The organism is Comamonas thiooxydans (assembly GCF_000964545.1).
In the GTDB taxonomy this organism is placed as follows: Bacteria; Pseudomonadota; Gammaproteobacteria; order Burkholderiales; family Burkholderiaceae_C; genus Comamonas; species Comamonas thiooxydans.
The window spans coordinates 1-55,642 of sequence record NZ_BBVD01000002.1; the positions used below are offsets into that span (position 1 = coordinate 1).

The 55,642-nt window shown below is 61.9% G+C and carries 54 protein-coding genes (1 of these 54 cut by a window edge); 27 read left to right on the forward strand and 27 right to left on the reverse strand.

Going from position 1 to position 55,642, the window contains the following annotated elements:
- Positions 1–159 precede the first annotated feature (159 nt).
- Entirely contained in the window at positions 160–1,392 is a 1,233-nt protein-coding gene (locus Cth01_RS01485) for a multidrug effflux MFS transporter (protein ID WP_034356577.1), read from the forward strand.
- A 178-nt stretch (positions 1,393–1,570) separates the two neighbouring features.
- Here the strand turns inward: Cth01_RS01485 and Cth01_RS01490 are convergent, their stop codons facing one another.
- Entirely contained in the window at positions 1,571–3,592 is a 2,022-nt protein-coding gene (locus tag Cth01_RS01490) for a DEAD/DEAH box helicase (protein ID WP_045838389.1), read from the reverse strand.
- Positions 3,593–3,875: 283 nt separating this feature from the next.
- Entirely contained in the window at positions 3,876–4,484 is a 609-nt protein-coding gene (gene orn / locus Cth01_RS01495; RefSeq protein ID WP_034408527.1) for an oligoribonuclease, read from the reverse strand.
- Positions 4,485–4,514: 30 nt separating this feature from the next.
- Between orn and Cth01_RS01500 the strand changes: the two genes are divergently transcribed.
- The 4 genes from Cth01_RS01500 (at position 4,515) to Cth01_RS01515 (ending at position 8,187) form a co-directional block, all read left to right on the forward strand.
- Positions 4,515–5,816, forward strand: a complete 1,302-nt coding sequence (locus tag Cth01_RS01500) for a M48 family metallopeptidase (protein ID WP_034356569.1) — start codon at positions 4,515–4,517, stop codon at positions 5,814–5,816.
- 19 nt (positions 5,817–5,835) lie between these two features.
- Positions 5,836–6,174, forward strand: a complete 339-nt coding sequence (locus Cth01_RS01505; protein WP_034356567.1) for a 4a-hydroxytetrahydrobiopterin dehydratase — start codon at positions 5,836–5,838, stop codon at positions 6,172–6,174.
- 5 nt (positions 6,175–6,179) lie between these two features.
- The gene (rsgA, locus tag Cth01_RS01510) at positions 6,180–7,166 is read left to right on the forward strand and encodes a ribosome small subunit-dependent GTPase A (protein ID WP_045838390.1); all 987 of its coding nucleotides are present in this window, start codon (positions 6,180–6,182) and stop codon (positions 7,164–7,166) included.
- A 130-nt stretch (positions 7,167–7,296) separates the two neighbouring features.
- A complete protein-coding gene (locus Cth01_RS01515; RefSeq protein ID WP_034378609.1) occupies positions 7,297–8,187 on the forward strand; it encodes a lytic transglycosylase domain-containing protein in 891 nt (296 codons plus the stop codon).
- Between the two features lie 146 nt (positions 8,188–8,333).
- Here Cth01_RS01515 and Cth01_RS01520 read toward each other — a convergent pair whose 3' ends face one another.
- From Cth01_RS01520 to rpsP, 6 genes are all read right to left on the reverse strand, one after another.
- Positions 8,334–9,317 carry a CobD/CbiB family protein gene (locus Cth01_RS01520; RefSeq protein WP_045838391.1) on the reverse strand — a complete coding sequence of 328 codons (984 nt, stop codon included), beginning with the start codon at positions 9,315–9,317 and terminating at the stop codon, positions 8,334–8,336.
- 47 nt (positions 9,318–9,364) lie between these two features.
- A complete protein-coding gene (locus tag Cth01_RS01525; protein ID WP_034356559.1) occupies positions 9,365–10,063 on the reverse strand; it encodes a CoA pyrophosphatase in 699 nt (232 codons plus the stop codon).
- A gap of 110 nt (positions 10,064–10,173) precedes the next feature.
- Complete coding sequence (gene rplS, locus Cth01_RS01530; RefSeq protein WP_003067838.1) at positions 10,174–10,560, reverse strand: 50S ribosomal protein L19; 387 nt, start codon at positions 10,558–10,560, stop codon at positions 10,174–10,176.
- A 139-nt stretch (positions 10,561–10,699) separates the two neighbouring features.
- Positions 10,700–11,479: a tRNA (guanosine(37)-N1)-methyltransferase TrmD gene (gene trmD / locus Cth01_RS01535; RefSeq protein WP_034389325.1), complete on the reverse strand. Its 780-nt coding sequence runs from the start codon at positions 11,477–11,479 to the stop codon at positions 10,700–10,702.
- A 42-nt stretch (positions 11,480–11,521) separates the two neighbouring features.
- Complete coding sequence (gene rimM, locus Cth01_RS01540) at positions 11,522–12,091, reverse strand: ribosome maturation factor RimM (RefSeq protein WP_003067842.1); 570 nt, start codon at positions 12,089–12,091, stop codon at positions 11,522–11,524.
- Positions 12,092–12,192: 101 nt separating this feature from the next.
- Positions 12,193–12,447 carry a 30S ribosomal protein S16 gene (rpsP, locus tag Cth01_RS01545; protein WP_003058210.1) on the reverse strand — a complete coding sequence of 85 codons (255 nt, stop codon included), beginning with the start codon at positions 12,445–12,447 and terminating at the stop codon, positions 12,193–12,195.
- A gap of 282 nt (positions 12,448–12,729) precedes the next feature.
- On the opposite strand from rpsP, the gene Cth01_RS01550 reads away from it, so the two are divergent.
- On the forward strand, positions 12,730–13,215 hold the full coding sequence (locus tag Cth01_RS01550) for an NINE protein (protein WP_034356593.1): 486 nt from the start codon (positions 12,730–12,732) through the stop codon (positions 13,213–13,215).
- Positions 13,216–13,433: 218 nt separating this feature from the next.
- Positions 13,434–15,215, forward strand: a complete 1,782-nt coding sequence (locus Cth01_RS01555) for a putative bifunctional diguanylate cyclase/phosphodiesterase (protein WP_045838392.1) — start codon at positions 13,434–13,436, stop codon at positions 15,213–15,215.
- 107 nt (positions 15,216–15,322) lie between these two features.
- Here Cth01_RS01555 and Cth01_RS01560 read toward each other — a convergent pair whose 3' ends face one another.
- From Cth01_RS01560 to Cth01_RS01590, 7 genes are all read right to left on the reverse strand, one after another.
- Positions 15,323–16,333: an inorganic phosphate transporter gene (locus Cth01_RS01560; protein WP_003067849.1), complete on the reverse strand. Its 1,011-nt coding sequence runs from the start codon at positions 16,331–16,333 to the stop codon at positions 15,323–15,325.
- 19 nt (positions 16,334–16,352) lie between these two features.
- Positions 16,353–17,000: a DUF47 domain-containing protein gene (locus Cth01_RS01565; RefSeq protein ID WP_003067851.1), complete on the reverse strand. Its 648-nt coding sequence runs from the start codon at positions 16,998–17,000 to the stop codon at positions 16,353–16,355.
- A 501-nt stretch (positions 17,001–17,501) separates the two neighbouring features.
- Positions 17,502–18,260: an ABC transporter ATP-binding protein gene (locus Cth01_RS01570; RefSeq protein ID WP_034356547.1), complete on the reverse strand. Its 759-nt coding sequence runs from the start codon at positions 18,258–18,260 to the stop codon at positions 17,502–17,504.
- 2 nt (positions 18,261–18,262) lie between these two features.
- Positions 18,263–19,045 carry an ABC transporter ATP-binding protein gene (locus tag Cth01_RS01575; RefSeq protein WP_003067855.1) on the reverse strand — a complete coding sequence of 261 codons (783 nt, stop codon included), beginning with the start codon at positions 19,043–19,045 and terminating at the stop codon, positions 18,263–18,265.
- Positions 19,046–19,075: 30 nt separating this feature from the next.
- Positions 19,076–20,155: an ABC transporter permease subunit gene (locus Cth01_RS01580; protein WP_003067856.1), complete on the reverse strand. Its 1,080-nt coding sequence runs from the start codon at positions 20,153–20,155 to the stop codon at positions 19,076–19,078.
- Between the two features lie 9 nt (positions 20,156–20,164).
- Positions 20,165–21,094: a branched-chain amino acid ABC transporter permease gene (locus Cth01_RS01585; protein ID WP_003067858.1), complete on the reverse strand. Its 930-nt coding sequence runs from the start codon at positions 21,092–21,094 to the stop codon at positions 20,165–20,167.
- 350 nt (positions 21,095–21,444) lie between these two features.
- Positions 21,445–22,785: a replication-associated recombination protein A gene (locus tag Cth01_RS01590; RefSeq protein WP_034356539.1), complete on the reverse strand. Its 1,341-nt coding sequence runs from the start codon at positions 22,783–22,785 to the stop codon at positions 21,445–21,447.
- A 399-nt stretch (positions 22,786–23,184) separates the two neighbouring features.
- On the opposite strand from Cth01_RS01590, the gene brnQ reads away from it, so the two are divergent.
- On the forward strand, positions 23,185–24,513 hold the full coding sequence (gene brnQ, locus Cth01_RS01595; protein ID WP_045838393.1) for a branched-chain amino acid transport system II carrier protein: 1,329 nt from the start codon (positions 23,185–23,187) through the stop codon (positions 24,511–24,513).
- A 126-nt stretch (positions 24,514–24,639) separates the two neighbouring features.
- On the opposite strand, the gene lolA is transcribed toward brnQ, so the two are convergent.
- Positions 24,640–25,275, reverse strand: coding sequence for an outer membrane lipoprotein periplasmic chaperone LolA (gene lolA, locus Cth01_RS01600; RefSeq protein WP_012837199.1), 636 nt, complete (start codon positions 25,273–25,275; stop codon positions 24,640–24,642).
- Between the two features lie 22 nt (positions 25,276–25,297).
- Complete coding sequence (locus tag Cth01_RS01605) at positions 25,298–27,658, reverse strand: DNA translocase FtsK (RefSeq protein ID WP_034356532.1); 2,361 nt, start codon at positions 27,656–27,658, stop codon at positions 25,298–25,300.
- Between the two features lie 258 nt (positions 27,659–27,916).
- On the opposite strand from Cth01_RS01605, the gene trxB reads away from it, so the two are divergent.
- The 4 genes from trxB (at position 27,917) to Cth01_RS01625 (ending at position 30,470) form a co-directional block, all read left to right on the forward strand.
- On the forward strand, positions 27,917–28,870 hold the full coding sequence (gene trxB / locus Cth01_RS01610) for a thioredoxin-disulfide reductase (RefSeq protein ID WP_003067867.1): 954 nt from the start codon (positions 27,917–27,919) through the stop codon (positions 28,868–28,870).
- Between the two features lie 277 nt (positions 28,871–29,147).
- A complete protein-coding gene (gene rpmB, locus Cth01_RS01615) occupies positions 29,148–29,381 on the forward strand; it encodes a 50S ribosomal protein L28 (protein ID WP_003058229.1) in 234 nt (77 codons plus the stop codon).
- A 20-nt stretch (positions 29,382–29,401) separates the two neighbouring features.
- Positions 29,402–29,572: a 50S ribosomal protein L33 gene (gene rpmG, locus Cth01_RS01620; RefSeq protein ID WP_003058233.1), complete on the forward strand. Its 171-nt coding sequence runs from the start codon at positions 29,402–29,404 to the stop codon at positions 29,570–29,572.
- Positions 29,573–29,711: 139 nt separating this feature from the next.
- Positions 29,712–30,470, forward strand: a complete 759-nt coding sequence (locus Cth01_RS01625; RefSeq protein WP_034356590.1) for a hypothetical protein — start codon at positions 29,712–29,714, stop codon at positions 30,468–30,470.
- A 16-nt stretch (positions 30,471–30,486) separates the two neighbouring features.
- Here Cth01_RS01625 and Cth01_RS01630 read toward each other — a convergent pair whose 3' ends face one another.
- On the reverse strand, positions 30,487–31,911 hold the full coding sequence (locus tag Cth01_RS01630) for an aminotransferase-like domain-containing protein (protein WP_045838546.1): 1,425 nt from the start codon (positions 31,909–31,911) through the stop codon (positions 30,487–30,489).
- Between the two features lie 300 nt (positions 31,912–32,211).
- Here Cth01_RS01630 and Cth01_RS01635 point away from each other — a divergent pair, with 300 nt between their 5' ends.
- A complete protein-coding gene (locus tag Cth01_RS01635) occupies positions 32,212–32,592 on the forward strand; it encodes a hypothetical protein (RefSeq protein WP_034356529.1) in 381 nt (126 codons plus the stop codon).
- Here Cth01_RS01635 and Cth01_RS01640 read toward each other — a convergent pair.
- On the reverse strand, positions 32,567–33,787 hold the full coding sequence (locus Cth01_RS01640) for a DesA family fatty acid desaturase (protein ID WP_034408512.1): 1,221 nt from the start codon (positions 33,785–33,787) through the stop codon (positions 32,567–32,569). The genes Cth01_RS01635 and Cth01_RS01640 overlap by 26 nt on opposite strands.
- A gap of 123 nt (positions 33,788–33,910) precedes the next feature.
- On the reverse strand, positions 33,911–35,242 hold the full coding sequence (locus tag Cth01_RS01645) for an RsmB/NOP family class I SAM-dependent RNA methyltransferase (protein ID WP_034356523.1): 1,332 nt from the start codon (positions 35,240–35,242) through the stop codon (positions 33,911–33,913).
- A 140-nt stretch (positions 35,243–35,382) separates the two neighbouring features.
- Between Cth01_RS01645 and Cth01_RS01650 the strand changes: the two genes are divergently transcribed.
- Positions 35,383–35,640 (forward strand): DUF1653 domain-containing protein, encoded by a 258-nt coding sequence (locus tag Cth01_RS01650; RefSeq protein WP_034356520.1) that lies wholly within the window; start codon positions 35,383–35,385, stop codon positions 35,638–35,640.
- Positions 35,641–35,690: 50 nt separating this feature from the next.
- On the opposite strand, the gene purN is transcribed toward Cth01_RS01650, so the two are convergent.
- A complete protein-coding gene (gene purN, locus Cth01_RS01655; RefSeq protein ID WP_045838394.1) occupies positions 35,691–36,269 on the reverse strand; it encodes a phosphoribosylglycinamide formyltransferase in 579 nt (192 codons plus the stop codon).
- 86 nt (positions 36,270–36,355) lie between these two features.
- Here purN and Cth01_RS01660 point away from each other — a divergent pair, with 86 nt between their 5' ends.
- From Cth01_RS01660 to Cth01_RS01675, 4 genes are all read left to right on the forward strand, one after another.
- Positions 36,356–37,042 (forward strand): YceH family protein, encoded by a 687-nt coding sequence (locus tag Cth01_RS01660; RefSeq protein ID WP_034356514.1) that lies wholly within the window; start codon positions 36,356–36,358, stop codon positions 37,040–37,042.
- Between the two features lie 278 nt (positions 37,043–37,320).
- Complete coding sequence (locus Cth01_RS01665; protein WP_034356510.1) at positions 37,321–38,502, forward strand: acyl-CoA dehydrogenase family protein; 1,182 nt, start codon at positions 37,321–37,323, stop codon at positions 38,500–38,502.
- Positions 38,503–38,646: 144 nt separating this feature from the next.
- Positions 38,647–39,762 carry an acyl-CoA dehydrogenase family protein gene (locus Cth01_RS01670; RefSeq protein ID WP_034408772.1) on the forward strand — a complete coding sequence of 372 codons (1,116 nt, stop codon included), beginning with the start codon at positions 38,647–38,649 and terminating at the stop codon, positions 39,760–39,762.
- Between the two features lie 161 nt (positions 39,763–39,923).
- A complete protein-coding gene (locus tag Cth01_RS01675) occupies positions 39,924–40,418 on the forward strand; it encodes a nucleoside deaminase (protein WP_003067888.1) in 495 nt (164 codons plus the stop codon).
- A 75-nt stretch (positions 40,419–40,493) separates the two neighbouring features.
- Here Cth01_RS01675 and Cth01_RS01680 read toward each other — a convergent pair whose 3' ends face one another.
- From Cth01_RS01680 to Cth01_RS01690, 3 genes are all read right to left on the reverse strand, one after another.
- Positions 40,494–41,441 (reverse strand): bestrophin family protein, encoded by a 948-nt coding sequence (locus tag Cth01_RS01680; RefSeq protein WP_034378593.1) that lies wholly within the window; start codon positions 41,439–41,441, stop codon positions 40,494–40,496.
- Between the two features lie 218 nt (positions 41,442–41,659).
- A complete protein-coding gene (gene uraD, locus Cth01_RS01685) occupies positions 41,660–42,211 on the reverse strand; it encodes a 2-oxo-4-hydroxy-4-carboxy-5-ureidoimidazoline decarboxylase (RefSeq protein WP_034389312.1) in 552 nt (183 codons plus the stop codon).
- Between the two features lie 68 nt (positions 42,212–42,279).
- Positions 42,280–43,212, reverse strand: a complete 933-nt coding sequence (locus Cth01_RS01690; protein ID WP_045838395.1) for a LysR family transcriptional regulator — start codon at positions 43,210–43,212, stop codon at positions 42,280–42,282.
- A gap of 130 nt (positions 43,213–43,342) precedes the next feature.
- On the opposite strand from Cth01_RS01690, the gene Cth01_RS01695 reads away from it, so the two are divergent.
- From Cth01_RS01695 to Cth01_RS01710, 4 genes are read left to right on the forward strand one after another with little or no spacing between them, the layout of a single operon-like run.
- On the forward strand, positions 43,343–44,680 hold the full coding sequence (locus Cth01_RS01695) for an MFS transporter (protein WP_034356495.1): 1,338 nt from the start codon (positions 43,343–43,345) through the stop codon (positions 44,678–44,680).
- 14 nt (positions 44,681–44,694) lie between these two features.
- Positions 44,695–45,210 (forward strand): hydroxyisourate hydrolase, encoded by a 516-nt coding sequence (locus tag Cth01_RS01700; protein ID WP_045838396.1) that lies wholly within the window; start codon positions 44,695–44,697, stop codon positions 45,208–45,210.
- Between the two features lie 43 nt (positions 45,211–45,253).
- Positions 45,254–45,589, forward strand: coding sequence for a hydroxyisourate hydrolase (gene uraH / locus Cth01_RS01705; protein ID WP_012837181.1), 336 nt, complete (start codon positions 45,254–45,256; stop codon positions 45,587–45,589).
- Positions 45,590–45,613: 24 nt separating this feature from the next.
- Positions 45,614–46,102, forward strand: a complete 489-nt coding sequence (locus Cth01_RS01710) for a nucleoside deaminase (protein WP_034378589.1) — start codon at positions 45,614–45,616, stop codon at positions 46,100–46,102.
- A 58-nt stretch (positions 46,103–46,160) separates the two neighbouring features.
- On the opposite strand, the gene Cth01_RS01715 is transcribed toward Cth01_RS01710, so the two are convergent.
- Entirely contained in the window at positions 46,161–46,718 is a 558-nt protein-coding gene (locus tag Cth01_RS01715; protein ID WP_003066139.1) for an HNH endonuclease, read from the reverse strand.
- A 182-nt stretch (positions 46,719–46,900) separates the two neighbouring features.
- Here Cth01_RS01715 and Cth01_RS01720 point away from each other — a divergent pair, with 182 nt between their 5' ends.
- The 3 genes from Cth01_RS01720 to lspA all read left to right on the forward strand — a co-directional run bounded on the left by Cth01_RS01720 (position 46,901) and on the right by lspA (position 51,556).
- Positions 46,901–47,962: a bifunctional riboflavin kinase/FAD synthetase gene (locus Cth01_RS01720; protein ID WP_034389308.1), complete on the forward strand. Its 1,062-nt coding sequence runs from the start codon at positions 46,901–46,903 to the stop codon at positions 47,960–47,962.
- A 105-nt stretch (positions 47,963–48,067) separates the two neighbouring features.
- Positions 48,068–50,923, forward strand: coding sequence for an isoleucine--tRNA ligase (ileS, locus tag Cth01_RS01725; protein WP_045838397.1), 2,856 nt, complete (start codon positions 48,068–48,070; stop codon positions 50,921–50,923).
- A 117-nt stretch (positions 50,924–51,040) separates the two neighbouring features.
- Positions 51,041–51,556 (forward strand): signal peptidase II, encoded by a 516-nt coding sequence (lspA, locus tag Cth01_RS01730; RefSeq protein ID WP_034356478.1) that lies wholly within the window; start codon positions 51,041–51,043, stop codon positions 51,554–51,556.
- A 66-nt stretch (positions 51,557–51,622) separates the two neighbouring features.
- On the opposite strand, the gene Cth01_RS01735 is transcribed toward lspA, so the two are convergent.
- Entirely contained in the window at positions 51,623–51,991 is a 369-nt protein-coding gene (locus Cth01_RS01735) for a hypothetical protein (RefSeq protein WP_052703251.1), read from the reverse strand.
- Between the two features lie 212 nt (positions 51,992–52,203).
- Between Cth01_RS01735 and Cth01_RS01740 the strand changes: the two genes are divergently transcribed.
- Positions 52,204–53,868, forward strand: coding sequence for a Na/Pi cotransporter family protein (locus Cth01_RS01740; RefSeq protein WP_034356476.1), 1,665 nt, complete (start codon positions 52,204–52,206; stop codon positions 53,866–53,868).
- A 13-nt stretch (positions 53,869–53,881) separates the two neighbouring features.
- Here the strand turns inward: Cth01_RS01740 and Cth01_RS01745 are convergent, their stop codons facing one another.
- Complete coding sequence (locus Cth01_RS01745) at positions 53,882–54,697, reverse strand: NUDIX hydrolase (RefSeq protein ID WP_045838398.1); 816 nt, start codon at positions 54,695–54,697, stop codon at positions 53,882–53,884.
- Between the two features lie 149 nt (positions 54,698–54,846).
- Between Cth01_RS01745 and Cth01_RS01750 the strand changes: the two genes are divergently transcribed.
- Positions 54,847–55,642, forward strand: the 5' portion of a protein-coding gene (locus Cth01_RS01750; RefSeq protein ID WP_045838399.1) for a DMT family transporter. 104 nt of this gene lie beyond the right edge of the window; only the first 796 of its 900 coding nucleotides appear in the window; its start codon is at positions 54,847–54,849; its stop codon lies beyond the right edge, outside the window.

A 55,642-nucleotide genomic window follows, 5' to 3' on the forward strand; every position in this document is an offset into this window, starting at 1 on the left:
ATAATTCAAAAGCCAAAGTTCTCAGGAACTTTGGCTTTTTTCTTGGCCGCGCCCAAGCGCCGCCGAATCTGCAAAAGCATGGGCGCCGACACCGGAGCCGCGCCATATCAGGCATCATGCAGGCATCCCCGGGCAGTATTTGCCCACCCAAGACTCACTATGCAAAACGACCTCTCCACGTTCTGGCGCGGACCGCGTTGGACTCTGGCCATGCTGCTTGCCATTCTCGGCATGCTCGGCCCGTTCTCGGTTGACACCTATATTCCCGCCTTCTCGGGCATTGCCAAGGCATTGGGCGCAACCCCCGTAGAAATGCAGCAGACCCTGTCTGCCTACCTGCTGGGCTTTGCCTTCATGAACCTGTTTCATGGCGCCCTGGCCGACAGCTTCGGACGCCGCCCCGTCATCCTCTGGGGACTGGTGATGTTCACCATCGCCTCGGCCGGCTGCGCGCTGTCGCAGAACATCACCCAGCTGGTGATCTTCCGTACGCTGCAGGGCCTGTCCACCGGCGCCGGCATCGTGGTCTCGCGCGCCATCGTGCGCGACATCTTTCCGCCAACCCAGGCCCAGGGCGTGATGGCGCAGATCACCATCTTCTTCGGCGTGGCGCCGGCGCTGGCTCCCGTGATTGGCGGCTGGCTGTTCGTGCACCTGAGCTGGCAGGCCGTGTTCTGGTTCCTGAGCATCGTGGGCGTGCTGCTCTGGCTCATCAACGTCAAGTTTCTGCCCGAATCGCTGCCGCCACAAAAACGCCAGCCCTTCCAGTTCAGACCGCTGATGCAGGGCTATGGCATCTTGCTTACCGATCCGCGCTTTCTGCTGCTGGCCCTGGCCAGCGGCATTCCGTTCAACGGCATGTTTCTCTATCTGCTGTCGGCACCGGCTTTTCTGGGCGATATCTTGCAGCTCGAGCCCACGCAGTTCTTCTGGTTCTTCATCGCCACCATCGGCGGCATCATGGCCGGCAGCTGGACCAGCGGTCGCCTGGCCGGACGCATCCCGCCCAAGCGCCAGATCCGCCACGGCTTTCTGGTGATGTGCGTGACCTCCATCATCAATCTGGTGGCCAATCTGATCTGGCCCGCCCATGTGAGCTGGGCCTTGATTCCCATCAGCCTGTTCGCCTATGGCTGGGCGCTGATGGTGCCCGTGGTGACGCTGCTGGTGCTGGACATCCATCCTGCGCGGCGCGGCCTGGCCTCTTCGCTGCAGGCCGTGGTGGGCTCGGTGGCCAACGGCTTTGTGGCCGGCGTGATTGCACCGCTGGTCATGCATTCGGCCGCACTGCTGGCCACGGGCTCGATTCTGATGATGCTGATCGGTCTGGTCGCCTGGATCTATCTGCACCACCGCTGGCCGGACATCGGCCGCCATGCCTCCGAGCATTAAAAAAGGAGCTGCTACCGCACGTCATTCATAGACTTCAGATTGAAAAGTATCTGAAATCTTTGAATGACATGCGCTAGCAGCTCACTTTTCAAGAAAGATCCAGCCCTGCACGGGCAACAAAAAACCGGCTGCTAGAGCCGGCTTTTTTCATGCTTCGGGCCGTAGCCCGAATCAGCGATCAACGCTCGTCGCGACGCGGTGCGCGGGGCTTGCGCTCGAAGCTGCGCTCGCCACCACGTTCGCCATGGGGCTGATAAGGCTTGCCGGCACCCTGACCAAAGGCAGGACGACGATCACCGCCGCCGAAGCCGCGCGATTCACCACTACGGAAGCCGCCTTCGCGGGGAGCACCGGCATGAGCGCCTTCACGGCCACCGCCAAAGCTCTTGCGACCGAAATCGCCGCCTTCACGGCGCTGGGCACCACCAAAGCCGCCACGCGATTCGCCGCCGCCGAAGCTGCGCTCTTGACGCTCGCCACCGAAGCTGGGACGGCCACCGCCGAAGCCGCGATCACCACCACGATCGCCGCCGCGATCGGCAAAGCGATCACCGCGAGGTGCACCAAAACCGGCGCGATCACCACCGAAGCGGTCACCGCCACGGTCGCCACCAAAGCCGCCGCGATCATTGCCACGGCCACCGCCGAAGCTGCCGAAGCCGGACTTGCGACCGTAGCCTTCGCCATCGCGACGACCACCGAAGCCACCGCGACCACCGGCGCCGCCGCCACGGCGACCGTCACGCTCGCCAGAGGCGGGGAAACGCTGCTGGGGTTCCATGCCGGGAATGGTCTCAGCCTTGAACTGCTGGCGGGTATAGCCTTCGATGTCGAACACGCGGCGACGGTCGCGGAATTCCGCAAACGTCACGGCCACGCCTTCGCGGCCCGCACGACCGGTACGACCGATACGGTGGGTATAGTCCTCGGCCTTCATCGGCAGGCCGTAGTTGAAGACGTGGGTGATGGTGGGCACGTCGATACCGCGAGCAGCCACATCGGTGGCCACCAGGATCTGCACCTGGCCGTTGCGCAGCGCCATCAGGCGGCGGTTGCGCAGGCCCTGGCTCAGAGCACCGTGCAGGGCCACGGCAGAGAAACCGTCCTGCTGCAGATCGTTGGCCAGACCGTCACATTCCACCTGGGTGGACGCAAACACGATGGCCTGGTTGATGCTGCTGTCACGCAGCCAGTGATCCAGCAGCTTACGCTTGTGCTGCATGTTGTCGGCCCAGAACAGTGCCTGCTTGATGTTGGCGTGCTTCTCCTGGGGCGTGGCAATCGTGATCTTCTTCACGTTGGCGCCGCCGTCATGCATCACGCGCATGGCCAGTTGCTGAATGCGGGGAGCAAACGTGGCGCTGAACATCATGGTCTGCTTGCGCTCGGCCGTCAGCTGGTTGACTTCGGCCAGATCGTCGGAGAAGCCCAGGTCCAGCATGCGGTCGGCTTCGTCGACCACCAGGAACTGCACCTTGTCCAGCTTGATCTGCATGGAGCGCTGCAGGTCCAGCAGACGGCCGGGAGTGGCCACCACCAGATCGGCGTTCTGCAGCTTGGCGATTTGCAGCTGGTAAGGAATGCCGCCCACCACGTTGGCGATGCGGATGCCGCGGCAGTGCTTGACCAGTTCGATGGCGTCATGCGCCACCTGCTGGGCCAGCTCACGCGTGGGGCACAGCACCAGGGCGCCGGGCACGGCGGCCTTGAAGTTGCGGGCGTTGGTGGGGTCCTTGCGCTTGTTGCGCTTGGGGGCGGGCTCGCCCTTGGCCGCAGCTTCGGCGCACAGGCGCTCGAATTCAGCCTTGGCGGCCGCATCGGCCACGGCACGCTGCTTGATCAGGGTGTGCAGCACGGGCAGCAGGAAGGCGGCGGTCTTGCCCGAGCCGGTCTGGCTGGACACCATCAGGTCGATGAAGCCGTCGGCATCGGCACCTTCGCCCATGGCCAGGGGAATCGCTTGCAGCTGCACAGCGGTAGGCTGGGTATAGCCCAGGTCGGTCACGGCCTGGATCAGTTCGGGGGCCAGACCCAGTTCTACGAAGCCATTGGGTTCGTCGGCGGCTTGGGTTTCTTCGACAGCGGCGTCTTCCGCGTCCATATCGGCCAGCATGGCGTCCAGACGGGAATCGAGTTCGGGAGAAGACAAAGCAATATCAGCAGCGGCCACTTGGCCCTGCTCCAGGGAGTTTTCTGTCATGAATAGCTCACGCAAAAAGCGACGCAGTCAGCGTGCTGCTCGCTTCTTTGACGGTTGGTTATCAACATCCACCGTCAGACTTTGACTGGCCCGTTCGCAAAACGGGGCAGATGGGTGTTATGGCTTGTCGTGTCGGCGCTGGGCAGGCCGTTGCACGCAAGTAAGAACCCGGTGTGTGATGGAGATGCGCAAAAATTACCCATTGATCGGGTAAGCAGTGCATTGTCGCATGTACCGGGTTTTCCCGCAAGTGGCAGGGCTATACCGACCCACCACCGCACCATCAGACGCTGAGCAGTTGCTGGCGGTAATGCTGCAGCTCGTCGATAGACTCGTGCACATCGGCCAGGGCCGTGTGGCGCTGCGCCTTCTTGAAGGAGGTATAGGCCTCGGGCTTCCAGCGCTTGGCCAGCTCCTTGAGCGTGCTCACATCGATATTGCGATAGTGAAAGAAATTATTGAGCTTGGGCATGTAGCGCTCCATGAAGCGCCTGTCCTGACCAATGCTGTTGCCGCACAGCGGCGTCTTGCCCTTGGGCACGTATTTGCCCAGAAAGGCAATCAGCGCGGCCTCCGCCTCGGCTTCGCTGATGGTCGAAGCCTTGACCTTGTCGATCAGGCCGCTTTTGCCATGCGTGCCCTTGTTCCAGGCATCCATGCCGCCCAGCAGCTCGTCGGACTGATGAATGGCGAATACCGGGCCTTCGACGCGAATCTGCAGATCGGAACTGCTGACCACCACGGCAATCTCGATGATGCGGTCGTGGTCGGGGTTCAGCCCCGTCATTTCGCAGTCCAGCCACACCATATTGAGATCGGATTTGGGCAGAACCGGTGGAGTAGCGGCCACGGGGGCGGCGCTGACGGAATTCGTACAGGAAGCTTCAGACATGGCGCAAATTGTCGCCTACACTGCCAATACATGGCTTCCAGACTAGATTTCACATTGGCACTTTCGCTGCTGTTTGCGACGGCCGTGGCCCTGCAATGGCTGCTGCGCGTGTGGCTTGTTTCGCGCCAGGTGCGCCATGTGGCCACCCACCGCGGCGCCGTGCCACCGGCATTTGCCCATCGCATCAGCCTGTCCGCCCATCAGAAGGCGGCCGACTACACGCTGGCCAAGGCCAGGGTGTCGCTGATCGACATCACGCTGTCGGCCGCCGTGCTGCTGTGCTGGACGCTGCTGGGCGGGCTGGACTGGCTCAACCGCTGGCTGCTGGAATTCATCAGCCCCGGCCTGTGGCAGCAGCTGGCGCTGCTGGCCAGCTTTGCCGTGATCTCGGCGCTGATCGAGCTTCCCCTGTCGCTCTATCAGACCTTCAAACTGGAGCAGCGCTTTGGCTTCAACCAGATGACGCCAGGCCTGTGGCTGGCCGATCTGCTCAAGTCGACGCTGGTGGGCGCCATCATCGGCCTGCCGCTGGCGGCCCTGATTCTCTGGCTCATGGGCGGGGCCGGCCCGCTGTGGTGGCTCTGGGCCTGGGGCGCCTGGACGGCTTTCAATCTGCTGCTGATGTGGATTTTCCCCAGCTTTATTGCACCGCTGTTCAACAAGTTCGAGCCGCTGGCCGATGAAAGCCTCAAGAGCCGCGTGACCCGGCTGATGGAGCGCTGCGGCTTTGCGGCCAAGGGACTGTTCGTGATGGACGGAAGCCGCCGCTCGGCGCATGCCAACGCCTATTTCACGGGTTTCGGCAATTCCAAGCGCGTGGTGTTCTTTGACACCCTGCTCAGGCAGCTCAGCCCCGGCGAAGTCGAAGCCGTACTGGCTCACGAGCTGGGTCACTTCAAGCACAAGCACATCAGCAAGCGCATGGTCCTGATGTTCGGCGTCTCGCTGCTGGGCTTTGCGCTGCTGGGCTGGCTCAGCCAGCAACTCTGGTTCTACACGGGACTCGGAGTCTCTGTGCTGCTGGGTCCGAACATCGGCGTGGCTGCCGAAAACAATGCGCTGGCCCTGCTGCTGTTCATGCTGGCGGTGCCGGTGTTCAGCTTCTTCGTCACGCCGCTGATGTCCGCCATGTCGCGCCGCGACGAGTTCGAGGCCGATGCCTATGCCATGCAGCAGGCCGATGGTGCACAACTGGCTTCGGCACTGCTCAAGCTTTACGAGGACAATGCCTCCACACTCACGCCAGACCCATGGTATGTGAGCTTTTACTATTCACACCCTCCTGCCGTGGATCGCCTGGCGCGCATGCCGGCTCCTGCAGGCAGCTTGTAACACCACAACGATTTCAGACATGAGCACACCCACACTGCAACAGAAAGACTGGTCCCAACTCAAGCGCAGCGCCCTGAGCACCGAGCAAGTGCAAGAGCAGCTGGCAACCCTTGAGGGCTGGGAGCTACTGGCCGGCAACGCGGCCATCAGCAAGACCTTCCGTTTCGTGAATTTCTACGAAACCATGGCCTTTGTGAACGCACTGGCCCTGATTGCCCATCAGCAGGACCACCATCCCGATCTGGAGGTGGGCTACAACCGCTGCAAGGTCAGCCTCAACACCCATGATGTGGGCGGCATCTCCGCGACCGACATCGACTGCGCACGCCGCATCGAAGCACTGCTGAATCCGGCCTGATCCTTATGGCCAAACAAGGACGGCGCCCAGGCGCCCAAGCAACAGGCAGCACCCAGACAGGCCTGGTGGTCGCCAGCTATGGCCGCCACTGCGTGGTCGAGACCCCGGACGGCGAGCGCCGCATCTGCCACCCGCGCGGCAAGAAAAGCCAGGCCGTGGTGGGCGACCATGTGCAATGGATGGCTCCCCCACCCGGCCAGGGCGATGAGGGCACGATCGAGAAAATCGTGGAACGCCGCAACGTCTTCTATCGCCAGGATGACATTCGCACCAAGACCTTTGCCGCCAACCTGGACCAGCTCCTGATTCTGATAGCCGCCGAGCCGGTATTCAGCGAAGTGCAGCTCGCCCGCGCGCTGATCGCCGCCGAGGCCGCACACATCAAGCCCATCATTGCGCTCAACAAGATGGACCTGGAAGAGCCCTTCCTGCGCGCCTGGCAGCGGCTGGAGCCTTACCGGACCATGCGCGATGCCGCGAACGCTGCACCGCATTACATGGTGCTTCCGCTGTCGCTGGAAGATGCAGACGATGAGGATCGCGACGCCATCATCGGTCTGCTGCAAGGCAAGACCACACTGGTTCTCGGTCCTTCGGGCGTAGGCAAGAGCACCTTGATCAACTTGCTGCTGCCCGACGCCAGGGTGGCGACCAACGAAATCTCGCAGGCGCTGAACACCGGCAAGCACACCACCACCAGCACCACCTTGTACTGGGTGGATGAGGCACGCACCACCGCCATCATCGACTCGCCAGGATTTCAGGAATTCGGCCTCTATCACATTGCCGCCACGCAACTGGCCGCCTGCATGCCCGACATCGGCGCGCTGGCGGACCAGTGCAAGTTCTACAACTGCACCCATCTGCATGAGCCTGGCTGCGCCGTCATGGCCCAGGTTGAAGCGCAGGACAGCCCCCACTCCATCAGTGCCAACCGCTACCGGATCTATGGCGAGCTGTTCGATGAACTGAGTCAGGAGCCCCGCTACTGAGCGCGAGGCCAGCCAAGCCGGAGGGCCGCGCCATATGAGAGCAATTTCAGCGTTTGCCACGCAGCCATTCCAAGCCCGATGAGCGCCCGCCGCCTGGCTTGGCTGCCGGCCACAACCCGGTGTTCACGTCATGAAGCCCAGAATTTTTCAGCCCTGCCTGCAAGCCGCCCTCGCCATCGCGCTGTCTGCGGGCATGGGCCTGACCTGGGCCCAGGGCACGGACTCCGCCCCCAGCTGGGAGGACGAGCCACCCACGCTGTCTCGCTGGATCGAAGAAGGTTACAAGGCCGAGCTGAGCCGGCAGCCATGGCGCGCAGCGCAGCGCTATTGTGCGGCAGCACGCTATGGCAGCCTCGAAGCCCAATACCGGCTGGGCCGGCTGCTGTTGCTGGGGCGAGGCTTGACTCCCGACCCTGCCACGGGCACGACGCTGCTGGCTCTGGCCGCCCAGCGTGGCCACGAGAAAGCCCGCTTGCTGCTGGCCGGCAAGCTCCCCGGCGACCGGCTGCCCGACTGCCTGACCCAGGGCGATGCGCCCGCACAGGAGTTTCTGGAGGCCAGCCAGGAGGCCGTCCCCCACGAGGTGGTAGCCAGCTATGTGAGCAGTCTGCCCAGGGAGAAGCGACGCATGGCCGAACTGGTGCAGCGCCTCGCGCCACGCTTCTCGATTGATCCGCGGCTGGCACTGGCCATTGTGCGTTCGGAGTCGAATTTCGAGGCGCAGGCGCTGTCGCCGCGCAATGCTCAGGGCCTCATGCAGCTCATTCCCGAGACGGCCGAGCGTTTTGGCGTGCGCGATGCCTGGAATCCCGAGCAGAACGTGCGTGGCGGCCTGGCCTACCTGCGCTGGCTGCTGGAGCGCTTCGAGGGCGATGTGGCACTGGTATCGGCAGCCTACAACGCGGGCGAGAGAACCGTGCAACAGTATGGCGGTGTGCCTCCTTATGCGGAGACGCGTGAATATGTGCGACGCATACTCAGCTTCTATCGCGCCAAGCACCACGAGCGCCCGGCTCGCTGATGGCACCTTGAACAGTGCCCGGCATGCCCGTCGCACCTGAGCCACCTTGGTATGTGGCACTGCGCAACACAGGACTTCGATGACCCGCTGCGGCTTGAGCGCTCATGCACCAAGCTGCTGCCACACAGAAGGCGATGTCCGGGTGCTCAACCGAGCAGACGGGCAAAGGTCAGCAAGGCCAGCAGCAGCAGCCAGACCACGACCGAACGCCAGACCAGCCCCACCACACTGCGCAAATGAGCCATTTCCGGCTCTCGCCCCGGAGTGACATCGCTGCCCGTCCACTGCGCATCGTCGCCCTCTTCGCCGTCAGCCGCATCGCGGCGGCGCAAGGCCTCACCCCCCAGGCGTACATTGATGGCACCCGCAGTGGCAGCCAGAATCACGCCATCATTGTCATTGGGAAAACGCTGGGCATAGACGCGCCAGTTGTCTATGGCCTCCTCAAAGCTGCCCACCATGGCAAAGGACAGCGCCGTCAGCCGCGCCGGCAGCCAATCGATCACATACCAGGCCTTGGCTGCGGCGGACTGCAAACGCTCGCTGGTCGGTGCCCGAAGACCTTCCGCCCCCTTGCGCGACCAGGCACGCGACAGATATTCAGCCATGCGGTAGAGAATGGCACCCAGCGGTCCCAGCCCCAGAGCCGAGAGAATTGAAAACCAGAACAGCACGCCAAACACATGACGGTGCGCTGCCAGCACCGAGTACTCGATGACATGGCGCACTATTTCGCTGCGTGGCACCTCGCTGGCATCGACCTGCTGCCAGTCGGCCAGGGCCTGACGGGCGGCAAATTCATCACCGGCATCGAGCGCATCGCGAATCCGCGTAAAGTGGTGGCTGAACTGGCGAAAACCCAGCGTGACATAGAGCACCGCGACATTCCACAGCATGGCTGCAGGCCAGCCTATGAACTCCATCAGCGCCCAGAATATGCCCAACACGATAACGCTGGGCAGCAGCACGGCCATTGCCCAGGCAAGCCAGCCATGGAGAGGCTTGCCCGCATCAAAGTTGCTGCGCACGGTCACGGTCCAGGCGCGATAACCGGCCTGTACCAGATTGGATCGGGCCAGCGGGCGCGCCTGTTCCAGCAGCAGTGCGATCAGGATGGCAAAAAAGCTCATTGCTTCATCATAGCTGCGCTGTTTGTCGACTTGTTACAACTGCTGTCTCAAGCCGCCAAAAAACGGTAAAGATTGCGCAACATGCCCGCTGTCGCGCCCCAGATATAGCGTTGCTGCTCACCATCCTGATAAGGCATGGCAAACCATTCGCGATCCACCCCCTGCCACAGCATGGCGTGACGCTCATGATGTGCGGGGTTGAGCAGATAGGACAGGGGAACCTCAAACAGGTCGGCCACCTCTCCCGGGTTGGGGAAGTAACTGGCCTGCGGATGGACCAGCGCCACCACAGGGGTGATGTGAAACGCCGTACCTGTCACGTAAATGGGCAAGCGACCCAGCACCTCGACATTCTTCGGAGCCAGTCCCACTTCCTCATGCGCCTCGCGCAATGCCGTGGCCTCGGCCGAAACATCCTGCGGGTCACGCTTACCGCCCGGAAAAGCCACCTGACCCGAGTGCGTGGACAGCCTGGCCGAGCGCACGGTCAGCAACACGGTGGGCTGCTCGCGCATGACGATGGGCACGAGCACGGCCGCATCGGAAGGCTGCCTAGCCGTGATGCGCTTTTCCTGCATGGCCTCGGGCAGCCACTGCGGTGGCTGGGCAAAGCGCGTGCGCAGAGCCTGCGGCGTCTGTGCAGCCAGCGGCACAGCCGGCAGCTGGCTATCAATGCCCAGAAGGCGAGCCTTGCGCGGATCAACAATGCCCACCACGGGGAGCGAAGAATTATCAGATGCAGGCATGTATGTGTTCGGCCAAACCCCAAAGCAAGAATCACGAACCAAGGCAGACATAAAAAAAGCCGCCACAGCGAACTGTAGCGGCTTTTACGGAATCACTTCCGATGCGTGTATTACTCGGCTGCAGCAGCAGTCTTGTTAACACGCTGGGGCAGCTTTTCCTTGATACGAGCAGACTTGCCGCTACGCTCACGCAGGTAGTACAGCTTGGCACGGCGCACATCACCGCGACGCTTGACTTCGATCTTGGCGATCAGAGGAGAGTAGGTCTGGAACGTACGTTCCACGCCTTCACCGCTGGAGATCTTGCGCACTGTGAAGCCGCTGTTCAGGCCGCGATTACGCTTGGCAATCACCACGCCTTCGTAAGCCTGCACGCGCTTACGGTTACCTTCCACCACGTTCACGCTCACGATGACGGTGTCACCGGGGGCGAATTCGGGGATGGTCTTGTTCAGGCGAGCGATTTCTTCTTGCTCGAGGGTCTGGATCAGATTCATGATGTAGTCCACCTTGATCTTGTCCGCGCCAGAATTGGCAAGCGCCGGGATTGGCGCTATTGCTGCATTACAAGAACAGCCCGAAAGCTGTCCCGCTATTTCCTTGCAGCGGCCGGATAGAGGATCAAAGAACCTGCAATTATAGCTTGGACGCTGTTTTTGCCAAAAAACCCTCATCCTTGGCATTGAGCAGCCCCTGTTCGCGGGCCTGCTCTATCAATTCGGGCCTGTGCTCGGCCGTAATGCGCAAGCGCTGATCGCGACGCCAGCGCTCGATATTGGAGTGATGGCCGGAGAGCAGCGCGGCTGGCACCTCCTGGTCATTCCAGACTTCTGGGCGAGTGTAGTGGGGGCAGTCCAGCAAACCGTCAAGCGCAGGATTGAAGCTGTCCTGCTGAAAGCTGCCTTCATCGTTAAGCACACCGGGCTGCAGACGCGCCAAAGAGTCCAGCAGCACCATGGCTGCCAGCTCACCGCCCGAAAGTACAAAGTCACCCAGACTCAGTTGATGAGTGACATTTCTATCAATAAAACGCTGGTCAATACCCTCATAGCGACCACAGAGCAGCACCGCCCCCCGGCTTTCGGCCCAATCGGCCACCACGGCATGCTTGAGGGTCGTACCTATGGGTGAGAACAACACCACAGGAGCAGGCTCCGCCTGTTCCTGTGCATCGACTTCGGCGCGTGCCGAGCGAATCGCTTCGAGGCAGCGCTGCAGCGGCTCGGCCATCATCACCATGCCGGGGCCTCCGCCAAATGGACGATCATCCACACGGCGGTAATTGCCTTCGGCCCAGTCACGCGGATTCCACAGATGCACTGCCACCTGGCCCGAGCTGTAGGCACGGCGCGTCACCCCGCTCTCGAGAAATGGAGCGAACAGCTCAGGAAACAGCGTAATAATGTCGAAACGCATTGATATAAAAGCGATTTAAGCTACAAAAAAAAGCATTCCAGTTCAATAATCGGGCTGCCAGTCGGCCACGATCTTCTTGCCGGCCAGATCCACCGAATCCACATAGGCATCGACAAAGGGTATCAGACGCTCCTGCTCCTTGCCGTCCTGTTCATAGCCCAGCACCAGAACAGTCTGCGGGCCGGTGGCCATCAAGTCCTTGACCACCCCCAGGGTCACACCTTCGCGGTTGACCACGTTCAGCCCCATCAGATCCACCCAGTAGAACTCACCATCCTCGGTCTTGGGGAAATGCTCGCGCGCCACAAAGACGCGGGCACCGCGCAGAGCCTCGGCGGCGTTGCGGTCGGCGACTTCAAGCGAGGTTGCCACGATGGTGTCGGCATGGAAGCGGGCCTGCTTGACGGGCAGCACCACGGTACCCGTGAAATGCTTGGCACCTTTCTCGGCAGGCTGCAAAAACCAGTCCTTGGCGGCAAACAGGGCCTCTGGGGCGCTGCTGAAGGCATGCACCTTGAACCAGCCCTTGATTCCCCAGGCATCGGCAATGCGACCGACTTCAATGGCATCAGCAGGCAAGCTCGTGGCTTGAAGAACAGGCATGTGGCTCATGGGATCAGCAGAAAATGCAGAATTTCAATAAAAAACGGGTCCCGTCAGGCAAGCCAACGGAACCCGCTTTGGTAAAGGTGCCTAGAGAGCGACCGCCTAAATTAGGCAGCAACCTTCTTTGCAGCTTCCTTGATCAGGCGTTCAGCCGTATCGGAAGTTTGAGCACCAACGCTCTTCCAGTAGTTCACGCGGTCCAGAGCCAGACGCAGGCCTTCTTCGGCGCCACGAGCGCTAGGGTTGTAGAAACCCAGACGTTCGATGAAAGCACCGTCGCGACGCACGCGCTTGTCAGCTGCAACGATGTTGTAGAAAGGACGAGCCTTAGAGCCGCCGCGGGAGAGACGAATAACAACCATGATGTTTCCTTCGGGTGGTTACAGCCAGTGCCATCAAAAATTTGACCAGCTGCGCAGGTTTTCTTACAGCGTTTGAGACACGCGACATGACCACCCGGCCAGCGACACGCCGTAAAACCGGAAATTATATCGAGTTCTGTCAAATCTGCCTATAGCAGCGGCAAATGAGCATAGTCGGCACAGAGGACTTCCTGAAAATGAAGCGCAATTGCCCTGAGCCCCGTAATTGACGCGAAGGGAATAATGGACGGGTTCTTTCGTTTTCTGCCCGCGCATCAGACCATGAACCAACTTGTTCCCGCCACCACCCCGGCCCCTCGCCCCAAAAACAAGACGATTGCCTCCTGGCTGGCCTTGATCGGCGGACCGCTGGGGCTGCATCGCTTCTACCTGCACGGCCTTGGGGACTGGCTGGGCTGGCTGTTGCCCATTCCCACTGCACTTGGCATCTACGGCATCGAGCGCGTGCAGCAGTTGGGGCAGGACGACAGGCTGAGCTGGCTGCTGATCCCCCTGCTCGGCTTCACGATAGCAGGCTGCGCCCTGCGCGCCATCCTTTACGGCCTGATGGAGCAAGGAAACTGGAACCGGCTCTTTAATCCATGGATGGATGCCGACGCGCCTGCAGGGCGCACCCAATGGACCACGATTTTTGCCGTAAGCCTGTCCCTGATGCTGGGTGCCACCGTGCTGATGGCCAGCATCGCCTACAGCTTCCAGCACTACTTTGAATATCAGGTCGAAGAGGCGCGCAAGATTTCACAGTAGCTGCAGCTCTCCGAACCAGGGGCTCTCACCCACTCCGAAGCGGCTTCGGCCTCGCCGCTTTTGTAAGCAAAAGTCTAATTTTTCACCTACTGGGCGCAAAGCAGCGCCTGCCGATTCCACAGAACTCACAATGCCCAACTGACGAACTTCTTGCAAAGACTGCATCCAAGCAGTTTTCGCACTACGACGGCTTTGCTGCACCAGTCCGAAGAGGTCTTATGTCTGCAACCAACGAAAAGTCTGCCAGATCCGAAGTGCATGGGCAAAATGCCTTTCCAGCTGCCACCAGCCTGGTGGGTGTGTACGGAGAACAGCTTTTCCGCATTCTTGAACAAACCAGCAGCGGCTATGTGTTGCTGGATGCTCAGAACCGGGCACAACGCTGGAATGATGGTTATCTGCAGATATTCCCCTGGCTGGCTTCCGCCCTCAAAGTAGGCATACCCCTGCAAGCCGCTCTGCAAGCCGCCGCAACAGCAGCCCCGGACAACGCTGCACCAGCCCTGAACCATATCGCCGAAAGTCATCAAGCCCTGATTGCGCGCCAGCAAGCCAATGCCCAGTTTCAGCTGCCCAATGGACGCAAGCTCAATCTGTCGGCTCACGCTCTATCGGCCAATTACACGGTGCTCGCCTGCAAGGAACTGCTGCCTCATGGCAACGAGGCAGAAAGCCTTTCCTTCTTCGATGTGCTGACCAATCTGCCCAACCGGCGCCTGCTGCTGGACAGGCTCTCCCAGGCCATGATCCAGTCCGAGCGCACGGGCTGGCGCGGTGCATTGCTGACCATAGACATGGAGCCGGTGGCGGGCCCGACCGCCAGCACGGGAGACAGCCAGTCCTGCCTGGCTCCGCACATCGCACAGCGCCTGCTCGGCTGCGTACGCTCCTGCGATACCGTAGCCAGACTGGATGCCGCGCACTTCGTCATCATAGTCTCGGATCTGTCCCCGGATATCGAAATGACCACGGTGCTGGTGGAACGTCTTGGAGAGCGTCTGCAGGAAAGCCTGAACGGCAGCTACCAGCTCGGCCACAAAAGCGTGATGCTGGAGGCCAATATAGGCGCCACCCTGTTCGGCCCGCACTCCCGCTCCGCCACCGAGTTGCTGCAGCAGGCAGAGGTCGCCATGTACCGTCTGCGCGATGAAGAGGCTCGCGGCCTGCACTTCTTCAGCCCCGAGCAGCAGGTTCCGGCCAACGACCGCAGCCGCCTGGAGCAGGATCTGCGGGAAGCCCTGCGCCTCGGCCAGTTCGAGCTGCATTACCAGGCCCAGTATTCCGCCAGCGGCGAAGTCAACGGCTTGGAGGCCCTGCTGCGCTGGCGTCATCCCAGGCGAGGTCTGGTACCCCCGAGCATCTTCCTGTCCGTGGCAGAGGAGACCGACATCATCGTTGCGCTTGGCCGCTGGAGCATTCAAGCCGCCTGTGAACAATTGGCCAGATGGAAAGCCGAGCCACAACTGGACAGGCTGCCCATCTGCGTCAACATCAGCGCCAAACAGCTTCGGCAAGCGGACCTGGCCGAGCAAGTGCAGAGCATTCTCAGCCAGACAGGGGCCGATCCTGCATTGCTGCTGTTGGAACTTTCCGCCCAGACCCTGAGTCCTCTGGATGCGGATAGCGCGAGCAGCCTCAAGCGCATCGGCGCCATGGGTGTGCGGCTGTCACTCGACGATTTTGGTGGCAGCTCCAATATGCAGGAAGCGCTGCAGCAGCTCCCCCTGAACCAGCTCAAGCTCTCGCATTCCCTGGTGCAGCGCCTGGGCCCCAACAATGCCGCCGAGGCCGCCGTACAGGCAGCCATCGCGCTGGCTGCCCGCCATCAGATGACGATCGTCGGCGCAGGGGTGGAGACCCTGGAGCAGCGAGCCCTGCTGGCGCAGCATGGCTGCGAGCATTTCATGGGCTATCTGCTCAGCCCCCCAACTCCGGTCAGCCAGCTCAAATCCCTGATGCAGCGGCAGGCAATGCTCGGTCTGCAGGAGGCTGCAGCTTGACCTCCATGTTTCAGCCATGAAAAAAGGCTTCGCAACGCGAAGCCTTTTTTCCATTAAGCCCTTTGATCGACAAGCAGTTACAGCTATCAATCAAGGAGTGCACAAACTCAATACAGTTGCAGGCTAACCCAGTAGGCAATGGATGCCACAAAGGCGCTGGCCGGAATCGTCAGAATCCATGCCCAGACGATATTGCCTGCAACGCCCCAGCGCACGGCACTCGCGCGCTGCGTGGAACCCACGCCCACGATGGCACCGGTAATGGTGTGCGTGGTCGAGACAGGAACGCCCAAGAAGGTGGCAAAGAACAGAGTCAGAGCACCACCGGATTCGGCACAGAAGCCACCGACAGGTTTGAGCTTGGTGATCTTCTGGCCCATGGTCTTGACGATGCGCCAGCCGCCAAACATGGTACCCAGGCCGATGGCCAGGTAGCAGCTGACGATGGTCCACATGGGAGGCTCGGCATCACCGGCATTGGCATAGCCCGTGGCAATCAGCAGCAACCAGATGATACCGATGGTCTTTTGCGCATCGTTGCCGCCGTGACCCAGGCTGTAGGCACCGGCAGAAACCAATTGCAGACGGCGGAACCACTTGTCCACGCGATTGGGACTGGCACGACGGAAAATCCAGGCCACCAGAACCATCATCAGCGAGCCCAGCAGAAAGCCCAGCACGGGAGAGACGAAGATGAAGGCCACAGTCTTCCAGATGCCGCTGGCGATCAGCGCACCTGCACCGGCCTTGGCAATCACCGCACCCACGATACCGCCAATCAGGGCATGCGAGGAGCTGCTGGGAATGCCGTAGATCCAGGTGATGACGTTCCAGGTGATGGCACCCACCAGAGCGCCGAACACGACATGGGTGTCAACAATGCCCGGCTGAACAATACCCTTGCCCACGGTTGCCGCCACACTGAGGTGGAAGACAAAAACCGCGACAACGTTGAAGAACGCGGCAAATGCCACGGCCTGAGTAGGCTTGAGAACCCCCGTGGAAACCACGGTGGCAATCGAATTGGCAGCGTCGTGAAAGCCGTTCATGAAATCGAACAGCAAGGCGAGCACCACCAGCAAAATCACAACCCAGAGGGCTGCCTGTACCGGCTCCATGATCGGGCTCCAGCGAGAATCAGGAATTCTCGAGGACGATGCCCTCGATCAGGTTCGCCACGTCTTCGCAGCGGTCCGTGATGGTTTCCAGCAGCTCATAGATGGCCTTGAGCTTGATCACCTCACGCACATCGGGCTCTTCACGGAACAGCTTGCTCATGGCCGCGCGCATCACGCGGTCGGCATCGCCTTCCAGGCGGTCGATCTCGTCGCAGGTCTTGCTCGCGGCATCCACAATCGTGGGATCCGAGAGACGGTCCAGCAGCTTGACGGCATCACGCAGACGCTCACAGCAACGCACGCACAGATCGGTCAGACGTGTGATTTCGTCTGTCATGTGACGCACGTCATACAGGGCCATGGTCTCAGCCGAGTCCTGAATCAGGTCGGCCACGTCGTCCATGGTGTTGATCAGCGAGTGGATATGCTCGCGATCCAGGGGCGTGATGAAGGTCTTGTGCAGCAGCTTGGTGACATCATGGGTCACACGGTCGGCTGCGCGCTCGGCGTTGTCCACATCGGCGTTGTATTTTTCGCGCAGATGGGGATCGTTGTAATTTGCAACGAGTTGCGAGAAGGCATGAGCTGCTTCAACGATGCGGTCCGCATGTTGATTGAACATCTCGAAAAAATTGCCTTCGCGCGGCAATAGCTTGCCAAACAGCATGAATGCTCCTTACCGGGGAAAAGAAACCAGGCGACTCACTGCAAAAAAAAGTGCATGGTTCCCGGCTTAAACGGGGCGGAGTTTACTCTTGAGTCATTGTGCGTTTCAGCGCGTCTTCAAGACACCCCTTCTGGCACCACGAAAAATAAAATACAAGCTCTTCGCCATGCTAGGCGCTGTCACAAAGCCAGTGATTCCTCCAGACAACACCGGAGAGCAGCAATCCGCCCACCCAACGCGCCGACTCCTTGAGCATGTCACTGAGCCACGCGAAAACGTTCCAAATACTTCTTTTTGTAATAAGCAAATTCTAGTCAATGACAAAAAAGAATTAAAAGGAACTAAAAAGAAATAAATAAAACAATCAAAGAGCCATGAAAAACGTCATTTTTTTGTCATTTTCTTGAATTTAAAGGGAATTAGGGTTCACCCTTGACTGCAGCAGAGCGTCACGGCGAGATAGCGCACTGCGATCGAAAGCGCCGGCAGTCTCGTCGGGGCTTACTCTCCCAGGTAAGCCGCACGCACGCGCGGATCGCTCAGCAAGGTCTGGCCCGGCCCCGTCATGGTGATGATGCCGGACTCCATGACATAGCCTCGATCGGCCAGCGCCAGCGCGCGACTGGCGTTTTGCTCCACCAGCACCATGGTCACGCCCAGCGCATAGACATCGCTGACCACCTCGAAGATCTTGTCCACCATGATGGGCGACAAACCCATGGACGGCTCGTCCAGCAGCAGCACCTTGGGCTGACTCATGAGCGCGCGGGCCATGGCCAGCATCTGCTGCTCGCCCCCGGACATGGTGCCTGCCAGCTGATCCTTGCGCTCCTTCAGGCGCGGAAAGATGCCGAACATGCGCTCGATATCCGTCTGTATGCCAGCCTTGTCCTTGCGCGTGTAGGCACCCATGAGCAGGTTTTCGGTAATCGTCATGCGTGCGAACACGCCGCGCCCCTCGGGCACCATGACCAGGCCTTCGGCCACCAGATCCCAGGCGCCCTTGCCCTTGATGCTTTGGCCCAGATAGAGAATTTCGCCATCGGCAATCGGCAGACCCCGCGTGACAGCCTTCATGGTCGTGGTTTTGCCCGCACCGTTGGAGCCGATCAGCGACACCAGTTCACCCTGATGCACCTGAAAGTCCACGCCCTTGACAGCCTGAATGCCGCCATAGCCCACCTTCAGGCCCTTCACCTGCAGCAATACCGGGGCCGTGGATTTGGAGGCCTGCGCCTGTTCCAGCACTTGATCCTGCATCTTCAATGGCCTCCCGTGCCCAGATAGGCTTCAATCACTTTTTCATTCTTCTGCACTTCGGCAGGCGTGCCTTCGGCAATCGGCTTGCCATAGTCCAGCACCGTCACGCGGTCGCACAGGCCCATGACCAGCTTCACATCATGCTCGATGAGCAGGATGGTGCGGTGGTCGTTGCGAATGCGGTCGATCAGCTCACGCAACTGCAGCTTCTCGGTCGCGTTCATGCCGGCGGCCGGCTCATCCAGCGCAATCAGCTGCGGGTCCGTCGCCAGTGCACGGGCAATCTCCAGCCGGCGCTGGTCGCCATAGGACAAGGTGCGCGCCTTGAAGTCCGCATATTTGCCGATACCGACATAGTCGAGCAACTCACGGGAGCGGGCGCGAATCGCGGCCTCCTCGGCCTTGAAGCCCTTGGTGCGAAACACCGCCCCGAGCAGACCGGAATGCGTGCGCACATGACGCCCGACCATGACGTTCTCCAGTGCCGTCATCTCGGCAAACAGCCGGATGTTCTGGAAGGTCCGTGCAATGCCCGCCCTGGCCACCTTGTGCACCGCCGTCGGCTCATAGGGCTTTCCGGCCAGCTCGAATTTGCCGGTGTCGGGCGTATAGAGGCCGGTGATCACGTTGAAAAATGTGGTCTTGCCTGCGCCATTGGGGCCGATCAGGCCATAGACCTGGCCTCTATCAATCTTCATGCTCACACCGGACAGTGCCTGCAAACCGCCAAAGCGCTTGGAGATGTCCGAGACATGAAGGACCGCTGAAGTCGTGCTCTCTGCCATATCAGTTCACATTCCTTGTCTGTGCAGTCATCAGGACTGACGGTCCAGGCTTTTGGCATGCTCGGGCGTGGGCCAGAGGCCGCGCGGACGCATCAGCATGATGACGATCATGGCCAGGGCAATCAGCAACTGGCGCAGGATGGACGCGTCGAGGCGTCCATCGGTCATCTGCTGCAGCGGCCCAGCCACATAGCGCAGTACCTCGGGCAGGGCCGAGAGCAGCACGGCCCCCAGAATCACGCCGGGAATATGGCCCAGGCCGCCGAGCACGACCATGGCCACAATCATCACGGACTCCATGAGGCTGAAGGACTCGGGCGATACAAAGCCCTGGAAGGCACCGAACATGGAACCTGCCACACCGCCGAACGAAGCGCCCATGCCGAAGGCCAGCAGCTTCATATTGCGCACATTGATACCCATGGCCTTGGCGGCGATTTCATCCTCGCGAATCGCCATCCAGGCGCGGCCTATGCGCGAATCCTGCAAGCGGTAGCAGATCACGATGGTGGCCAGCACCAGCACCAGAAACAGGTAGTAGTACAGCGTGACGGAAGCGATGTCGTAGCCGAAGATCTCATGACGCTTGGCCAGGTCGAAGCCGAAGATCTTGACCGAGTCGATCTGGCCAATGCCCTTGGGGCCGTTGGTGATGTTGACTGGCTGGTCCAGGTTGTTCAGGAAGATGCGGATGATCTCGCCGAAGCCCAGTGTCACGATGGCCAGGTAATCACCGCGCAGCCGCAGCACCGGCAGGCCCAACAGCACACCCGTACAGGCGGCCAGCAGCATTCCTAGCGGAATCACCAACCAGATCGAGGTGTGCAGTCCGTTGGGAAACATGGCGACAAAGCCTTCGAAGGTCTCGGCCAGATGCGGCGATGCCATGAGCGCAAACATATAGGCGCCCACGGCATAGAAGGCCACGTAGCCCAGATCCAGCAGGCCTGCGTAGCCGACCACGATGTTCAGGCCCAGCGCCAGCATCACGTAGAGCAGAGCCAGATCGGCGATGCGCACCCAGGCGTTGCCGAAATACTGCAGGATCAGCGGCAGCACCAGCAGGCCTATGCCGCCCAGAATCCAGTGGAGCGTCTTGTTGTTCTTCATGGGCACTCCTCAGGCACGGTCCGCCACACGCTCACCCAGCAGGCCCGAAGGGCGCAGCGTCAGGATGATGATGAGCACGATGAAGGCAAAGATGTCGGTGTACTGGCTGCCCAGCACGCCCCCCGTCAGGTCACCGATATAGCCGGACCCGATGGACTCGATCAGCCCCAGCAGCAGGCCTCCCACCACGGCCCCGGCCAGATTGCCGATGCCGCCGAAAACGGCGGCCGTGAAGGCCTTGAGACCCGGCAGAAAGCCCATGGTGTGATGGGCCGTGCCATAGTTGGAGGCGTACATGATGCCGGCAATCGCGGCCAGCACGGCACCGATGATGAAGGTGGCGGAAATCACCATGTCGGGCTTGACGCCCATCAGCGCCGCCACACGCGGATTCTCTGCCGTGGCCCGCATGGCGCGCCCCAGCCTGGTGTAGTTGACCAGATACATCAGCGTGGCAAGTGCAATCGCCGTGACCACCAGCACCAGAATCTGCGTGGGCGTGATCACCGCCGTGCCGATTTCATAGGGCGTGGACGACAGCAGTGTGGGATAAGCCTTGTAATTGGGCTTCCATATGATCATGGCCAGGGTCTGCAGCAGGATGGAGACACCGATGGCCGTGATCAGCGGCGCCAGACGCGGGCTGTTGCGCAGCGGCCGGTAGGCCACCTTCTCGATCACGAAGTTCAGCGATGCGGCCACCACGCAGGCGATGATGGCGGCTATCAAAAGCATGAGCCAGCCCGGCAGATAGGGCATGGCCTCTTGCATCAGGCCGATGCAGCTCCAACTGGTCAAAGCCCCCACCATCAGCACCTCGCCATGCGCGAAGTTGATCAGCTGAATGATGCCGTACACCATGGTGTAGCCCAGGGCTATCAAGGCGTACATGCTGCCTAACACCAGACCATTGATGATCTGCTGCAGCAAGATATCCATAAGCGCGCTCCCCTTCCCTCGATCCAAGACGGAGACACTGCGAGCCTCTCATCCCGAACGACGGAGCCAGCGATGCCATGGTTCCCCTTCTGCAGTCCGCCGCTTTGTGGGCCGCTTGTCGCAAAAGAGTGAATCGATTCTAGGGAGCTGTTTTCAGGACTCAGGGCCGGGGTTTCCCGTGCGCAGGCTCAAAATGCTGCAACGCAACAATTTCATCGGCAATGCAAGTCCAATAAATACAGGCACTTAGTCATGTGCTGCCACTCAATCTAGCGAAAAACCCTGGAAACACCGCAAAAAATGCAGCATTCAACTAGTGCCAGTCTTGCAACACCTGGGCAACTCGCTCTTTACAAGCCTGCCGGCTCGTCATCTTCCGCACGAGCGGCGTCGTTGAGCGCCTTGAGCTCCGCCAGTTTCTGGCCGATCTTGATTTCCAGCCCGCGCGCCACGGGTTGGTAGAAGCCCGGATCTTCCATTCCTTCAGGCAGATAGCGCTCGCCCGCCGCAAAGCCGCCCTCCTCGCTGTGGGCATAGCGGTAGTCCCTCCCATAGTCCAGCTGCTTCATCAGCTTGGTAGGTGCATTGCGCAGATGCAGCGGCACAGGCCTTGTAGTGTCTCCCTTCACAAAGGCCTTGGCCTTGTTGTAGGCCATGTAACCGGCATTGCTCTTGGGCGCGACGGCCAGGTAGATCACTGCCTGAGCCAGGGCCAATTCGCCCTCGGGGCTGCCCAGACGCTCATAAGTCGCAGCAGCATCGTTGCACATCTGCATGGCACGCGGGTCGGCAAGTCCTATGTCTTCCCATGCCATGCGCACGATGCGGCGCGCCAGATAGCGCGGGTCGGCACCGCCATCCAGCATGCGGCAAAACCAGTAAAGCGCCGCATCGGGGTCCGAGCCGCGCACGGATTTGTGCAGGGCGCTGATGGTGTCGTAGAACTGCTCGCCGCCCTTGTCATAGCGGCGCATGCGCTCGCCCAGCACCTTGAGCAGCCAGGCATCGGTGATGCTCTGCACCCCGGCCTGCTCGGCCGTGATGGACAGGGTCTCCAGCGTGTTCAGCAAGCGCCGTGCATCGCCGTCGGCATAAGCAATCAGGCGCTCCAGCGCTTCGTCCTCGATCGCAGGAATCGCCTGGATGGCCTGGGCCTTGGCCACAATCTGCTTCAAGTCGTCCGGAGTCAGGCTTTGCAGCACATAGACCGCCGCCCGCGAAAGCAGGGCCGAGTTGACCTCGAACGAGGGGTTTTCCGTGGTCGCTCCGATGAAGGTGAATAGCCCGCTTTCCACATGGGGCAAGAAAGCGTCCTGCTGGCTTTTGTTGAAGCGGTGCACCTCATCCACAAACACGATGGTGCGCTGCTGCAGCAGTCCGCTCTGGGCGGCCTGCGCCTGCTCCACGGCCTCGCGGATGTCCTTGACGCCGCCCAGCACGGCGCTGATGGAGATGAACTGCGCATCAAAGGCATCGGCCATCAGGCGCGCAATCGTGGTCTTGCCCACCCCCGGCGGGCCCCAGAGTATGCAGCTATGCGGGCGACCCGACTCGAAGGCCAGGCGCAACGGCATGCCCTCTCCCAACACATGTTGCTGGCCGATGACTTCGGCCAGAGTGTGCGGCCGCAGGCGCTCGGCCAGGGGCTGATGAGGAATGGCTGAAGATGAGGAGTTGTTGTGCGTAACCATGACCCCTCAAGTATCCAACTCTCCAGCCAGTTGCGCATCCAAATGGGTTGGGGCTGTTTGCACACCGAAGGCAGTCAATACTTATCCACCTTAACCCTTGCATCCTTATCAGAATTTTTCATAAGAGAAAATAGCGTTTCAACGGATTCAATCTCTCCATTAACGAGGCCACCCCTCGCCCCATGGAGGTACTGCCCCCATCCGGCCTGCCAAAAACCAGGCCAGCCAGGCCTGGCAGCGCGCTTAGATTCATTGCGGGCCGCCTCATCTGCGCCGCGCAATGCCTGTGTCTGATAGGGCTACCGCCATCAGCCAGAAATCAATCGAAAGCATCCGCAACTTTCCTTGGCTCCACACTGCTACAGGGCGTGCCAGCGCTGCACGTCTGAGTCTACGCGTATGAAAAAACTCAAGACCTGGGACATTTTTGCCCTCGGTTTCATGACCTTTGCCCTGTTCCTCGGGGCCGGCAACATCATCTTTCCACCCATGGTGGGCCTGGCAGCCGGTGAAAACCTGCTCGGCGCCTCGACCGGCTTTCTGCTGACGGGTGTCGGTCTGCCCCTTCTCGGCGTAGTCGCTCTCGCACGCGTGGGTGGAGGTCTGGACACCTTGACCAGCCCCATAGGCCGCATTGCCGGCCTGGTGCTGGCCGTGGCCATCTATCTGACCATCGGCCCTCTGTTTGCGACGCCGCGCACGGCCACCGTATCCTTCGAGATGGGTCTGGCTCCCTTTGTCGGCAACACACCTGCCATGCTGCTGGCCTTCACCATCGCTTACTTTGTGGCGGTGGCGCTGCTGTCGCTGTTCCCCGGCAAGCTCATGGACAACGTGGGCAAGATCATCACGCCCGTGCTGATTCTGGCACTGACCGTTCTCGGCGGCTCCGCCGTGCTGGCCCCTGTGGATGGATACAGTCTCAGCACCGAGGCCTATGCCACGCAGGCTGCCGCCTTTTCTGAAGGCTTTCTGCAGGGCTATCAGACCATGGACGCCCTGGCCTCGCTGATCTTCGGCATCGTCATCGTCAACGCGATCAAGGCTGCCGGCGTGAGCGACGGCAAGCTGCACACCCGATACTGCATCTACGCCGGCATCATTGCCGCGACCTGCCTGGGCCTGGTCTATGTCTCGCTGATGTATCTGGGCGCCACCAACAGCCAACTGGCTGCCAACGCCACCACCGGTGTGCAGATTCTCACAGCCTTTGTACAGCAAACCTTTGGCCCCGCAGGCCTGTGGCTGCTCGCCATCGTCATCATGCTGGCCTGCCTGACCACCGGCGTGGGCCTGATCACAGCCTGCAGCAGCTTCTTCAGTGAGCTGACCGGCATCTCCTACCGCACCATGGTCATCGGCCTGTCGGTCTTCAGTGCAGCCGTAGCCAACCAGGGCCTGGCCCAGCTGATCGCCGTGGCCGTGCCCGTGCTTGTGGGGCTGTATCCCGTGGCTATCGCCCTGATCGCCCTGAGCCTGTTGCATCGCTGGAATCAGCCACCGCGCGTCTACATCCCCGCAATGGGCACCGCTCTGGTCTTCGGCCTGTTTGACGCCGCCAAGGCTGCCAAGCTTGATGCACTGGTGCCCGCCTGGCTGGAAAAGCTGCCCGGCGCCGCCCTGGGCATGGGCTGGGTCGCCCCTGTGGTCGGCGTGCTGGTGATTGCAGGCCTGCTGGACTTCGCCATCGGCAACAAGCAAAGTGCCGCAAACGCCACGCGCGCCTGAGCACAACAGTCCCCACCAAAGCGCAGCTGGCTGCGTTCCACTCACAAGGGCTCAAACCCGATTCCTGCATAAAAAAGGCCTGCGGACACAATCCGCAGGCCTTTTTGCTGATGCGCGCCGCGATCTTTACTGCTTGAGCACATCGGCCCCCTTGGGCACCGTGAAGTGGAAGGTCGATGCCGGCAGCGAAGCCTGGGTTTGCAGGCCCTTGAACTGCATCAGCGAGCGCTGGCCAAAGCTGTCCTCGATATCCAGCGCAGCCAGCTTGCCTTCGGGTGTGAAGCCTATGCGCACGCTCTTGAGCTGACCGCCTTTCTGCCTGGGGCTGGCCAGCACCCATTCCAGGCCATCGGCGTCAGGCTGGTTGCCCAGCTCGAAATCGGCCTTCAAGGCCTTGAGGTCGGTGGCCGATGTCAGGATGGCCGCCGGTGTGCTGCCCAGCACCTGGGCCTGGGCACGCTCCGTCACCTGATTCAGGTCGGCGTCGTACAGCCACAGCGTCTTGCCGTCGGCCACGATGAGCTGCTCAAAAGGCTTGGTGTAGTTGAAACGGAACTTGCCGGGGCGCTGGAATTCGAAGCTGCCGCTGGACACCTTGGTACGCGCCTCCTGCCCGGACTTGGGTGGCGAGGTCACGGACTGGGTGAAGTCGGCCTTGCCCGCCTGGGCATTCTTCATGAAGGACTCAAGGCTTTTCAGACCATCAGCCATTGCAGCACTTGCACTACCAGCTATCAAAATTGCAGTCAAAAGACGTTTCATGACTCTCTCTCTTGTGCGTGGCTCACTCGCTGCGGGCCGGAACTAGAACATCGCGCTGCCCACTGGATGTGAGCGAGCTGACCAGACCGGCCTTTTCCATTTGCTCGAGCAGATTGGCCGAGCGGTTGTAGCCGATACGCAGTTTGCGCTGAACGTAGGAAATGCTGGCCTTGCGGTCTTTCAGCACGATTTCTACCGCCTGATCGTAGAGCTCGTCCTTTTCGCCGCCGCCTTCGCCATCGTCATCACCACCCTCGCCATCGACAGAGCCGCCTTCCAGGATGCCTTCGATGTAGTCGGGCTCCCCCTGCTCCTTGAGATAGCTGACCACACGATGCACCTCGTCGTCGGAGACAAAAGCGCCATGCACACGGATCGGCAGGCCGGTACCGCTGGCCATGTACAGCATGTCGCCCATGCCCAGCAGGGTCTCGGCCCCCATCTGATCCAGCACGGTGCGGCTGTCGATCTTGCTGGAGACCTGAAAGGCAATACGCGTCGGAATATTGGCCTTGATCAGGCCGGTGATCACGTCCACGCTGGGGCGCTGGGTCGCGAGGATCAGATGAATGCCGGCCGCACGCGCCTTTTGCGCAAGGCGGGCGATGAGCTCTTCGATCTTCTTGCCCACCACCATCATCAGATCGGCCAGCTCGTCGATCACGATGACGACGTGCGGCAGGCGCTGCAGCGGCTCGGGCTCCTCGGGCGTCAGGCTGAAGGGGTTGGGAATCGACTCCTCGCGCGCCTTGGCCTCGTCGATCTTGCTGTTGTAGCCGGCCAGATTGCGCACACCGAGCTTGCTCATGAGCTTGTAGCGGCGCTCCATCTCGGCCACGCACCAGTTCAGACCGTTGGCCGCCTGCTTCATGTCGGTGACCACAGGGCACAGCAGATGGGGAATGCCTTCATAGACCGACATTTCCAGCATCTTGGGATCGATCATGAGCAGACGCACATCGCGCGCCTCTGCCTTGTAGAGCAGAGACAGAATCATGGCGTTGATACCCACGGACTTGCCCGAGCCGGTCGTGCCGGCCACCAGCACGTGGGGCATCTTGGCCAGATCGGCGACCACGGGGTTGCCCACGATGTCCTTGCCCAGCCCCATGGTCAGCAGGCTCTTGGCGTCGTGGTAGACCTGCGAGCCCAGCACTTCGGACAAACGGATCGACTGGCGCTTGGCATTGGGCAGCTCGAGCGCCATGAAGTTCTTGCCGGGAATGGTCTCTATCACGCGAATCGAGACCAGGGACAGCGAACGCGCCAGGTCCTTGGCCAGATTGACGATCTGCGAGCCCTTGACGCCCGTGGCAGGTTCAATCTCGTAGCGAGTGATCACAGGACCGGGCATGGCCGCAACCACCCGCACTTCCACGCCAAAGTCCTTGAGGCGCTTTTCAATCAGCCGGCTGGTCATCTCCAATGTCTCGGCAGACACCAGTTCCTGGCGCTGCTGGGCCTGGTCCAGCAGGTCCACCTGCGGCAGCTTGCTGTCCGGATGATCGGTGAACAGCGGCTTCTGGCGTTCCTTCACCACCCGGGCGCTGGGTTGGCTGGCCTCCTGCAGCACGGGCTCGATGATCTGCACAGGCTGATGCACCGGTGCAGCAATCGCACCTTCTGTGCGGTCAAACACCACTTCCTCGCGTTCTCGGGCTGCTCTCTTGCCGACAGAGACATCCTTGGCAATTTCACGACGCTCGCGGCCAAACTGCACCATGCCGTCCAGGCGCGCGCCCAGGCCTTCGGCCAGCTTGCCCCAGGAAAAGCCGAACACCATGGCTGCGCCCAGCACGAACAGGCAGATGCCGATCAGGCCCGAGCCGGCAAAGCCCAGCCATTTGAGGGCGTTAAAGCCCATCATGTAACCAAACACGCCGCCAGCGGGGCCCGGCAGCAGGTTCTCGAAACGGTACAGACGCGTCCATTCCAGCGCGCAGCTGGCAATCATCAGAATGGCCAGACCGCCCCAGAACAGAAAGCGGCGGCGCCACAGCGGCATCAGCGCCAGAGGGCTGCCGTCCTTGTTCACCCCGCCACGCATCCAGCGCACCAGCGATGTCACCCAGGTCTGCACGGCGGCCAGCACCAGCCACCAGATGGACATGCCGAAGCCGAAGTAGCAGGCATCGGCCAGCCAGGCACCCACACGGCCCATCCAGTTGTGCACAAACGGCTTTTGCCCGGCGCCCGAAGTGGACCAGGCTGCGTCTTGCGGCGAGTAGGTGAACATGGCCATGAGCCAGAACACCAGCGCCAGCAGGCCGATCAACAGCAAAACCTCCTGGCTGAAGCGAATCACTCCATAGCGCGGAGTCGCAGCGCGGGATTTTGATTTGCTGGAAGAAGACGCGTTCGAAGCGTTCAATGTGTATGTCATACGCAGGCGCAAGCTTACCTTAGGCCCTTATCCAAGCGGTGCATTCGGCCAAGACGATCGCTCAGCGTAATGCAAGCACATGCAACAAAACTGCCATACGGCAGCCGGATTCGCTTCATCACTATCATTTTTAACAATTCCGGTGATTAAAAACAGCTGCACGCGCAGACCTTGATCCGGAGCGATACTCCCACATCTTCCCAATGTTTTCATGACCGCGCGCCGGCTGTCGGCCTGCTTTTTTCAGAGTTCCGCTCCATGTCCTCTACCAAACACGCACAAGTTCTCATCCTCGGCTCCGGCCCTGCCGGCTATACCGCAGCCGTATACGCGGCCCGTGCCAACCTCAAGCCCCTGCTGATTACCGGCATGGCCCAGGGCGGCCAGTTGATGACCACCACCGAAGTGGACAACTGGCCTGCCGACGTCATGGGCGTGCAGGGCCCCGAGTTGATGCAGCGTTTTCAGGAACATGCCGAGCGCTTCAAGACCGAAATCGTTTTCGACCACATCAACCAGGTTGACCTCTCCAAGCGCCCCTTCACCCTGACCGGCGACAGCGGCGTCTATACCTGCGACTCGCTGATCATCGCCACCGGCGCATCGGCCAAGTACCTGGGCCTGCCCTCCGAAGAAGCCTTCATGGGTCGCGGCGTGTCCGCTTGCGCCACCTGCGACGGTTTTTTCTATCGCGAGCAGCCCGTCTGCGTGATCGGCGGCGGCAACACGGCCGTAGAAGAAGCCCTCTACCTGTCCAACATTGCCAGCAAGGTCACCCTCGTGCACCGCCGCGACAAGTTCAAGGCCGAGCCCATCCTCGTGGACAAGCTGATGGAAAAGGTCGAGGAAGGCAAGATCGAGCTCAAGACCCATTTCACACTGGATGAAGTGCTGGGTGACCAGAGTGGCGTGACCGGCATCCGCATCAAGAGCACGCAGGACGGCCACACCGAAGAGGTCAAGCTGCAAGGCGCTTTCATCGCCATCGGCCACCACCCCAACACCGACATCTTCCAGGGTCAGCTGGAGCTGGAAAACGGCTACATCATCACCCAGGGCGGTCTCAAGGGCTTTGCAACCCAGACCAGCGTGCCCGGCGTATTCGCCGCTGGCGACTGCCAGGATCATGTCTACCGCCAGGCCATCACCAGTGCCGGCACCGGCTGCATGGCGGCCCTGGACGCCCAGCGCTTCCTGGAACAGGAATCCTGATGACGCCAAGACGCTTCGGCGTTTGAGCGGTTGTTAGCGCATGTTCGGCGCAAAAGCCCTTGGGTTTGGCCAGTTTTGGCCGGCACCAGGGGCTTTTTTGCGAAAACGCTATAATCGCAGACTTTGCTGAATTCCAGGTTCGCGCTTTACCGTGCTTCGGGACTTCCGCAATCGGGCTACCGCCACCCATTACAAACTGGCGAGGTGAGGTTGTCGGCACCTCCTGCTCCTGCAGGATTCCAGAGCCGGCGGCCGATTCAACTATCGGAGTGTCCCAATGGCACGCGTATGTGAAGTTACGGGCAAGAAGCCCATGGTGGGCAACAATGTTTCCCACGCCAACAACAAGACCAAGCGTCGTTTCCTCCCCAACCTGCAATACCGCCGCTTCTGGGTGGAGAGCGAAAACCGTTGGGTGCGCCTGCGCGTTTCCAGCGCTGCTCTGCGCCTGATCGACAAGAACGGTATCGACTCCGTGCTCGCAGACATGCGCGCTCGTGGCCAAGCTTAATTTCCTGAAGGAGAAACACCATGGCTGCTAAAGGCGGACGCGAAAAGATCAAGCTGGCTTCCACTGCTGGTACCGGTCACTTCTACACAACGACCAAGAACAAGAAGACGATGCCTGAAAAGATGTCGATCATCAAGTTCGACCCCAAGGCTCGCAAGCACGTCGAGTACAAGGAAACCAAGCTGAAGTAATTCGGCCTGTTTCTTGAAAAACCGCCTCACGCAAGTGCAGGCGGTTTTTTCATGCCTTTGCGACTCCTGTCGCGGCGCGAGAGCTGACGCAGTGACCCTCCCTATACTTGGCAGTTTGCAACGAACAGGGATGGATCACATGAATCACAGGACGCTGAGCACATTGCTTTTTTCGCTTGCCGTGTCGCCAGCCGTCTTCGGCCAGACCTTCATCTGCCCCACGGGTCCCGGCCCCGGCCAGCGCCAGGTCGGCATGACAGGCGGCTCACCGGGTCTGGCCTCGGTGCCCGTCTGCGAGCAGTTCAGCTCGGCGCCCGCCGCCACCCAACGCGCCGAACCGTCGCCCGCCGATGCCCTGGGCGGTCTGGCGCGCAGCCAGCTGGAGCTGCTGCGCGAGGGGCAGGAGCTGATCAAGGAAGGACAGAGAATTGCACAAGACCCGCAGTATCAGAAACTGCGCAAGGGCTACTGGATGTTCTCGCATGACGAGAAAAACCCGCGCTCCGGTCTTGAATGTGCGGCGATCTTTGGCAGCATGTCCGGTGCCGTTCAGCTTTCCGGCCCCACGGCCAAGCACAACGGTGCCCTGCTGACCTTTCTGGGCATGGACATTCCCCAGCCCGCCAGCCCGCGCAAGATCAGAACCACGCTGACCCAGAACCAGGACCGGCCCCAGGAGGTCGGCGCCATCAACTACACCATGTCCAATGGCAAATGGGGAGCCATCGTCTATGCGCTGGGCGGCCCCGAAGCACTGGTCAAGGAGCTTGGGGAAGAGGAAGAAGCCCGCTTCAAGGTCTCTGTGGAAGGCAAGGAGGTCATCAGCACCTTCTACAAGGAAGGCGGCAAGGCCCGTGAATTCCTGAGCAAGTGCATGGCCGGTCAGCCGACGAAGTAAAGAACCCCGGCCAGAGCTAGCTGCGCGGACTCTGCCCCAGTTGCCGGCAGGCCATCGCGCCCAGATCCTGCATCGCCCTCTCCATGAGTTCGTCGACCGGATGGGTGCAGGCTAGGCGCATGCAGTGCTCATACCTGCCGGAGTTGGAAAACATGCTGCCCGGCGCAATACGTATGCCGCGCGCCAGGGCTGCCGTGAACAGGTCCGAGGTTGACATCTGCGCGGGGAACTCCAGCCACAGGCACAGGCCGCCGCCTGGCAGGCTCATGCGCGTGCCCAGCGGGAAATGACGTGCAACCAGTCTGGCCATGGCCTCGCGCTGTCGCTTGAGCTGCTGCCTGAGCTTTTCCAGGCTGCGCTGATGGGTGGGTGACCCCAGCACCTCGGACACGACCAGCTGCCCCAGCGTCTGGGTATTGCGGCTTTGTGCAAATTTCAGCATCTGGATGCGGCCATGCCATTGGCCGCCATTCATCCAGCCCTGGCGCAGGCCCGGCGCCAGACTTTTGTTGAAGGCCTGGCAATAGATCACATGCCCGAAGACACTGTCCCAGGCCTTGAGCGGCTTCACCGGCAGCCCTTCGACAAACAGACCATAGGAGTCGTCCTCGATCAGCGCCGCCCCATGGGCCGCACACAGGGCCACGAGTCTGGCCTTTTTCTCGTCCGGCATGCGCGCGCCCAGCGGCATCTGCAGATCCGGCACCACCACCACGGCCTTCAGGCGCGGCTGGGTCTGAAAAGCCAGCTCCAGCGCCTCGATGGACATGCCGGTGCGCGGGCTGCAGGGAATTTCCAGCGTTTTCAGCTGCAAGGACTCCACCACTTGCAGCAGGCCGTAATAGGTTGGCGATTCGACGGCCACCATATCCCCGGGTGATGCCACGGCAGCCAGCGCCAGACTCACCGCTTCGGAATTGCCGGTGGTTGCCAGCACATCGACAGGCGCAACACGGATACCGGAGGCCAGCGCCCGTCTGGCCATGGCCTGCTGAAACAGCGGATGATTGCCCTGATTGGCCAGCAGAGAGCGCCCCTGCGAGAGCAGCGTCGGATGCTCGCGCAGCAGCCTGGTGACGGTCTTGTTCAGATAGTGATGATCGAACAAGGAGGCAGGCGGCGTGCAGCCACCGATGTCCATATAGACCTCGGCCTGACGGCCGCGCTCGAGCAGCAGAGAAATATGCTCGTTGATGCCCACGAAATGCGCATGCGCGCCGGGAGACAGCGGCTGGCTCAGGTCCGGTTCGCTGGTCAGAGGAATATCGCCCGTCATCGTCGCGCACACAAAGTAGCCCACGCGGGGCCTGGCCTCCAGACAACCCTGCGCTTCCAGAAAACGCAGCACCTGCAAGGCCGTCGAGAGACTGATGTCATGCCGCGCCATCAGCTCGCGCACCGACGGCATGCGCTCCCCGGGCTTCAGGCTCCCCAGCTCCATGGCCTTGCTGTAGTGCGCGGCCAGCCGTTGATACAGCGGCAGCAGCACATCGCCTGTCGCATGATCGGCAGGCTGTGATTCGGAGGTGGTGGAAGTCAGCATGATGACAAAAACGCAGGACCGGGCAGGCATCATGCCAGCAAGCCCTGTTCTGCAACAGATACAGATTGTCAGCAAACATACCGGAACAGATGCACCGAAATCCACGCTGCTACGCCTGCACGGAACGCTTGCTGTGCCTGTTCTGCCAAGCCGTGCTTCCCTACGCTTGAGGGTCTGAATCACAGACCTCCAGCCACCATGTCACAGCCGAACTTCCCCTCGAAAATACATAGCCTCAACAGCGGCCAAGCTGCATCGCTGCTGTTTGAACCAGGCAGCGAACTGTTCTGCCAGCAAGGGCCGCTGCGTCTGGCCATCGGGCCGCTGAGCTTTACCGACAATCACTTCGGTCAGGTCATGGTGCTGCAAACCGGGCAAAGCTGGCGTTGCCCCAGTCGCACCTGGGTGCAGCTGAGCACGCCGGCAGGTGCGGCCTGGATTCAATATCCGGTGGCACGGATACAGCAAAGCCGGACAGCGAAGCGGCTTGAAGAGGGAAAAGGCCTGAGCTTCGCGCTTGCCAGAATCTGGCAGCAGCTTGGCAAGCTCGGCCTCAGACGTGGGCAGCGCGCAGCTTGACGGAGAAATCCTTGAGTGCCGCAATGCCGCTGGCCTCGGCGCGCTGACACCAGGCCTGCAGCTGACCGGTCAGTTGCTCGCGACTCAGGCTGGTGTTGAGCCACAGCTGACGCAGCTCTTCGCGCATGACCAGCATCTGGTCAATCACCGGGTGCGCAGCGCGCGCCTGCGCCAGTTGGCTCTGGGCACGCTCGGGCACCTTGTCGGCATCGCGGTGCAGCCAGCGTTGCACGCCCTTGAGCAGGGAAACATCCGACTTCTGTGCCTGCTTCTGCTTGAGCAGGTCCAGCTCGTGCTGAACCGCCGTGCGCACGCCGCGCGCATAACGGGCCATGACCTCGTAGCGATTGGCAATGATGGCTTCCAGCGTCAGCTCGTCGGCCACGGGCTTGACGACGCCCATGCGCAGGCGCGGCGGGGTTTTCTTGACTTTGGCCCAGCCCAGCTTCTGCATGAGGCTGATATAGACCCAGCCGATATCGAACTCGTAGGGCTTGACGGAGAACTTGGCCGAAGTGGGAAAGGTATGGTGGTTGTTGTGCAGCTCTTCGCCGCCGATGATGAGGCCCCAGGGCACCAGATTGGTGGAGGCATCCGTCGCCTCGTAGTTGCGATAGCCCCAAAAATGCCCCACGCCGTTGACCACGCCCGCAGCCCAGAATGGAATCCAGACCATCTGCACGGCCCAGATCGACAGGCCGATCACGCCGAACAGCGCCACATTGAGGATGAGCATCAGCGAGGGGCCCATCACCGAATGGCGGTAGATATTGCGCTCCATCCAGTCATCGGGCGTGCCGTGACCGTATTTCCTGAGCGTTTCCTCGTTCCTGGCCTCGGCACGGTACAGCTCGGCACCTTCACGCATCACCTTGCCCAGGCCGCGCGTCTGCGGGCTGTGCGGGTCATCTGCGGTCTCGCACTTGGCGTGGTGCTTGCGGTGGATGGCTACCCATTCCTTGGTCACCATGCCCGTGCCCAGCCAGAGCCAGAAGCGGAAGAAATGCGAGGGAACAGGCCCCAGATCCAGTGCCCGATGCGCCTGGCTGCGGTGCAGATAGATGGTGACACCCGCAATCGTGAAGTGGGTGGTGATCAGGGTGTAGAGCAGCAATTGCCACCACGTCAGATCCCACAGGCCATTGGCCATCCAATCCACGACGGCATTCCAGATCGAGGCTATATCCAGCGACATAAATAACAAAGCCTTTGGCAAAAAACCGCGCCCACTCGATAAGCACGGTCGTGCCATTTTAGGTGAGCCGCCGACCGGTCTGTTGTCGATTCCCCGACAGCAGATACCGGATTTGCACCGAAGTTACGCCTTTTTCACCCAAACAGCGGCGAAAAACCCGTCTGTCTCGTGCTGATGTGGCCACAGACGCAGATAGCGTCGACCCTCATCACCACCGCTGCAAAGCTTGTCGCCGTCGGCAATCTTGAGCTGCTCAAGCACCTCGCCCGCGTCCATCGGAACGAACTCGGGGTGAGCGGCGCTGAAGGCTTCGGCAATGGCTTCGTTTTCCTCTGGCAGGATGGAGCAGGTGGCATAGATCAGACGGCCACCGGCCTTGACCAGGCGCGCGCTGCTTTCCAGGATGGCAGCCTGTTTCTGCGTCAGCTCCTGCACGGCCTTGACGCTCTGGCGCCACTTGAGGTCGGGATTGCGGCGCAGCGTACCCAGGCCCGAGCAGGGAGCATCGACCAGCACGCGGTCGATCTTGCCGGCCAGGCGCTTGACGCGCTCGTCGCGCTCGTGGGCAATCGCGGCAGGGTGGACATTGGAAAGACCCGAACGCGCCAGACGAGGCTTGAGCGCATCCAGGCGATGACCCGAGACGTCGAAGGCATACAGACGGCCGGTGTTGCGCATGGCCGCGCCAATGGCCAGGGTCTTGCCGCCGGCGCCGGCGCAAAAGTCCACCACCATTTCGCCACGCTTGGCATCCAGCATCAGTGCCAGCAGTTGCGAGCCTTCGTCCTGCACTTCGATGGCGCCGCGGTTGAAGGCATCAATCTTGGCCAGCGCAGGCTTGCCGTCCACACGCAGACCGATGGGCGAGAACGGCGTGGGCTCGGCCTTGATGCCGGCTTTTTCCAGTTCCTTGCGCAGATCGGAGCGCTTGTCGTTGAGCGTGTTGACACGCAGGTCCAATGGAGCTGCCTGCTCCATGCTGGCGGCCAGTGCCCAGAATCCATCGCCCAGCTGGGCCTTGAGCGGCTCGACCAGCCATTCGGGCAGATTGTGACGGTGCGCCTCCATCAGCTCTTCGGGCTTGACGCCGTCGCAGGCAGCCAGCCACTTGAGTTCCTGTGGCGTCAGCGCGGCCTTGATAAAGGTCTCGCTGTCCTGGCCGTCCTTGTTCTTGACCTTGCCTTCCTTCTTGGCCTGCTCGCGCAGCACGGCGGCAAAGCCCAGGATGGCCAGCCGGCGCTCGCGTGCGCCGCTGCCCGAATGCGCCAGCGCTTCGAACAGCAGCTTCTTGCGCAGCACGGTGTAGACGGTTTCGGCCAGGGTGGCGCGCTCGCGCGGGCCCAGATAGCGGTTTTCGCGGAAAAAGCGGGACACCACGGCATCGGCCGGGTGTTCAAATGTCAGGGCGCGCTTGACGAGTTCAGAGCAAGCGTCGAGAAGGGCTTTGGGATGCATGGGCGCAATTGTCCCACTCTCGCCCTGGCCCTGGCTGGCACCAGAAATCTATGACGCCGGCCTGCTCCAAACGATTCATAGTAAAAACAGGCTTCAGCCCTTTTCCTTCAAGCGTTGACAGCTCATCTTTTTAAAGCATCATGTCCGACCACGATCTGCCTGCACTCATCACCACCGAGCCCGGTCTCTACGAACACTACAAAGGCATGCGCTATGAAGTCATAGGCACGGTGCGCCACAGCGAGACGCTGGAGCCCATGACGCTATATCGCGCGCTCTATGGCGAGCGTGGCCTGTGGGTGCGCCCGGCCGCCATGTTCAACGAGACGGTGGTAATCGACGGTGTGGAGCGGCCACGCTTTCGCCGCCTGCCCGCCGAGGAGCAGAAATCAGCATAAAGACAGGCTCTATCGCTTACCTATAAAGAAATAGAAGCTATCAAATCTGATCAAGCCTTGATCAGATTGAGCACGGCTTGCGGATAGATGATGTGCTCCTGCACCAGCACGCGTGCAGCCAGCAGCTCGGCCGTGTCACCCTCCAGCACGGGCACCACGGCCTGCTCCAGGATGGGGCCCACGTCGAGCTCGGCCGTCACGCGGTGCACGGTGCAGCCCGCAAACTTGCAGCCCGCATCGATCGCTCTCTGATGGGTGTGCAGACCGGTGAAGGCCGGCAACAGCGAAGGATGGATGTTGATCAGCCGGCCCTCATAGTGCGCAACAAAGCCTGGCGTGAGAATGCGCATGAAACCGGCCAGCACCACCAGATCAGGCGCATGGCGATCGATGACCCGCGTCAGCTCGGCATCAAAGGCCTCGCGGCTGTCGAACTGCTTGTGATCCAGAACCTCGGTGGCGATGCCGTTGTCCCGCGCGAACACCAGGCCCTTGGCCTCGGCCTTGTTGCTCACCACGGCGCTCACGCGGGCGTTGTACTGCTTTGCCCAGTTCTGCTGCTGGGATGCACGCACAATGGCAGCCATGTTCGAGCCGCCGCCCGAGATGAGGATCACGATGTTTTTCATGGGCGGCGATTGTCGCATTGACGGACAAACCCTATCGGGTTTGCACCAGTTCCTGTGCGCTGCCCTAAGACTTTCGAGGAGACCCCATGCCGTTTGACCCACGCAACACCCCTTTGAGCGCCATCGAAGCCCGCGTTCTGGCCACGCTGATGGAAAAGGCCCGCACCGTGCCCGACAGCTATCCGCTCACGCTCAACAGCCTGGTCACGGGCTGCAACCAGAAGTCCAGCCGCGACCCGGTGATGGAGGTCAGCGAGGGCGAGGCCCAGGAGGCACTGGACAGCCTGCGCCTCAAGACCCTGTCGGTGCAGATCAGCAGCGTGCGCTCCACGCGCTGGGAGCACAACTTCCCGCGCGGCATTGGCGTGCCTGACCAATCTGCAGTGCTGCTGGCCCTGCTGATGCTGCGCGGCCCCCAGACCGCTGGCGAGCTGCGCATCAACTCCGAGCGCTGGCACCGCTTTGCCGACATCTCCTCGGTCGAAGCCTTTCTCGACGAACTACGCGAACGCAGCGAGGAAAAAGGCGGTCCGCTGGTCGTGCAGCTGCCGCGCGCCCCTGGTGCCCGCGAGCAGCGCTGGGCCCATCTGCTTTGCGGTCCGGTGGATGTCAACGCCCTGGCAAGCACCAGCAGCGCCAGCACAGGCGGCAATGCATCGGCCCTGCAGCAGCGTGTGGATGCGCTCGAAACCGAAGTCGCCCAGCTGCGCGCCACCGTGCAGATGCTGTGCGAATCGCTGGGCGTGGAACCGCCTGCAACCCCGGCTGAATGAATCCCGACAGAAACTGATAGCTGCCAGCGTTCATCCAATAAGCGCTGGTGGCCTTTTTCAATCAATATCCAAAGTTCACAGTCACCAAAAATGGGGGCACTCCCGGGCAGAAGCGACCAGCAAGAGCCGTCCCGCAGCGAGGCTGTCGTCCCCCTTGGGGGAAGCTGCGCAGCCGCTCGGGGACTCATCCCTGGGGTTTCCCGCCATTTGTCGCAACCCGGACAGCCAGAAAAAGAACGTGCGTGCTACAAATCTCCAGCATTTGCAGGAGACAACGCATGGACTTGGCATTCACCCCTGAAGAACAGGCTTTTCGCGAAGAGATCCGCAGTTGGGTGCGGGCAAATCTGCCCGAGGATATTGCGCACAAGGTGCGCAACGATCTGCACCTGACGCGCGAGGACATGCAGCGCTGGGCCAAGATTCTGGGCAAAAAAGGCTGGCTCGGCTACGGCTGGCCCAAGGAATTCGGCGGCCCCGGCTGGAGCGCCGTACAAAAGCATTTGTTCGAGGAAGAATGCGCACTCGCCGGCACGCCGCGCATCGTGCCCTTCGGCCCCGTGATGGTGGCGCCGGTGATCATGGCCTATGGCACGCCGGAGCAGCATCAGCGCTTTCTGCCCGGCATCGCCAGCGGCGAAGTCTGGTGGAGCCAGGGCTATTCCGAACCGGGTTCGGGCTCGGACCTGGCCAGCGTCAAGACCCGCGCCGAACGCGTGGGCGACAAATACATCGTCAACGGTCAGAAGACCTGGACCACGCTGGGCCAGTACGGCGAATGGATCTTCTGCCTGGTGCGCACCAGCAACGAGGGCAAGCCCCAGACCGGCATCAGCTTCCTGCTGGTCGACATGAAGTCGCCGGGCGTGACCGTGCGCCCCATCAAGCTGCTGGACGGCTCGCACGAAGTCAACGAGGTCTTTTTCGACAATGTGCAAGTGCCTGCCGACCAGCTGATCGGCGAGGAAAACAAGGGCTGGACCTATGCCAAGCACCTGCTCAGCCACGAGCGCACGAACATCGCCGATGTGAACCGTGCCAAGCGCGAGCTGGAGCGCCTCAAGCGCATCGCCAAGACCGAAGGCGTCTGGGAAGACCAGCGCTTCCGTGATCAGATCGCCCTGCTGGAGATCGATGTGATCGCGCTGGAAATGCTGGTGCTGCGCGTGCTCTCGGCGATGAAGTCGGGCAAGAACCCGCTGGACATCGCCGGCCTGCTCAAGATCAAGGGCAGCGAGATTCAGCAGCGCTACTCCGAGCTGATGATGCTGGCCGCCGGCCCTTATGCCCTGCCCTATATCCAGGAAGCCATGGAAGCCGGCTACCAGGGCGACTTTCCCGGCAATGTGCTGGGCAATGCGCCGCTGGCCGCGACCTACTTCAATATGCGCAAGACCACCATCTATGGCGGCTCCAACGAGGTGCAGCGAAACATCGTCGCGCAGACGGTGCTGGGCTGATTCGGAACTGGCGGCAGCGCGGAGATTTCGCTTGCGTGAACTCGCACTGCTACCCCGTGCCCCCTCCGGGAGGGGGTTCTTGCTAGAGCTTCGCTGAATGTGATGGTGCGCAAGGCGCACTCGCTTCAGCAGCAGGAGACAAATATGGATTTCGATTTTTCCGACGACCAGCAACAACTGCGCGATGCCGTCGCCCGCTGGGTGGACAAGGGCTATACCTTTGAGCGCCGCCAGAGCATTGCCAAACAAGGCGGCTTCTCGCGCGAGGTCTGGAACGAGCTGGCCGAGCTGGGCCTGACGGCCCTCACCGTGCCCGAGCAATATGGCGGCCTGGGCCAGGGCGCGGTCGATGTGATGGTGGTCATGGAGGAGCTGGGCCGCGGTCTGGTGATGGAGCCTCTGACCCAGGCTTTCGTGGCCTCCGCCTTGCTCGGCCAGTTCGGCGACGAAGCCGTCAAGCAAGCCTGGCTACCCCGCATCGCCAGCGGTGAAAAGCTGGTGGTGCTCGCATCGCAGGAGCGCAAGGCGCGCTACCAGATTGATGTTTGCGCGGCAAAAGCCTCTAAATCCGGCGATGGATATACGGTAGATGCTAGGAAAAACATTGTTCCAGCGGGCGACCAGGCCGACGCCTTCATCGTGCCGGCCCAGCTCGACGGCAAGATTGCGCTCTTCCTCGTCGAGAACGGCCGCGAAGGCGTCGCCACCAAGCCCTATGCCACGCAGGATGAGGGACGCGCGGCCGATCTGGTCTGCCATGCCGCATCGGCCACCCTGATCACCACCAATGGCGTGGCTGCCCTCACCCTGGCACAGGATGTGGCCAATGCCGCTCTTTGCGCCGAAGGCGTGGGCGTGATGGAGCAGACGCTCAAGCTCACCACCGAGTACATGAACCAGCGCAAGCAGTTCGGCGTGGTGATCTCCAGCTTCCAGGCCCTGCGCCACCGCGTGGCCGATATGAAGATGCAGCTGGAGCTGGCCCGCTCCATGAGCTACTACGGCACGCTCAAGCTGGTGGCGCCTGCCGAGGAGCGCCATGTCGCCATCGCGCGCGCCAAGGTGCAACTGGGCCAGTCCATGCGTTATGTGGGCCAGCAGGCCGTGCAACTGCATGGAGGCATCGGCGTGACGGACGAATATGTGGGCAGCCACTATTTCAAGCGCCTGACCCAGATGGAGATGACGGGTGGCGACACCTTGCACCACCTGGGCACGGTATCGGCCCATATGCAGGACAGCGCCGGCGTCTTTGCCTGAAAGCCTGCATCAACATTCATCAAGATCACGGCAACTGCATTCAACCCAAAACTAAAAGTCAACAGCACGCTTCGGCGTGCTGTTTTGCTTCCTGCATGCACTATGGACCCTGCTGCTCTTCCTATGATCTTTGCGCCATTCACAAGATCAAGGAGACATGCATGAGCAAGCAAGACAGCGAAAAGTATCTGCTGGAGTCCATCCGCCTGGCCATGGGCAATGTCAAGGGCCGCGAATCCGCGACCTGGCCTTTCGGTGCCGTGCTGGTGCGTGACGGCAAGGTCCTGGCGCGCGCCGTCAACCAGGTCGATGATCTGTGCGACCCCACGGCCCACGCCGAGATGCAGGCCCTGCGCATTGCCGCCAAGGCCCTGGGCAGCACGGATCTGTCCGGCTCGGTCATGTATGCCAGCGGCTATCCCTGCTCCATGTGCCACACCGCCATGCTGCTGGCCGGCGTGAAGCAGGTGTACTTCGCCTACTCCAACGAAGACGGCGAGCCCTACGACCTGTCGGCTGCACGCGGCTATGAGGAGCTGGCTCGCCCCGAAGGCCGGCGCGAACTGCCCGTCATCAGCCACCGCGTGCGCGATGCCGGCGAGGACCTGTACCAGGCCTGGCAAAAGGCCGTGGACGAAGATCGTGCCACGGTCTAGCCAGCACTGGCTCCAGCCGCCATCATGAACAAAGCCCTGAATGACGAGTTCAGGGCTTTTGCATTCTGGAGGACCTCAGGTCAGCAGATAGTCCACCGGCTTGAGCGGCGCCGGAACCTGGGGGTCGCCCAGCGACTGGCTGAGGCTGATCTCGATGCTGCGGCAGATGCTGTCCAGTGCCAGGTCGTTGCTTTCCATGCCGAATGGCTCTTCCAGCTCGTCACCCAGCACATCGAGACCGTAGAAGGTATAGGCCACGATGGCTACGACAAACGGCGTCATGAAGCCCGTGATGTCCACCAGGCCGAACGGCAGCAAAAAGCAGTACAGATGGGCCGTGCGGTGCAGCAGCAAGGTGTAGGAAAACGGAATCGGCGTATTGCGGATGCGCTCGCAGGAGGCAGCGGCCGTCGTGAAGCCATTGAGGGTGCGGTCCAGCTCCACGGCCAGGCAGGGGTCTATGCGCTGGTCGCGCACACACTGGCCCAGATCCTTGCCCATGGCCAGCATCAGCGCATCGGTGCGCTGATTCAGCGGCAGCAGTTGCAGGCGCTGCCACTCGGCATGAGTCAGCCACTGCTGGGCCGCCACATCGTCCTTGAGGCTGCGCAGCTGGGCCCGCAGCACATGAGAAAAAGCCACGGCCCGGTGCACCATGCGCACCCGCACATCGCTGGCCCGCTGGCGCGGGTCTATGGGGTGATCGAGCTCGATCAGACTCAGGCACTGGCGGGCCAGCGTGCGTGCATAGATCACGATCTCGCCCCAGAGCTTGCGTCCTTCCCAGTAGCGCGCATACGCGGTGTTGTTGCGAAAGCCCAGAAAAATCGCCAGCGGCAGGCCGATCAGGGTGAACGGAATCGGCGTGATGGGGATCTTGGTGTGGAACAGCGTGCCATGCGCCACGGTGACAATGATGGCCAGCACGATATTGACGGCAAGCACGCCTTTGATGCGTTGCAGCACCGAGCCCCGGACAATCCACAGCAGCTTGAAGCCCGACGGGCGATCTCTGACGATCATGAAAACGAGAAATAAGGTCTAAACCCGAATTCAATCACAAGCATCCGGGGATTTCAGCCAGCGCCGAGAACTCCCACTGCGGCAGTAGGCAGCCAGGGCCGCGCCAGCACGCTCCATGCGGCATCTGCTGCACATGGGCAGCGCCCCCGACATAGGGCTCCCCCTCCAGCCAGCATAAGAAAAGCCCCGCATTGCGGGGCTTGGGCGGCGATAGGGGCTCAGGCGGCCTGCAGGCTGCCAGCACTCACGCGCTGCGCTAGGCGCAGGCGGCTGATGAAGCCGATCTGGCGCAGGGCTTCGGCAAACTCCTGCTCGGTGCCGCGCTCAGTGCGCGAGGCCAGTTCGGCAAACAGGCCGGCGCGCGTGTAGTGGCGCACGCAGGCGATGAAGGGAAAGCCATGGCGCGTGCGATAGGCCTGGTTCAGCTCGGCCAGGCGCTCGCCCTGCTCCTGCGCCAGATCCCCCAGGCCCGCGCTTTGCTGCTCCTGCTGGGAGTCAACGGTCAGCGTGCCGGAGCGCACGGCGCTGGCCGACAGCTCGGGGTGACCACAGAGAAAGTGCAGGGTCTGCTCACGTGGGCTGCCATGCACGGCGGCCAGCATGGCCTGGTGCAGTGCGTCCAGGCTGGCAAAGGGGCGCTGCTGCGCGGCTGCCTCGGCCACCCAGGGGGCGTATTCAAAAACCTCGCCGAGCGCGGCCGCAAAGTCTGCGTGCGTCATGACGTTGAGCTCGTCGAGCGTGGGGATGGAGGAGATAGTGGTGCTAGTCATGGGGCCAGTGTAGGAAGCGCGTTTCCCGCCTCACAGTGCTGGCTTGTTATAGCCCGTATAGCAGCCGGCTACGTCGATGCCGTCAGCACCTGCGAGGCCTGATTGAGCAGAGCGCGCAGCCAGATATGGGAGGCATCCCGATGCCGGGACGAATGCCAGAGCTGGTAGAAGCGCATGACGCGGTTGCCCATGGGCAGAGGCACCATGGCCAGCGGCAGCCGCCTTGCGTGATAGGCCGCGAAATGGCGGCTGGTGGTCAGCAGCAGATCGGTGCCCGCCAGCAAGTCCGGAGCCAGCGAGAAATGCGAGCATTGCACGCGGCCGTCACGGCTCACGCGCATAGTGCCCAGACTGCTCTCCACCACGCCGCGCTGATCGGGCGAGTAAGGCGTGAACACCACATGCGCGGCCTGCAGATAGTGCTCGGCCGTAAGCCGACCCGGCTGCGCCAGAGGATGCTTCTCGTCGAGCAGGCAGACCACCTCGTCCTCGAGCAGCGTGGACATGTGCAAATGCTCGGGCGGGCTCGGCCAGTTGCCGATGACGATATCCACCTCGCCGCTTTGCAGGGCCTGCTCGTAGTCGAAGTTCTGGCCCAGCGGCAGCAGGACCAGCCTCGCGCCCGGTGCTTGCGCACGCATGAGCTGGACCACACGCGCCATGAAGGGCGGTGCCAGATAGTCGGGCATGGCGATGGTGAAGCGCAGTTGCGTGGTCTCGGCCACAAATTCCTTGCCGACGCTCAGCAGCCCGTCGATCAGGCCCAGCGCCGCACGTGCCTGCTCCACGGCCTGAAGCGCGCGTGCCGTCGGGACCATGCGGTTCTTGTCCCGCACCAGCAAAGGGTCGTTGAAGATGGCCCGCAATCGCCGCAGCGCCGCGCTGATGGCCGGTTGTGACTGATTGAGGCGTATTGCCGCGCGCGACACGCTTTTTTCGCTGATCAAGGTGCACAGCACGCGCAGCAAATAGGTATCGAACGGTTCTTCGCTGCGAGACACGTGTTTTCCCTAGAGATATGCATTTTGCTATGCGGCTCATAGCAGGCGCTTAGTTTCGCATATCGCCACAAGTCGCGACCATGCAAGTGTCCGCAAACCCAACAACAAATTTCCGAGACAAGGACTTGCCATGAGTGCTCACCATGTGCCGATCAGCGGCACTGCTGCTTCCGTCGATCAGGTCGACGCCACCTACTCCAAGATTTCCTGGCGCCTGCTGCCCTTTCTGGGCGTGCTGTGGGTGCTGGCCTGGCTGGACCGCGTCAACATCGGCTTCGCCAAGCTGCAGATGCTCGACGACCTGAAATTCAGCGAAGCCGTCTACGGCCTGGGCGCCGGTATCTTCTTCATCGGCTACTTCCTGTTCGAAGTGCCCTCCAACATGCTGTTGCAGAAGATTGGCGCCAAGAAGACGGTGATGCGCATCACCATAGGCTGGGGCCTGATCTGCATCTTGCAGGCCTGGGTGACGACACCGACCCAGTTCTACATCCTGCGCTTTCTGATGGGCGTGTTCGAGGCAGGCTTCTACCCCGGCATCATCCTCTACCTGACCTACTGGTATCCGTCCAAGCGCCGCGCCAAGGCCTTCGGCACCTTCATGTCGGCCTCGGCCATCGCCGGCGTCATCGGCGGCCCGCTGGCTGGCGGCATCATGACCTGGGCCGCAGGCGCGCACGGCATGCACGGCTGGCAGTGGCTGTTCATCATCGAAGGCATCCCCTCGGTGCTGGCCGGCATCTTTGCCTACTTCTACATGACCGACCGCCCCGAGGAAGCCAAATGGCTCACCGACACGGACCGCGCCGTCGTGCGCCAGCAGCTCGAAATCGACCAGAAGGCTCAGGGCGAGCGCCACAGCGACTGGCGTACCCTGTTCGGCAACCCCATGGTGTGGCTGCTGATCGCCGTATTCTTCTGCCTGCTGTGCGCCAACTCCACGCTGACCTTCTGGATTCCCACCGTGATTCGCGAAGCGGGCTTCACCTCGCCCATGCAGGTGGGCTGGATCGCCGGTGCCGCCTATCTGCTCGGCGCGGCCGGCATGATCATCAACGGTCGCCATTCCGACCACCGTGGCGAGGTACGCTGGCACTTCGCGGGCTCGGCCCTGCTGGGCGCCGTGGGCATGCTGGCCCTGGCCTTCACCATGGGCATGGACAGCATTCCCGTGATAGTGGCGCTGACGGCCATGGTCCTGGCACTGGTGGGCACCATGAGCGCGATCCCCGTGTTCTGGCAGATGCCCAATATGCTGCTCAGCGGCGGCGCTGCCGCAGTGGGCGTGGCGCTGATCAACTCGGTGGCCAATCTGGCCGGCTTCGGTGCCCCCTATCTGATGGGCGTGATCAAGGCCTCCACCGGCAAGGTCGCTCCGGGCCTGTACCTGGTGGCCATCGTGGAAGCGCTGGCAGCCGTTCTCGCCATCGCCTTCGTCGCCCGCATCCAGCGCCGCAAGAACGCCTGAAGGAGTCATCCCGCATGCATCCCACACCCACACTGACCCCGTCGCGCCGACAGTTCGCACTCTCGGGCCTCGTGCTCGGCGCCTCGGCCCTGACGGGCGCACACGGCGCGCTGGCCGCCGACACACACCCGGCAGCGCCGGCCCAGACCACCGGCCCCATCGTGCTGCATGGTGTCAGTCCGCGCCTGACCATGCATGCCGTGGACACCTTCCATGGCTCTGCAGCCACGGGCTTGCGCATCGACTTTTCGCGCTTCGACGGCGAAACCTATGTGCCGATACGCAGCTTTGTCGTGAACGCCAACGGCCGGGCCGACGAGCCGCTGCTGATCGAAGACAGCTACCGCAGCGGGCGCTACGAAATGCTGCTGCACGTGGACGAGTACTTTGCTGCCAAGGGCGCCAAGCTGCCGCGCCCGGCCTTTCTGTCCAAGGTGCCGGTGCGCTTCCAGATCGTGAACACGGCAGAGCGCATCCATCTGCCCATCCAGTTCGGCCCCTGGAGCTACACCTATTCGCGCGGCAGCTGAGCCGGCATATCCGCGCTCTATCGCAACCCATCGAAAGACCACCATGGCAGGCATCAGCACCCATGTACTCAACCTCACCACCGGTCGCCCCATAGCCGGCATGCGGGTGGAACTCTACGACGTGGCGCAGACCCCGGCGCAGCGTCTGAACAGCACCCGTACCAATGCCGACGGCCGCACCGACGCCCCCATGCTGCCCGCCGCCGCGGCCCGCACCGGGGACTTCGAGCTGCGCTTTTACACAGGCGAGCATTTCAAGGAGCCCACGGCGCTGTCGGAAGAAGTGCTGGTGCGCTTTTCCATCTTCGACGCGGCCCAGCACTACCACGTGCCCATGCTGTGTTCGCCGTGGTTCTTCAACACCTACCGCGGCAGCTGATTTTTTACCAAGGAGAACGACTCGATGAACAACGAAAACGACAGCGGCAAATACCTGCTTGAGTCCATACGCCTGGCCATGGGCAATGTCAAAGGCCGCCAGCAGCCCACCTGGCCCTTCGGCGCCGTGCTGGTGCGTGAGGGCAAGGTCCTGGCGCGCGCCGTCAACCAGGTCGATGAGCTCTGCGACCCCTCGGCCCACGCCGAGATGCAGGCCCTGCGCATAGGCGCCAAGGCCCAGGGCAGCACCGATCTGTCGGGGGCCGTCATGTATGCCAGCGGCTACCCTTGCTCCATGTGCTACACGGCCATGTTGCTGGCCGGCGTGAAACAGGTGTACTTCGCCTACTCCAACGAAGACGGCGAGCCCTACGATCTGTCGGCCTCGCGCGGCTATGTGGAACTGGCCAAGCCCGAGGAGCAGCGCGAGATGGCCCTGATCGGCCAGCGCGTGCGCGACGAGGGCGAAGACCTCTACGAAGCCTGGCAAAAAGCCGTCTCCACCACCGTCTGAACGCGTTTCTGTCCTCTTGCTCCTGCCCCGCGGCGCCAGCCCGGGGCTTTTTTACGCCCTAGCTGCGCCAGCGCGATCCACGCGGCACATGGGCCACGAGAAACTCCATCTGGTCGGCCAGAATGCGGCGGTTTCTCAGGATGAAGTCCTCCCACAACGTGGGCGTGTAGGGGGTGTAGAGCAAGGGCATGCGTGCCTGCTCCGGCGTTCTGGCCCCCTTGCGGTGGTTGCAGGCGCGGCAGGCCGTGACCAGATTCATCCAGCTGTGCTGCCCGCCGGTGCTCACGGGAACAATGTGCTCGCGCGTGAGATCGCTCTCATGGAAGCGCCGCCCGCAATAGGCGCAGACGCAGCGGTCACGAGCAAAGAGCTTGCCATTGGTCAGACCCGGCAGCAGCTCATGCGGGTTGATGTTCGGCATGCCCTTGGTGCCGATGATGGAGTTGATGTGAATGACTGACTGCTTGCCGGTCACCGCATTGTGGCCACCGCGAAAGCAGGCGATTTCGACACCGGCTTCCCAGCGCACATCTTCTGCTGCGTAATGCAGCGCCGCCTGCTCCAGCGTTACCCAGGACTGCGGCAGCCCCTGGGCTGTCAGCTTCAAGACTTTCACAACCAGCCTCCATACAGTCAAACATCGACCACGGAAAACGGACAAGCGTCTTGGCGCTTTTGCGCACAATCGTGCAGCCTGCACAGCTGCCTGATTTGAAGCAATATACTCTGAAACTATGTCAAATTGACGGCTTGTGTCGCATGCATCGGCGCCAGTTGCTACAAATAACAAAGCAGCCCATGAAGATTTTTCGCGGTATCAATCATCCCGGCCTGGCTCCGGCCTGCGCTGTGACCATTGGCAATTTTGATGGTGTACACCGGGGACATCAAGCCATGCTGGGCCTGCTCAAGGCCGAGGCCGCACAGCGCGGCATTCCCAGCTGCGCCATGACCTTCGAGCCGCACCCGCGCGACTACTTTGCCAAGAAGCTGGGCAAGCCTGAGCTGGCGCCGGCCCGCGTGGGCACGCTGCGTGACAAGCTCAGCCAGCTCGAGGTCTGCGGCGTCGATCAGGTCGTGATCCTGCCCTTCAACCAGGCCCTGGCCAGCCAGAGTCCCGAGGACTTCATTCAGGACGTGCTGATCTCGGGCCTGGGCGCCAAATACGTGCTGGTGGGCGACGACTTCCGCTTTGGCTCCAAGCGCGCTGGCGATTACGCCATGCTGGACAACGCCGGCCAGGCCCTGGGCTTTGATGTTGCGCGCATGAACAGCTATGAAGTCCATGGGCTGCGCGTCTCCAGCACGGCCGTGCGCGAGGCACTGGCCGCCGGCGACATGCAGCAGGCCGCCAAGCTGCTGGGCCACCCCTACCGCATCTCGGGCCATGTGGTGCATGGTCGCAAGCTGGGTCGCAAGCTGGCCGAATCAATGAGCGGAGCCGAGGACGGCTTTCGCACGCTGAATCTGCGTTTCGACCACTGGAAACCTGCCGCCAGCGGCATTTTTGCCGTGCTGGTGCATGGTCTGACGGACAAGCCGCTGCAGGGCGTGGCCAACCTCGGCGTGCGCCCCTCGCTGGACCCCAACGACATCAACGGCGGGCGGGTGCTGCTGGAGACCCACTGTTTCGATTGGCCCGCCCAACTGGGTGGAGAAGGTGCCTACGGTAAAATCATCCGCGTGGAACTTCTGCACAAACTGCACGACGAGCTGAAGTATGACAGTCTCGATGCCCTGACGGTCGGCATCGCCAAGGACTGCGATGACGCGCGCGCGTTTTTCGCCTCGGCCCACATACCGTCTCACACCTCGTCGCACACAGAGACCCGTCGCCAGACCACGCGCGACCGAATTTGAAGCTCGCTGCTCGCACGTCCCAGGCGCAGCAGCGCACTGGCGCTCACCTCACCATTCACGCCCAGGCAGAACTGCCCGGGCATTGCATTGCCTTCAAGGTTTCCCATGTCTGATTCGAAGTCCAACAAGCCCGAAGCGTCCGCTTACCGCGCCACGCTGAACATGCCCGACACCCCTTTCCCCATGCGCGGCGACCTGCCCAAGCGCGAGCCCGCCTGGGCCAAGGAATGGGACGACAAGGGCATCTACAAGAAGCTGCGCGACGCCCGCAGCGGCGCACCCAAGTTCATCCTGCACGACGGCCCTCCTTACGCCAACGGCAAGCTGCACATCGGCCATGCGGTGAACAAGATCCTCAAGGACATGATCGTCAAGAGCCGCCAGCTCGAAGGCTTCGACGCGCTCTACGCACCGGGCTGGGACTGCCACGGTCTGCCCATCGAGAATGCCATCGAGAAGCTGCATGGCCGCAATCTGCCGCGCGACGAGATGCAGGCCAAGAGCCGCGCCTTTGCCACCGAGCAGATCGAGCAGCAGATGGTGGACTTCAAGCGCCTGGGCGTGCTCGGCGACTGGGATCACCCCTACAAGACCATGAACTACGCCAACGAGGCCGCCGAGCTGCGCGCCTTGAAGAAGGTGATGGAGCGTGGCTTTGTCTACCGCGGCCTCAAGCCCGTGTACTGGTGCTTTGACTGCGCCTCCTCGCTGGCCGAGTTCGAGATCGAATACGCCGACAAGCAAAGCCAGACCCTGGACGTGATGTTCCCCGCTGCCGAGCCTGCCAAACTGGCCGCAGCATTCGGCCTGGACAAGCTCGACAAGGAAGCCTTCATCGTCATCTGGACGACGACAGCCTGGACCATCCCTGCCAACCAGGCGCTGAACGTCAACCCTGACCTGGAATACAGCCTGGTGGAGACCGAGCGCGGCCTGCTGATCGTGGCCTCCGCCCTGGTCGAGAAATGCCTGGCCCGCTGGAAGCTCGAAGGCCGCGTACTCGCCACCGCCAAGGGCGAGAAGCTCGACCACATGCCCTTCAAGCACCCTCTGGCCCATGTGGACAAGGGCTTTGACCGCATCTCGCCCGTCTACCTGGCCGAATACGCCACCGCCGACGACGGTACCGGCATCGTGCACTCGGCCCCTGCCTATGGCGTGGACGACTTCAACAGCTGCATGTCCAACGGCATGGACTACAAGCAGATCCTGAACCCCGTGCAGGGCAACGGCGTGTACGCGGCCGACCTGCCCATGTTCGGCGGCCAGCATATCTGGAAGGCCGTGCCCGTCATCCTCGACGCCCTGAAGGTCGCGGGCCGCCTGATGGACACCACCACCATCAGCCACAGCTATCCGCACTGCTGGCGCCACAAGACGCCCGTCATCTACCGCGCTGCCGCCCAGTGGTTCATCCGCATGGACGAAGGCGAAGGCGTGTTCACCGATCCCGCGCAAAAGCCCGAGAAGACCCTGCGCCAGATCGCGCTGGACGCCATCGAGCAGACCAACTTCTACCCGCAAAACGGTCAGGACCGCCTGCGCGCCATGATCGCCGGCCGTCCCGACTGGTGCATCTCACGTCAGCGCAGCTGGGGCGTGCCCATCCCCTTCTTCCTGCATGTGGACACGGGCGCCCTGCACCCCCGCACCATGGAGATCATCGACCAGGCGGCCGCCATGATCGAGCAGGGCGGCATCGAGGCCTGGAGCCGCGTCAGCACCGAAGATATCCTGGGCGCCGAAGAGGCCAAGAGCTATACCAAAAGCACCGACATTCTGGAGGTGTGGTTCGACTCGGGCTCCACCTTCTGGCATGTGCTGCGCGGCACCCACCCCGAGCACCACCACGACCACGGCCCCGAGGCCGATCTGTACCTGGAAGGCCACGACCAGCACCGCGGCTGGTTCCACAGCTCGCTGCTGCTGGCGTCGGCCATCTTCGGCCGCGCGCCCTATCGCGGCCTGCTGACCCACGGCTTCACCGTCGACGGCCAGGGCAAGAAGATGTCCAAGTCGCTGGGCAACACCGTGGCCCCGCAGGACGTGTCGAGCAAGATGGGCGCGGAAATCATCCGCCTGTGGGTGGCCTCGACCGACTACTCGGGCGACCTGGGCATCGACGACAAGATCCTGGCCCGCGTGGTGGACGCCTATCGCCGCATCCGCAACACGCTGCGCTTTTTGCTGGCCAACACCAGCGACTTCGACGCGAGCAAGGATGCCGTGGCCTATGGCGAGATGCTGGAGATCGACCAGTTCGCGCTGGCGCGCTCGGCCCAGCTGCAGCAGGAGATCCTGGCCCACTACAAGGTCTACGAGTTCCACCCCGTGGTCGCCAAGCTGCAACTGTTCTGCTCCGAAGACCTGGGCGGCTTCTACCTGGACGTGCTCAAGGATCGCCTCTACACCAGCGCCCCCAAGAGCCTGGCACGCCGCTCGGCCCAGACCGCGCTCTACCAGATCACCCAGGCGCTGTTGCGCTGGATGTCGCCCTTCCTGTCGTTCACGGCCGAGGAAGCCTGGAAGATCGTGGGCCACAGCGAATCCATCTTCCTGGAGAAGTTCACCGAGCTGCCCGCCGGCGACGAAGGCCTGCTGGCCAAGTGGACGCGCCTGTGCGAGATCCGCAACCAGGTCAACAAGGACATCGAAGTGGTGCGCACCACCGGCGCCGTGGGTTCCTCCCTGCAGGCCGAAGTCACGCTCACGGCCGAGCCCGAGGACCTGGCCCTGCTGCAAAGCCTCAAGGACGATCTGAAGTTCGTCTTCATCACCTCGGCAGCGACTGCCGTGGCCGGCGATGCGCTGACCACCACCGTGAAGGCCAGTGAGCACGCCAAGTGCGAGCGCTGCTGGCACTACCGCGAAGACGTGGGTGTGAACCCCGAGCACCCCTCGATCTGCGGCCGCTGCGACAGCAATCTGCACGGCACGGGCGAAGTCCGCACCAAGGCTTGAGTCTTCAAAAAGTGAGCTGCCAGCGTATGCTGGCAGCCATTTTCAGCATTTATTTTTGCTGAAATCCTTTCGAATCAAGCGCTAACCGCTATCAAAAAACCTTAGCAAAGAGCTGCCATGAGCAACACCCAGACCTCCTCCGCAGGCCTTGGCCGTATCTGGCCCTGGCTGCTGTGGGCGCTTGTCATCATCGGCGTGGATCAGATCACCAAGCAGATGATTCTGAGCCACTACCAGTATGGGGACTGGACTCCCATCACCAGCTTCTTCAACATCGTGCGCGCACACAACACGGGCGCAGCCTTCTCCTTCCTCGCGGGCGGCAGCGGCTGGCAACGCTGGCTGTTCGTGGCCATCGGCGCGATTGCCACCGTGCTCATCGTCTGGCAGCTGCGCAAACACCCCGGCGAGAAGATGTTCTGCCTGTCGCTGTCCAGCATCCTGGGCGGAGCCATTGGCAATGTGGTGGACCGCCTGCAGCACGGCTATGTGGTGGACTTTCTGGACTTCTACTGGGGCAGCAGCCATTTCCCGGCCTTCAACGTGGCCGATATGGGCATCACGCTAGGCGCCATACTGCTGATCCTGGATGAGTTCTTGCGCGCAAAACGCGCCAAGAACCAGAGCGTGTAAGCGCCAGCCGCTTTCCATCGGCAAGGCCCAAGGCCCGCTGTCTCTCCAGCAGACAGCGGGCCTTGCTCATTCCGCCCCGCTCCGGCCGGATTCGGCCGGCTCATAGGCGGGCTCGGCAGCACCTTCAGGCATATCGTGCTGAATATGGCTGCCCGCAGACAAGGTGATGCAGCCCCGGACCACGGACTGACCCAGCGTGATGTGCGTCAGCAGTTCTTGCTCGGCCATCTGCTGCGCCTGCCGCTGATCGATCCATGCAATCTGCGCCGGCCCGAGCAGCGTGGAGATGGACAGCAATACCGCCACCACCCATTGCCAGATGCGCAGCGGCGGCCTGGGCTTGCCGCGCCGCAAATGCCACAGCCCACAGCCGCCGGCTGCCAGCAACATCAAAAGAAAGCTCACTGCAGCAGCACCGGGCACGGCAGGAATCATGAACCCACCTTTTTAATAGCGTCGAACGCAATGCAGATATACGGGAAACTCGGTCACCTCTGAAATCTCATCCGTAGAAACGATGTTTCGAATAATTCGTTTTTGTTCTATTGTGTTCCTTATTCCGCACTTATTTGTGCGTGAAGAGCGAGGCATCCGGGCAGACCGACCTCACTCAGGGGTATATTAGGTCGCTCCTTCGCGGGCAGAACATGAAGCATTTATTGAATCTTTTAGCAGCCATTGCCCTGTTGATCTGGGGCTCTCAGATGGTTCGCACCGGCGTTCTGCAGGTCTTCGGCGCAAACCTGCGCAATATTCTCGCCCGCAGCATGAGCAACCGTTTTTCGGCAGCGCTATCTGGCATGGGCGTCACGGCCCTGGTGCAATCAAGTACGGCCACCTCGCTGATGACCTCGTCCTTTGTAGGCCAGGGTCTGATCACCCTGCCCTCGGCCCTGGCCGTGATGCGCGGTGCCGATGTCGGAACGGCTCTGATGGCCGTGCTGTTCTCCACCGACCTTTCCTGGCTGTCGCCGCTGTTCATCTTTGTCGGCGTGGTGCTCTATATCTCGCGCAAGGACTCCAAGCCCGGTCGTATCGGCCGCGTGCTCATCGGCCTGGGCCTGATGCTGCTGGCCCTGCGCCTAGTGGTGGAAGCCACCGAGCCCCTGCTGCAGGCCCCTGCCGTGCGCACCCTGCTGGCCTCGGTCAGCAGCGATCTGTTCATGGAATTGCTGCTGGGCGCGGTACTGGCCGTGCTGGCCTACTCCAGCCTGGCCGTGGTGCTGCTGATTGCGGCCATGGCCAGCTCCGGCGCCATTCCGCTGGATGTGGCTCTGGGCCTGACCCTGGGCGCCAATCTGGGCAGCGGTCTGGTCGCGGCGCTCACCACCGCCAAATCGGCGGTGGAGGAGCGCCAGGTCACCATAGGCAATCTGCTGTTCAAGATCATGGGCGTGGCCATCGTTGCGCCCTTTATCGGGCTGTGGTCGCAGTACGCCCAGCCTTATCTGCCCAGCGCCGGCCAGAACGTGGTGATGTTCCATCTGGCGTTCAATGTCTTCAACAGCCTGTGCTTCATCGGCCTGACCCAGCTCGTGGCCCACTGGGTGACCGCCTTGCTGCCCAAGCCCGAGGAAGAAAGTGCGGCCAAGCTGCTGCGCCCACGCCACCTGGACCCCTCGGCCCTGTCCACCCCTTCGCTGGCCATAACCTGTGCCGTGCGCGAGTCACTGCATCAGGCCGACGTGATTGAGTCCATGCTGATCGGCCTGCAAAAAGTGGCTGAAACCGACGATGCCAAGCTCTCCGAGGAAGTGCGTCACCTGGAAGGCACGGTGGACGATCTGTACTCGGCCATCAAGTACTACATGACCAAGATCTCGCGCGCCGAACTCGACGAACGCGAAGGTCAGCGCTGGACGGAAATCATCAGCTTCACCATCAATATGGAGCAGATCGGCGACATCATCGAGCGCGTGCTGCTGGATCTGGAAGACAAGAAGATCAAGAAGGGCCGCCAGTTCTCGGCTGCCGGAAAACAGGAAATTCACGAGCTGACCCAGCATCTGCTGGACAATCTGCGCCTGGCCATGAGCGTCTTCCTCAACGGCAATGTGCGCGAGGCGCAAAAGCTGCTTGAGGAAAAAGCGCGCTTTCGCGATCTGGAGCTGGCCTACTCGGCCACCCACCTGGAGCGCCTGTCCCAGCACACGGTATCGAGCATAGAGACCAGCTCCCTGCATATCGACATGATCAGCGACCTCAAACGCATCAACTCGCTGCTGTGCTCGGTGGCCTACCCGATTCTCGAGCAGGCCGGAGCCCTGGCACCCAGCCGGCTCAAGTCCACCGCACTGGAGAACCAGCGCTAGCTGCTCTGCCGCCCTACCAACCCATGTAGGCGGCAAGCACCAGGGAGGCCTCGGGGGTGAAACGCCCCTGCAGCATCCAGCCCTGGACCTCGGTCCGCTCCAGCCGCTCGAAACGCTGTACCTCGCCATCCTGATTCACAGGCTGCAGCGCATCGGGCACCAGGGCCGAAAACCAGTCTATGCGCTCGACCATATAACCCTGTCCCTCTGCTTCGTCGCTGGGTCTGGCGAACATCACATTTCCGCCGTGCCGAAGCTCGCCGAGTTCTGCCACATGCAGACCGGCCTCCTCCCAGGTTTCACGCGCCAGCGCCTCGGCCAGACCATCTGCCGCCGAGACCATGCCGCCCATCAAGGTATCCCACATGCCGGGGTTGTTGGCCTTGTCCTCCGAGCGCTGCTGCACCCAGATCGAGCCATCCGCGCAAACGCCCACCAGATGCACGGCTCTGGTGGCAATGCCCAGCGGCCGCACAGCACCGCGCTCGACGGTGGCCAGTTGCCGACCATCGGCATTGCAGACCGCCAGTTGTTCGTTGCGCCAGGCACCGGCAAGACCGGCGCTGCGCATGGCCTGTGCCAGCCGGTTCAGATTGTCCGTCGCCCCGCCCCGGCCTTCCAGGCGCCATTGCCCGGCCAGCAGCCTCAGCGCTATTCCGTGCGCTGCCAGCAGGTCGGGCCCCAGCTTGCGCGCAAAGTCTTCCTCGATACTGCCGACCTGTTGATCATCGATGCACAGCGGCTGGCGCGGGCGCAGAGGCTGCCTGCTGGCCATGGCCTGCTGTGACTGCAGCCATTGCTGCTGGAGCGACGTGGTTTGCTGCTTCATGAAAAATCTCCCTGGCCTGCATTGTGCTCAGCTTCGCAAAACGGGAAGGCTTGCATCACTATTGATGGTCGCCAGTTTGCCGGCAACAGCCGCTGCCACACCGCGCTGAAGATCCGGAGGCCAGTTGCCGCGCGTTACAGTGACAACCCATGAATTCCCCCCTGAAACCCACCACGGTCGCCATGCTCAGTCTGGCTCCGGCACTGTGGGCCGGCAATGCCATCGTGGGCCGCCTCGCTCACGATCTGATCTCGCCCTTTGCACTCAACTTCCTGCGCTGGTGCATCGCCTTTGTGCTGCTGCTCCCGCTGGCATGGCGGGTGCTGCGCAAAGACAGTCCGATCTGGCCGCTGTGGCGGCAGTACATGCTGCTGGGGCTGCTGGGCATAGGCTGCTACAACGCATTGCTGTACTTGGCACTCAAGACCTCGACCCCGCTGAATGTGACGCTGGTGAGCTCCAGCATGCCGGTGTGGATGCTGGCCATAGGCCGGCTGTGCTGGGGTATTCGTGTCAGCCGCCGGCAGATGGGCGGAGCCCTGCTGTCCGTGCTGGGCGTGGCGGTGGTAATGTCGCGCGGCGATTGGCAGACGCTGCTTGCTCTGCGCTTTGTGCCCGGCGACCTGTTCATGGTGCTGGCGACGATTGCCTGGGCCTTCTACACCTGGCTGCTGTCGCGCAGCACCGGCCCCCAGGAAGTGAAGTCGCACTGGGCCAGCTTTCTGCTCGCACAGATCGTTTTCGGCCTGCTCTGGTCCGGCCTTTTCACGGGCGGCGAAGCCTTGCTGGGCGAGTTCCGCCTAGTGCCGGGCTGGCCGCTGCTGGGCAGCCTGCTGTTCATCGCCGTGGGCCCGGCCATTCTGGCCTACCGCTTCTGGGGCATGGGCGTGCAGCGCTCCACGCCCGCCATTGCGGGCTTTTTCGGCAATCTGATTCCGCTGTTCA

Excerpts from the sequence above, each read along its gene's own strand:
- Cth01_RS01650 (WP_034356520.1), top strand. The coding sequence starts at position 35,383 with ATGTCCGACCACGATCTGCCTGCACTCATCACCACCGAGCCCGGTCTC.
- Cth01_RS01630 (WP_045838546.1), bottom strand. The coding sequence starts at position 31,911 with ATGGAGCTGGGGAGCCTGAAGCCCGGGGAGCGCATGCCGTCGGTGCGC.
- Cth01_RS01665 (WP_034356510.1), top strand. The coding sequence starts at position 37,321 with ATGGACTTGGCATTCACCCCTGAAGAACAGGCTTTTCGCGAAGAGATC.
- Cth01_RS01670 (WP_034408772.1), top strand. The coding sequence starts at position 38,647 with ATGGATTTCGATTTTTCCGACGACCAGCAACAACTGCGCGATGCCGTC.
- Cth01_RS01590 (WP_034356539.1), bottom strand. The coding sequence starts at position 22,785 with ATGGTTACGCACAACAACTCCTCATCTTCAGCCATTCCTCATCAGCCC.
- Cth01_RS01500 (WP_034356569.1), top strand. The coding sequence starts at position 4,515 with ATGGCTTCCAGACTAGATTTCACATTGGCACTTTCGCTGCTGTTTGCG.
- Cth01_RS01525 (WP_034356559.1), bottom strand. The coding sequence starts at position 10,063 with ATGCCTGCATCTGATAATTCTTCGCTCCCCGTGGTGGGCATTGTTGAT.
- uraD (WP_034389312.1), bottom strand. The coding sequence starts at position 42,211 with ATGACTAGCACCACTATCTCCTCCATCCCCACGCTCGACGAGCTCAAC.
- orn (WP_034408527.1), bottom strand. The coding sequence starts at position 4,484 with ATGTCTGAAGCTTCCTGTACGAATTCCGTCAGCGCCGCCCCCGTGGCC.
- Cth01_RS01585 (WP_003067858.1), bottom strand. The coding sequence starts at position 21,094 with ATGGATATCTTGCTGCAGCAGATCATCAATGGTCTGGTGTTAGGCAGC.
- Cth01_RS01550 (WP_034356593.1), top strand. The coding sequence starts at position 12,730 with ATGAACCAACTTGTTCCCGCCACCACCCCGGCCCCTCGCCCCAAAAAC.
- Cth01_RS01515 (WP_034378609.1), top strand. The coding sequence starts at position 7,297 with ATGAAGCCCAGAATTTTTCAGCCCTGCCTGCAAGCCGCCCTCGCCATC.
- Cth01_RS01745 (WP_045838398.1), bottom strand. The coding sequence starts at position 54,697 with ATGAAGCAGCAAACCACGTCGCTCCAGCAGCAATGGCTGCAGTCACAG.
- Cth01_RS01560 (WP_003067849.1), bottom strand. The coding sequence starts at position 16,333 with ATGGAGCCGGTACAGGCAGCCCTCTGGGTTGTGATTTTGCTGGTGGTG.
- Cth01_RS01605 (WP_034356532.1), bottom strand. The coding sequence starts at position 27,658 with ATGACATACACATTGAACGCTTCGAACGCGTCTTCTTCCAGCAAATCA.
- Cth01_RS01720 (WP_034389308.1), top strand. The coding sequence starts at position 46,901 with ATGAAGATTTTTCGCGGTATCAATCATCCCGGCCTGGCTCCGGCCTGC.
- Cth01_RS01645 (WP_034356523.1), bottom strand. The coding sequence starts at position 35,242 with ATGCATCCCAAAGCCCTTCTCGACGCTTGCTCTGAACTCGTCAAGCGC.
- Cth01_RS01565 (WP_003067851.1), bottom strand. The coding sequence starts at position 17,000 with ATGCTGTTTGGCAAGCTATTGCCGCGCGAAGGCAATTTTTTCGAGATG.
- Cth01_RS01490 (WP_045838389.1), bottom strand. The coding sequence starts at position 3,592 with ATGACAGAAAACTCCCTGGAGCAGGGCCAAGTGGCCGCTGCTGATATT.
- ileS (WP_045838397.1), top strand. The coding sequence starts at position 48,068 with ATGTCTGATTCGAAGTCCAACAAGCCCGAAGCGTCCGCTTACCGCGCC.
- lspA (WP_034356478.1), top strand. The coding sequence starts at position 51,041 with ATGAGCAACACCCAGACCTCCTCCGCAGGCCTTGGCCGTATCTGGCCC.
- rpsP (WP_003058210.1), bottom strand. The coding sequence starts at position 12,447 with ATGGTTGTTATTCGTCTCTCCCGCGGCGGCTCTAAGGCTCGTCCTTTC.
- Cth01_RS01740 (WP_034356476.1), top strand. The coding sequence starts at position 52,204 with ATGAAGCATTTATTGAATCTTTTAGCAGCCATTGCCCTGTTGATCTGG.
- rimM (WP_003067842.1), bottom strand. The coding sequence starts at position 12,091 with ATGAGCCACATGCCTGTTCTTCAAGCCACGAGCTTGCCTGCTGATGCC.
- Cth01_RS01520 (WP_045838391.1), bottom strand. The coding sequence starts at position 9,317 with ATGAGCTTTTTTGCCATCCTGATCGCACTGCTGCTGGAACAGGCGCGC.
- Cth01_RS01570 (WP_034356547.1), bottom strand. The coding sequence starts at position 18,260 with ATGCAGGATCAAGTGCTGGAACAGGCGCAGGCCTCCAAATCCACGGCC.
- Cth01_RS01710 (WP_034378589.1), top strand. The coding sequence starts at position 45,614 with ATGAACAACGAAAACGACAGCGGCAAATACCTGCTTGAGTCCATACGC.
- Cth01_RS01580 (WP_003067856.1), bottom strand. The coding sequence starts at position 20,155 with ATGAAGAACAACAAGACGCTCCACTGGATTCTGGGCGGCATAGGCCTG.
- Cth01_RS01660 (WP_034356514.1), top strand. The coding sequence starts at position 36,356 with ATGCCGTTTGACCCACGCAACACCCCTTTGAGCGCCATCGAAGCCCGC.
- purN (WP_045838394.1), bottom strand. The coding sequence starts at position 36,269 with ATGAAAAACATCGTGATCCTCATCTCGGGCGGCGGCTCGAACATGGCT.
- Cth01_RS01700 (WP_045838396.1), top strand. The coding sequence starts at position 44,695 with ATGCATCCCACACCCACACTGACCCCGTCGCGCCGACAGTTCGCACTC.
- Cth01_RS01640 (WP_034408512.1), bottom strand. The coding sequence starts at position 33,787 with ATGTCGCTGGATATAGCCTCGATCTGGAATGCCGTCGTGGATTGGATG.
- rplS (WP_003067838.1), bottom strand. The coding sequence starts at position 10,560 with ATGAATCTGATCCAGACCCTCGAGCAAGAAGAAATCGCTCGCCTGAAC.
- lolA (WP_012837199.1), bottom strand. The coding sequence starts at position 25,275 with ATGAAACGTCTTTTGACTGCAATTTTGATAGCTGGTAGTGCAAGTGCT.
- rsgA (WP_045838390.1), top strand. The coding sequence starts at position 6,180 with ATGGCCAAACAAGGACGGCGCCCAGGCGCCCAAGCAACAGGCAGCACC.
- brnQ (WP_045838393.1), top strand. The coding sequence starts at position 23,185 with ATGAAAAAACTCAAGACCTGGGACATTTTTGCCCTCGGTTTCATGACC.
- trxB (WP_003067867.1), top strand. The coding sequence starts at position 27,917 with ATGTCCTCTACCAAACACGCACAAGTTCTCATCCTCGGCTCCGGCCCT.
- rpmB (WP_003058229.1), top strand. The coding sequence starts at position 29,148 with ATGGCACGCGTATGTGAAGTTACGGGCAAGAAGCCCATGGTGGGCAAC.
- Cth01_RS01485 (WP_034356577.1), top strand. The coding sequence starts at position 160 with ATGCAAAACGACCTCTCCACGTTCTGGCGCGGACCGCGTTGGACTCTG.
- uraH (WP_012837181.1), top strand. The coding sequence starts at position 45,254 with ATGGCAGGCATCAGCACCCATGTACTCAACCTCACCACCGGTCGCCCC.
- rpmG (WP_003058233.1), top strand. The coding sequence starts at position 29,402 with ATGGCTGCTAAAGGCGGACGCGAAAAGATCAAGCTGGCTTCCACTGCT.
- Cth01_RS01735 (WP_052703251.1), bottom strand. The coding sequence starts at position 51,991 with ATGATTCCTGCCGTGCCCGGTGCTGCTGCAGTGAGCTTTCTTTTGATG.
- Cth01_RS01555 (WP_045838392.1), top strand. The coding sequence starts at position 13,434 with ATGTCTGCAACCAACGAAAAGTCTGCCAGATCCGAAGTGCATGGGCAA.
- Cth01_RS01680 (WP_034378593.1), bottom strand. The coding sequence starts at position 41,441 with ATGATCGTCAGAGATCGCCCGTCGGGCTTCAAGCTGCTGTGGATTGTC.
- Cth01_RS01695 (WP_034356495.1), top strand. The coding sequence starts at position 43,343 with ATGAGTGCTCACCATGTGCCGATCAGCGGCACTGCTGCTTCCGTCGAT.
- Cth01_RS01625 (WP_034356590.1), top strand. The coding sequence starts at position 29,712 with ATGAATCACAGGACGCTGAGCACATTGCTTTTTTCGCTTGCCGTGTCG.
- Cth01_RS01635 (WP_034356529.1), top strand. The coding sequence starts at position 32,212 with ATGTCACAGCCGAACTTCCCCTCGAAAATACATAGCCTCAACAGCGGC.
- Cth01_RS01675 (WP_003067888.1), top strand. The coding sequence starts at position 39,924 with ATGAGCAAGCAAGACAGCGAAAAGTATCTGCTGGAGTCCATCCGCCTG.
- Cth01_RS01575 (WP_003067855.1), bottom strand. The coding sequence starts at position 19,045 with ATGGCAGAGAGCACGACTTCAGCGGTCCTTCATGTCTCGGACATCTCC.
- trmD (WP_034389325.1), bottom strand. The coding sequence starts at position 11,479 with ATGCGTTTCGACATTATTACGCTGTTTCCTGAGCTGTTCGCTCCATTT.
- Cth01_RS01505 (WP_034356567.1), top strand. The coding sequence starts at position 5,836 with ATGAGCACACCCACACTGCAACAGAAAGACTGGTCCCAACTCAAGCGC.